The sequence below is a fragment of the Sporolactobacillus inulinus genome, from assembly GCF_006539285.1.
Lineage (GTDB): Bacteria > Bacillota > Bacilli > Bacillales > Sporolactobacillaceae > Sporolactobacillus > Sporolactobacillus inulinus.
This window is the reverse complement of record NZ_BJMS01000019.1, coordinates 1-53,164: the sequence shown is the minus strand read 5'-3', so window position 1 is coordinate 53,164 and position 53,164 is coordinate 1. Positions and strand designations below refer to the sequence as shown.

The 53,164-nt window shown below is 43.4% G+C and carries 44 protein-coding genes, 5 pseudogenes and 1 other annotated feature; of the genes and pseudogenes, 44 read left to right on the top strand and 5 right to left on the bottom strand.

Annotation, left to right across the window (positions count from 1 at the left end):
* Positions 1 to 654 precede the first annotated feature (654 nt).
* The 14 genes from SIN01_RS03960 (at position 655) to ftsZ (ending at position 18,097) form a co-directional block, all read left to right on the top strand.
* Positions 655 to 1,200 (top strand): hypothetical protein, encoded by a 546-nt coding sequence (locus SIN01_RS03960; protein ID WP_047035385.1) that lies wholly within the window; start codon positions 655 to 657, stop codon positions 1,198 to 1,200.
* Between the two features lie 400 nt (positions 1,201 to 1,600).
* A complete protein-coding gene (gene mraZ / locus SIN01_RS03955) occupies positions 1,601 to 2,032 on the top strand; it encodes a division/cell wall cluster transcriptional repressor MraZ (RefSeq protein ID WP_010025957.1) in 432 nt (143 codons plus the stop codon).
* Positions 2,033 to 2,077: 45 nt separating this feature from the next.
* Entirely contained in the window at positions 2,078 to 3,034 is a 957-nt protein-coding gene (rsmH, locus tag SIN01_RS03950; protein WP_010025956.1) for a 16S rRNA (cytosine(1402)-N(4))-methyltransferase RsmH, read from the top strand.
* A complete protein-coding gene (gene ftsL / locus SIN01_RS03945; RefSeq protein ID WP_010025955.1) occupies positions 3,031 to 3,387 on the top strand; it encodes a cell division protein FtsL in 357 nt (118 codons plus the stop codon). Before rsmH ends, ftsL begins: the two co-directional genes overlap by 4 nt.
* Positions 3,388 to 3,401: 14 nt before the next feature.
* Positions 3,402 to 5,615, top strand: a complete 2,214-nt coding sequence (locus SIN01_RS03940; RefSeq protein WP_010025954.1) for a PASTA domain-containing penicillin-binding protein — start codon at positions 3,402 to 3,404, stop codon at positions 5,613 to 5,615.
* A 76-nt stretch (positions 5,616 to 5,691) separates the two neighbouring features.
* Positions 5,692 to 7,632 carry a stage V sporulation protein D gene (locus SIN01_RS03935; RefSeq protein ID WP_010025953.1) on the top strand — a complete coding sequence of 647 codons (1,941 nt, stop codon included), beginning with the start codon at positions 5,692 to 5,694 and terminating at the stop codon, positions 7,630 to 7,632.
* A gap of 177 nt (positions 7,633 to 7,809) precedes the next feature.
* Positions 7,810 to 9,285 carry a UDP-N-acetylmuramoyl-L-alanyl-D-glutamate--2,6-diaminopimelate ligase gene (locus SIN01_RS03930; protein WP_010025952.1) on the top strand — a complete coding sequence of 492 codons (1,476 nt, stop codon included), beginning with the start codon at positions 7,810 to 7,812 and terminating at the stop codon, positions 9,283 to 9,285.
* A gap of 34 nt (positions 9,286 to 9,319) precedes the next feature.
* A complete protein-coding gene (locus SIN01_RS03925; RefSeq protein ID WP_010025951.1) occupies positions 9,320 to 10,708 on the top strand; it encodes a UDP-N-acetylmuramoyl-tripeptide--D-alanyl-D-alanine ligase in 1,389 nt (462 codons plus the stop codon).
* Positions 10,709 to 10,770: 62 nt separating this feature from the next.
* A complete protein-coding gene (mraY, locus tag SIN01_RS03920; protein WP_010025950.1) occupies positions 10,771 to 11,748 on the top strand; it encodes a phospho-N-acetylmuramoyl-pentapeptide-transferase in 978 nt (325 codons plus the stop codon).
* A complete protein-coding gene (gene murD / locus SIN01_RS03915) occupies positions 11,745 to 13,109 on the top strand; it encodes a UDP-N-acetylmuramoyl-L-alanine--D-glutamate ligase (RefSeq protein ID WP_047035388.1) in 1,365 nt (454 codons plus the stop codon). The genes mraY and murD overlap by 4 nt, the downstream gene beginning before the upstream one ends.
* A gap of 65 nt (positions 13,110 to 13,174) precedes the next feature.
* A complete protein-coding gene (gene spoVE / locus SIN01_RS03910) occupies positions 13,175 to 14,272 on the top strand; it encodes a stage V sporulation protein E (RefSeq protein WP_010023203.1) in 1,098 nt (365 codons plus the stop codon).
* Between the two features lie 149 nt (positions 14,273 to 14,421).
* A complete protein-coding gene (locus tag SIN01_RS03905) occupies positions 14,422 to 15,204 on the top strand; it encodes a cell division protein FtsQ/DivIB (protein WP_010023205.1) in 783 nt (260 codons plus the stop codon).
* Positions 15,205 to 15,600: 396 nt separating this feature from the next.
* On the top strand, positions 15,601 to 16,887 hold the full coding sequence (ftsA, locus tag SIN01_RS03900; protein WP_010023206.1) for a cell division protein FtsA: 1,287 nt from the start codon (positions 15,601 to 15,603) through the stop codon (positions 16,885 to 16,887).
* Between the two features lie 37 nt (positions 16,888 to 16,924).
* Positions 16,925 to 18,097 (top strand): cell division protein FtsZ, encoded by a 1,173-nt coding sequence (gene ftsZ, locus SIN01_RS03895; protein WP_010023207.1) that lies wholly within the window; start codon positions 16,925 to 16,927, stop codon positions 18,095 to 18,097.
* Between the two features lie 117 nt (positions 18,098 to 18,214).
* On the opposite strand, the pseudogene SIN01_RS03890 reads toward ftsZ, so the two are convergent.
* A pseudogene (locus SIN01_RS03890) lies at positions 18,215 to 18,442 on the bottom strand (transposase); the annotation flags it as partial.
* A 313-nt stretch (positions 18,443 to 18,755) separates the two neighbouring features.
* Here SIN01_RS03890 and spoIIGA point away from each other — a divergent pair.
* The 24 genes and pseudogenes from spoIIGA to SIN01_RS15755 all read left to right on the top strand — a co-directional run.
* Positions 18,756 to 19,679, top strand: a complete 924-nt coding sequence (spoIIGA, locus tag SIN01_RS03885; RefSeq protein WP_010024530.1) for a sigma-E processing peptidase SpoIIGA — start codon at positions 18,756 to 18,758, stop codon at positions 19,677 to 19,679.
* 24 nt (positions 19,680 to 19,703) lie between these two features.
* Entirely contained in the window at positions 19,704 to 20,414 is a 711-nt protein-coding gene (gene sigE / locus SIN01_RS03880) for an RNA polymerase sporulation sigma factor SigE (protein ID WP_010024531.1), read from the top strand.
* Positions 20,415 to 20,582: 168 nt separating this feature from the next.
* Positions 20,583 to 21,362 carry an RNA polymerase sporulation sigma factor SigG gene (gene sigG / locus SIN01_RS03875; RefSeq protein ID WP_010024533.1) on the top strand — a complete coding sequence of 260 codons (780 nt, stop codon included), beginning with the start codon at positions 20,583 to 20,585 and terminating at the stop codon, positions 21,360 to 21,362.
* A gap of 420 nt (positions 21,363 to 21,782) precedes the next feature.
* Entirely contained in the window at positions 21,783 to 22,049 is a 267-nt protein-coding gene (locus SIN01_RS03870) for a YlmC/YmxH family sporulation protein (RefSeq protein ID WP_010024405.1), read from the top strand.
* A gap of 80 nt (positions 22,050 to 22,129) precedes the next feature.
* Entirely contained in the window at positions 22,130 to 22,957 is an 828-nt protein-coding gene (gene pgeF / locus SIN01_RS03865; protein WP_010024403.1) for a peptidoglycan editing factor PgeF, read from the top strand.
* A gap of 3 nt (positions 22,958 to 22,960) precedes the next feature.
* On the top strand, positions 22,961 to 23,638 hold the full coding sequence (locus SIN01_RS03860) for a YggS family pyridoxal phosphate-dependent enzyme (RefSeq protein ID WP_010024402.1): 678 nt from the start codon (positions 22,961 to 22,963) through the stop codon (positions 23,636 to 23,638).
* A 15-nt stretch (positions 23,639 to 23,653) separates the two neighbouring features.
* Complete coding sequence (locus SIN01_RS03855) at positions 23,654 to 24,082, top strand: cell division protein SepF (protein WP_010024401.1); 429 nt, start codon at positions 23,654 to 23,656, stop codon at positions 24,080 to 24,082.
* A 16-nt stretch (positions 24,083 to 24,098) separates the two neighbouring features.
* Entirely contained in the window at positions 24,099 to 24,362 is a 264-nt protein-coding gene (locus tag SIN01_RS03850; protein ID WP_010024400.1) for a YggT family protein, read from the top strand.
* Between the two features lie 9 nt (positions 24,363 to 24,371).
* Positions 24,372 to 25,145, top strand: a complete 774-nt coding sequence (locus SIN01_RS03845) for a YlmH family RNA-binding protein (protein ID WP_010024396.1) — start codon at positions 24,372 to 24,374, stop codon at positions 25,143 to 25,145.
* Positions 25,146 to 25,181: 36 nt separating this feature from the next.
* Positions 25,182 to 25,694: a DivIVA domain-containing protein gene (locus tag SIN01_RS03840; protein ID WP_010024394.1), complete on the top strand. Its 513-nt coding sequence runs from the start codon at positions 25,182 to 25,184 to the stop codon at positions 25,692 to 25,694.
* Positions 25,695 to 25,776: 82 nt separating this feature from the next.
* Positions 25,777 to 26,007 (top strand) — a binding site (T-box leader).
* 59 nt (positions 26,008 to 26,066) lie between these two features.
* Positions 26,067 to 28,838 carry an isoleucine--tRNA ligase gene (gene ileS / locus SIN01_RS03835; RefSeq protein ID WP_010024392.1) on the top strand — a complete coding sequence of 924 codons (2,772 nt, stop codon included), beginning with the start codon at positions 26,067 to 26,069 and terminating at the stop codon, positions 28,836 to 28,838.
* Between the two features lie 115 nt (positions 28,839 to 28,953).
* A complete protein-coding gene (locus SIN01_RS03830) occupies positions 28,954 to 29,622 on the top strand; it encodes a TraR/DksA C4-type zinc finger protein (protein ID WP_010024391.1) in 669 nt (222 codons plus the stop codon).
* Between the two features lie 115 nt (positions 29,623 to 29,737).
* The gene (gene lspA / locus SIN01_RS03825) at positions 29,738 to 30,196 is read left to right on the top strand and encodes a signal peptidase II (protein ID WP_010024390.1); all 459 of its coding nucleotides are present in this window, start codon (positions 29,738 to 29,740) and stop codon (positions 30,194 to 30,196) included.
* Positions 30,193 to 31,116, top strand: coding sequence for an RluA family pseudouridine synthase (locus SIN01_RS03820; protein ID WP_010024389.1), 924 nt, complete (start codon positions 30,193 to 30,195; stop codon positions 31,114 to 31,116). Before lspA ends, SIN01_RS03820 begins: the two co-directional genes overlap by 4 nt.
* Positions 31,117 to 31,357: 241 nt before the next feature.
* Entirely contained in the window at positions 31,358 to 31,897 is a 540-nt protein-coding gene (gene pyrR / locus SIN01_RS03815) for a bifunctional pyr operon transcriptional regulator/uracil phosphoribosyltransferase PyrR (protein ID WP_010024388.1), read from the top strand.
* Between the two features lie 197 nt (positions 31,898 to 32,094).
* The gene (locus SIN01_RS03810; protein ID WP_010024387.1) at positions 32,095 to 33,018 is read left to right on the top strand and encodes an aspartate carbamoyltransferase catalytic subunit; all 924 of its coding nucleotides are present in this window, start codon (positions 32,095 to 32,097) and stop codon (positions 33,016 to 33,018) included.
* A gap of 54 nt (positions 33,019 to 33,072) precedes the next feature.
* The gene (gene carA / locus SIN01_RS03805; RefSeq protein WP_010024386.1) at positions 33,073 to 34,164 is read left to right on the top strand and encodes a glutamine-hydrolyzing carbamoyl-phosphate synthase small subunit; all 1,092 of its coding nucleotides are present in this window, start codon (positions 33,073 to 33,075) and stop codon (positions 34,162 to 34,164) included.
* Positions 34,157 to 37,396, top strand: coding sequence for a carbamoyl-phosphate synthase large subunit (gene carB, locus SIN01_RS03800; protein WP_010024384.1), 3,240 nt, complete (start codon positions 34,157 to 34,159; stop codon positions 37,394 to 37,396). The genes carA and carB overlap by 8 nt, the downstream gene beginning before the upstream one ends.
* Positions 37,393 to 38,178: a dihydroorotate dehydrogenase electron transfer subunit gene (locus SIN01_RS03795; protein WP_010024382.1), complete on the top strand. Its 786-nt coding sequence runs from the start codon at positions 37,393 to 37,395 to the stop codon at positions 38,176 to 38,178. Before carB ends, SIN01_RS03795 begins: the two co-directional genes overlap by 4 nt.
* The gene (locus tag SIN01_RS03790; RefSeq protein ID WP_010024381.1) at positions 38,175 to 39,083 is read left to right on the top strand and encodes a dihydroorotate dehydrogenase; all 909 of its coding nucleotides are present in this window, start codon (positions 38,175 to 38,177) and stop codon (positions 39,081 to 39,083) included. Before SIN01_RS03795 ends, SIN01_RS03790 begins: the two co-directional genes overlap by 4 nt.
* A complete protein-coding gene (gene pyrF, locus SIN01_RS03785; protein ID WP_010024380.1) occupies positions 39,080 to 39,808 on the top strand; it encodes an orotidine-5'-phosphate decarboxylase in 729 nt (242 codons plus the stop codon). The genes SIN01_RS03790 and pyrF overlap by 4 nt, the downstream gene beginning before the upstream one ends.
* Positions 39,790 to 40,434, top strand: a complete 645-nt coding sequence (gene pyrE / locus SIN01_RS03780) for an orotate phosphoribosyltransferase (protein WP_010024379.1) — start codon at positions 39,790 to 39,792, stop codon at positions 40,432 to 40,434. The genes pyrF and pyrE overlap by 19 nt, the downstream gene beginning before the upstream one ends.
* Before the next feature lie 468 nt (positions 40,435 to 40,902).
* A complete protein-coding gene (locus SIN01_RS03775; RefSeq protein WP_010027678.1) occupies positions 40,903 to 42,138 on the top strand; it encodes an IS256 family transposase in 1,236 nt (411 codons plus the stop codon).
* 532 nt (positions 42,139 to 42,670) lie between these two features.
* A pseudogene (locus SIN01_RS15755) lies at positions 42,671 to 43,045 on the top strand (DUF3139 domain-containing protein); the annotation flags it as partial.
* 115 nt (positions 43,046 to 43,160) lie between these two features.
* Here the strand turns inward: SIN01_RS15755 and tnpA are convergent.
* Together tnpA and SIN01_RS03765 are read right to left on the bottom strand one after the other, a co-directional pair.
* Positions 43,161 to 43,448 (bottom strand): IS66 family insertion sequence element accessory protein TnpA, encoded by a 288-nt coding sequence (gene tnpA, locus SIN01_RS15750; protein WP_445009309.1) that lies wholly within the window; start codon positions 43,446 to 43,448, stop codon positions 43,161 to 43,163.
* 421 nt (positions 43,449 to 43,869) lie between these two features.
* Complete coding sequence (locus SIN01_RS03765) at positions 43,870 to 45,075, bottom strand: ATP-grasp domain-containing protein (protein WP_010026874.1); 1,206 nt, start codon at positions 45,073 to 45,075, stop codon at positions 43,870 to 43,872.
* 322 nt (positions 45,076 to 45,397) lie between these two features.
* Here SIN01_RS03765 and SIN01_RS03760 point away from each other — a divergent pair.
* Positions 45,398 to 45,775 (top strand): annotated as a pseudogene (locus SIN01_RS03760) (transposase); the annotation flags it as partial.
* A gap of 46 nt (positions 45,776 to 45,821) precedes the next feature.
* On the opposite strand, the gene SIN01_RS03755 reads toward SIN01_RS03760, so the two are convergent.
* Together SIN01_RS03755 and SIN01_RS03750 are read right to left on the bottom strand one after the other, a co-directional pair.
* On the bottom strand, positions 45,822 to 46,034 hold the full coding sequence (locus SIN01_RS03755) for a transposase (protein ID WP_010023489.1): 213 nt from the start codon (positions 46,032 to 46,034) through the stop codon (positions 45,822 to 45,824).
* Complete coding sequence (locus tag SIN01_RS03750; RefSeq protein WP_010023490.1) at positions 46,003 to 46,572, bottom strand: transposase; 570 nt, start codon at positions 46,570 to 46,572, stop codon at positions 46,003 to 46,005. Before SIN01_RS03750 ends, SIN01_RS03755 begins: the two co-directional genes overlap by 32 nt.
* Positions 46,573 to 46,796: 224 nt before the next feature.
* Between SIN01_RS03750 and SIN01_RS03745 the strand changes: the two are divergent.
* The 5 genes and pseudogenes from SIN01_RS03745 to SIN01_RS15320 all read left to right on the top strand — a co-directional run.
* Positions 46,797 to 47,409 (top strand): annotated as a pseudogene (locus SIN01_RS03745) (IS3 family transposase); the annotation flags it as partial.
* 179 nt (positions 47,410 to 47,588) lie between these two features.
* Positions 47,589 to 50,690, top strand: coding sequence for a non-ribosomal peptide synthetase (locus tag SIN01_RS03740; protein ID WP_010023492.1), 3,102 nt, complete (start codon positions 47,589 to 47,591; stop codon positions 50,688 to 50,690).
* Positions 50,687 to 52,237 carry a B12-binding domain-containing radical SAM protein gene (locus tag SIN01_RS03735; RefSeq protein WP_141306000.1) on the top strand — a complete coding sequence of 517 codons (1,551 nt, stop codon included), beginning with the start codon at positions 50,687 to 50,689 and terminating at the stop codon, positions 52,235 to 52,237. The genes SIN01_RS03740 and SIN01_RS03735 overlap by 4 nt, the downstream gene beginning before the upstream one ends.
* Positions 52,238 to 52,334: 97 nt before the next feature.
* Positions 52,335 to 52,610, top strand: coding sequence for a radical SAM family protein (locus tag SIN01_RS03730; protein WP_010027045.1), 276 nt, complete (start codon positions 52,335 to 52,337; stop codon positions 52,608 to 52,610).
* Positions 52,611 to 52,658: 48 nt separating this feature from the next.
* Positions 52,659 to 53,164, top strand: a pseudogene (locus tag SIN01_RS15320) (transposase); the annotation flags it as partial.

The following is a 53,164-nucleotide window of genomic DNA, read 5'->3' as shown; positions in this document are numbered from 1 at the left end:
GTCACCGCAGGACTAGGCATAGCCCGGTTTTTCTTACAGGAAAAGAACATCTGAGATCAAGAGGATCCGCATTTATCGGTTGGTGGATCAGGTTAAGCGCCCAATCCGATAAATAGACGGAAAAATTCCCCTTAATAAAAAAATAACATAAAAAATGGCTTGAATAGACGGAGAGATTCCCCTTATCAACGTTAAAAACGTGAAAATGGGGGATTCTGCTTTGCATAACCGGAAAACCTCCCCTTATATAACCCCGAAACACGCCCCATTCTGCAGATAAACGAAAAATCTCCGCTTATTTCACGAGTTACTTAATTAGGACCAGAATGCTTAATGAAAAAAGTGAGATGGATGAGGATCGTTTTTTATAAGCTCAAAAATGTCCAAGAATCCCTCATTTAGATGCGCTGGCGCCTGCGGGATCGCACCTTGTTGATGCGTGCCAGCGAGCAGCTGGAGTGTCGTTCGTACACAAGGTGATGAATCAAAGTCCGAATGGAAGGCGAAGTAAGGACCGGGCGTATTTTGCCCGGTTTTTCTTATCTCTTTTCTCAAAAGAAAAATGCTGGTTTTCTTCTACCGATCCTATCAACAGCATAAGGTATAAAACAAGAGCACAGCTCAAACAAGATTTAAGAGAAAAGAGGGAAGAGAATGCCATCGATAAGACAAGACGCGTGGATGCATGCAGAAGATGTCAAACTTGCAGAAGTCATTCTGCGCCATATTAAAGAAGGCAGCACACAACTTGCCGGATTCGCCGAGGCCGGAAGCATACTCTCTCGTACGCCGGCAGCCTGCGGCTTTCGTTGGAATTCATCGATTCGCAAGTTATATGACCAAGAATTGCAGGAAGCAAAAGCCATCCGCAAAGCGCGCAAAAAAAAGAAGAAAAAGGGAGACCTAGAAGCTCGGCTGCCTAAGGATCAGTTTGCCGAAAAACTGGAACAGAAGCGGCACATCTCTGAATCAGAAATCGATCAATTGATTCGTTTTCTTACTGATTTAAAGGAACAGTCAAGTGATGGTGATTCTGAGGAAGAGGAAAATCTACTTCGCGAAAAGCAGCAGCTGGAATCGGCCTATCAGCAGTTAAAAGATGATTATACGATTATGAAACAAAATTACGAATCACTGCTTAACGTATTCAAAGTTGTTGATCAGGCAAGAAAAGAAATTCCAGCGATTAAAGAATCTTGAAAGAGTGCCTCAGTGAAGCATCAAGCTGATGGTTTTGGACCTCTGGTGCGGCGTAATCGATGCATGATGTTGGGCACGTGCACAAGCGTTAAGATCGGGTTTCTTGTTAAACCTGATCTTTTTTTATACATATTAAGCTGTGCTGGTTGAGATCGGGCTATTTCTCAATAAATTAGGGACAGACACATAAATGCGCACCCTGAGGAACGACTCTGGATCACCCGTGGTCATGCCCTATGCACAACGCGAAAGACACCGCGTCCTGCGGAAGTAAGGGCCGGACAAACCAGGTTTTTCAAATCTGGGAAGGATTACATCCCTAATTAAGCGAATATAAAAAATAAAGTGGTGGAAAGTGGGGGAATGTGGTAAAGTAAAAACAAAAGAGGGGGCGGCTCTATTGTTTATGGGAGAATTCAATCACAACATAGACACAAAAGGCCGTCTCATCATTCCAGCAAAATTTCGCGATGAACTAGGGGACTCTTTCGTCATCACCCGTGGGCTTGATCAGTGTCTTTTTGTTTATCCAATGAATGAATGGCACAGAATAGAAGAAAAACTTAAGGCACTTCCTTTTACAAAAAAAGATGCACGTGCATTCACGCGTTTCTTTTTTTCGGGGGCCAGTGAATGCGCGTTGGACAAGCAGGGTCGGGTATCAATCGGCAACAGTCTCCGTGATTATGCGAAATTAGTGAAAGATTGTGTGGTTATCGGTGTATCGACGCGTCTTGAGATTTGGGATCAAGAAATGTGGAGCCGCTATTTTGCACAATCTGAAGAATCCTTCAATGACATCTCGGAGAGCTTGCTAGATTTGGACCTCTAAGGGCAACTGGACTGCTTGTGTTCTTTGAGATAGGAGTCGGTAGCAGTGTTTGAACATAGAACAGTATTGAAGAATGAAGCGGTTAAAGAACTGAATGTGAATCCAAATGGAATTTATGTGGATTGTACGCTTGGCGGCGGCGGACACAGTGAAGCGATAGCTTCGCAGCTTGATCAAGGCCGCCTCTACGCATTTGATCAAGACGATGAGGCACTTCAAGCTGCCTCCGAACGTTTGAAGCCCTTCGCAGAAAAAATCACGTTTATCAAATCGAACTTTAGACATTTAGAGCAAGAACTTCATCAGCATGGCGTGTTGGAAGTAGACGGCATACTGTTTGATCTAGGTGTGTCCTCACCGCAATTTGACCACGCAAATCGTGGTTTCAGCTATCAGCACAACGGTCCGCTTGATATGCGCATGGATCGATCGCAACCCTTAACGGCGGCAGTTATTGTCAATGAATGGCCATTTGAGCGATTGTCCCGGATTTTCTTCATGTATGGGGAAGAGCGGTTCTCAAAAGCAATTGCACGAAAAATTGAGAAAGCACGCATGCAGCACCCGATTGAGACAACCGAGCAGCTGACGGAATTAATTAAAGAAGCGATTCCCGCACCGGCACGCAGAAAAGGAGGCCACCCGGCAAAACGTGTCTTTCAAGCCTTGCGCATTGCCGTCAATGATGAGTTGGGAAGCTTCGATGAAGCCTTGACTCAGTCGCTCCGCATGGTGAAAATTGGCGGGAGAATTGCGGTAATCACGTTTCAATCACTTGAGGACAAGCTATGCAAACAGTTTTTCAAAAAATACAGTGATCCGCCGGAATTGCCGCCTGGGTTGCCTGTTGTACCGAAAACCTTTTTACCGGTCCTGAAAAAAGTGAGCAGAAAACCGATTATACCTTCACAGAAGGAAGTTTTAGAAAATCGTCGATCACATTCCGCGAAGCTAAGAGTTGCCGAAAAAATCAGATCTATTGAGGAGGATGAGGAGCAATGAATCTCAGTCAGCAAGCGTATAAAGTACAAAGACAGGACTATGTTGAAGCGGCACCGCGCCAAGGGCAAGTTGTCATTACGCGGCGCGTGACTAAGGGTGAGAAAGCGCTGTGGGCGATGGCCGGCATCATGATCTTTGTCATGGCACTGCTGCTCGTTGCGAATCAAGCGAAACTGTACATCGCATCCAAAGATGTTGCTTCTCTCCAATCAAAAATTGATGAACAGGCAAAAGTGACCCAGCAATTGAAAGCAGAATCGGACAGCTTAAGCTCGCCGGAACGAATTGTTCACTTTGCGGAGAAGGAACTTGGGTTAAAGCTGGATATTGAAAACGTCAAAGTACTTCCTTAAGGTGGTTTGCTCCAATGAATCAAAGCAAAAGAAGATTAATAAGCTTTTGGACAGGGATAGTCGGCACGATTTTCATGCTGGCTTTTTTTGTCATTATTGGGCGCTTCGTTTACATCGCTCAGGGGAAAGAAATTGATCACCATAATCTTTTACAACTCGGTGAAAAACAGTGGTCTCAGTATAAGGTTGTTGATGAAAAAAGAGGAACCATTTATTCTTCGAACGGACGAATCCTTGCTGAAGATGTTCCTGCTTACACGTTGTATGCGATTTTGAATCCGAAAAGCGATAACTATGTGAAGAATAAGCAAAAAACAGCAGAGAAGCTGGCACCGATCTTAGGAATGAAGGTCTCGGATATTCTACAAAGGCTCAATAAGAATGTTTATCAGGTAGAATTCGGAGCTAAGGGCAAGATGCTGAGCTATAAGACAAAGCAAGCAATTGACCAATTAAAGCTTCCGGGTATCGGCTATATTACTGAATCGAAACGCTATTATCCGAATCAGTCGAGTGCTGCCTACACACTCGGTTTTACGCAAATGAACTCGGAAAATAATCAGCAAAAAGGTGTGTTCGGCATTGAACAATCACTGGACAACTTTTTAACGGAAAAAGATGGATCTGTTCGTTATTACCGTAGCCTTACCGGTGTTCCCATTCCGGATGAAAAACAGAAAATGACAAAGTCCGTTCCCGGCAAAAATGTTTATTTGACATTGAATTCACGAATTCAAACGGTTTTGGATCAAACGATGTCCAGCGTTCAGGAAAAATACAAGCCGGAAAATATAATTGGTATTGTTGCTGATCCTAAAACGGGGAAAATATTGGCAATGTCCAGTTACCCGACGTTTAATCCGAATAAGCGCGACATTAAGCAGTTCAGCAATGCACCGATCGAACTTCCTTACGAACCTGGTTCGGTCATGAAAACATTTACGGTAGCATCGGCTATTGACGCTGGCGTGTACAATGGTTCGGCGACTTATCCATCCGGTGACTACAAAACAGATGGTGGTACGATTCATGATTGGCGGCGTCAAGGCTGGGGAACGATCACGTTTGACCAAGGCTTTGAATTGTCATCAAATGTAGGGATGGCAGTGTTAACCGATAAATATTTAGGAACCGACAAGCTGCGCGATTATTTGCATAAATTTGGGTTTATGCAAAAAACAGGCATTGATCTTCCTGGCGAGCGCTCAAGCGTTGTCAATTGGCGCTGGAGACTGGATAAATTGGAGGCTTCATTTGGACAAGCCTCAGCATTCACAGCGATGCAGATCGTGCAGGCGGCGACTGCAGTTGCGAACAACGGGAAAATGATGCGTCCCTATATTGTCGATCATGTTGTTAATCCGGAAACGAACAAGACCGCGCTTCAGCACAAGCCGGTTGTTACTGGTCATCCGATTTCTGCCTCGGCTGCGGAACAGACTCGAGCGCTGATGCGTAAAGTGGTAACAGACAAAAATGTCGTCAACGGCACAAGTGCGACAGGTTTGAACTATGATCTTCCTGGATATGACGTTATTGGCAAAACGGGAACTGCGCAGATATCCGTAAACGGGAACTATTTATATGGTAAAAATAATTACATCCACTCTTTTCTAGGCATGGCACCTGAAAAAGACCCGAAGTTGATCGTGTATGTTGCAGTTAAACAACCGCAGCTTAAAGCAACCGAGCTGGGACCTGAGCCGGTGACTGATATTGTACGCCCGGTGATGACCAGTGCGCTTCAATATCTTCAAGTAGACAAAAAGGCAAGCACGGCAACGGAGAAGACCAAACTTTCGTCTGTCAAAGCGGCCGATTATACTGGACAAAGTATGGAGGAAACGGCGAATGTGCTAAAGGCAGAAGGCATCGTTCCGATTCAAATTGGCTCAGGAACAATTCGAAATCAGCTGCCTTATCCGGGAGAACGCGTGTACGCCGGCAGTAAATTCATCTTATCCGGCGATGTGCAAAAGAAGATGCCTGATTTAAGCGGTTGGTCCATGGCCGATATCATGAAGCTGGCAGATTTGGAAGATCTCAAGCTCGTGACTAAGGGCAGTGGCTTTGTATCAGATCAAAGTATTCCAAAAGGTGCAGAATTGAAGGTAGGACGCACGCTGACCGTCACCTTGACAGGCGAAAAAAAGAGTTCGTCGGAAGGTGCATCACATGCGCCGTCAACATCGTCCGCTCCTGATTCGGGAACCTCAGATAAACCGTAAATCATTGCAAGCTTGTTCTATTTTTCTTGAACTGCTCATATGGGTAGGACAAGGAAGATAGGAGGGAGGCTTACCTGTGCGTATTTCGAACGTGACCGTCAAAAGACGGTTGTTGTTTTTTTTGGCGCTTGGATTGATTGCTTTTGCGATCTTTATTGCGAGACTTGCTTATTTGCAGATCTTTGAAAATAACTGGCTGATGAATTACGCACTGAATTCGTGGAGCAGGGAAATTCCCTATGAGGCCGAACGTGGACGAATCTTGGATACTCGAGGCAAAGTGCTGGCGACTAACGTGAGCAGTCCGTCTGTCTTGGTTGTCCCCCGTCAAGTCAAGGATAAGAATAAGACAGCGGATCAGCTTTCCTCTGTACTGCATATGAGCAGGAAGCGTGCCTATGAGAAAATCTCAAAAAAAGAGTCCATTGTCCGCATCACCCCTGAGGGAAGAAAAATCTCAAATGAGAAGGCGGCCGAAGTGAAAGCACTTGGCCTTCCAGGCGTCTTTGTTGCTGAAGATTTTAAACGGGACTATCCAAAAGGAAACTTTTTGGCCCATGTACTTGGATTTGCCGGCATTGACAATCAAGGCCTTACCGGACTGGAATCGTATTATAATGAAGGCTTGGAAGGCAAAGACGGACATGTTGCCTTTTTCTCAGACGTGAACGGAAATCGGATGTCTGATCTCAAGGATGAGTACATTCCGCCCAAAAGCGGTGAAAGTCTAATGCTCACCGTTGATTCACGTGTGCAATCCATTATGGAGCGCGAGTTGAACAATGCTGTTGCTGCCTATCATCCGGATAGTGCTTTGGCGATCGCTATGGATCCGAATACCGGTGCAATACTCGGCATGTCATCGAAACCGGATTATAATCCTGAAAATTATAAGACCGTTTCACCAGACGTGTATAATCATAACTTGCCAATTTGGAAAACATACGAACCAGGCTCAACATTTAAAGTGATCACGCTTTCAGCAGCACTTCAGGAGAAAGCCGTTGATCTTAAAAAAGATCATTTTCATGATTCAGGCTCTATTGAGGTTGGCGGGGCACATCTTCACTGTTGGAAGAAAGGCGGGCATGGCACCGAATCATTTTTGGAAGTCGTTCAGAATTCCTGCAACCCTGGTTTTGTCGCCTTGGGCGAACGAATCGGAAAGGACAAATTGTTCTCTTATATTGATAAATTCGGCTTCGGCGTCAAAACTGGGATTGATCTTCAAGGCGAAGCGAAAGGAATCTTGTTCAACAAAGATAAGATCGGACCGCTTGAAGCAGCAACGACAGCGTTCGGTCAAGGGGTTTCGGTTACACCGATTCAGCAAATTACCGCGGTATCCGCTGCAATCAACGGCGGCTATCTCTATCAGCCGCAACTAGCAAAAGCGTGGGTAGACACAGATACCGGCAAGGTCGTCAACCGAATTGAACCCGTCATGAAGCGAAGAGTGATCTCTGAGAATACGTCAAAGCAGGTGCGCGATACGCTTGAAAGTGTCGTTGCTCAAGGAACCGGTCGAAATGCGTATGTTCAAGGTTATCGTGTGGGAGGAAAAACGGGTACCGCACAAAAAGTAGATCCGAAAACGGGGCGCTACTTGAGTAATGATTATATTGTGTCTTTTATGGGCTTCGCGCCGGCAAATAATCCGAAAATTGCTGTTTATGTCTCAATTGACCATCCCAAAAATACCGTTCAATTTGGCGGTACCGTCTCTGCACCGATTGCCGGACGAATTATCGGCGACAGTCTGAGTGCGATGGGCGTCAAGAAACAAAAAGGCGGTCTTCAAAAAGAAGTGCGCTATCCGGATCAGCCGATGATTAAAATTCCGGATCTTAAGGGCATGGATAAAAACGATTTGAGAAATGCCCTGTTTAACTTAAAACTTGAAACAAAAGGTAATGGCGATGTTGTGACCATGCAATCGCCGAAACCAGGAATTAAGGTCAAACAAGGTTCAACAATAATGGTGTACTTGGGTGACAAAAAGAAGGCAGACGATTAAAATAAGCAATGGACGTTCGGGAGCCGGTGCGCGTAAGCCGGCTCCCCGAGCATACATAAATAAGCGGGGGGCTGTGCCTGATCTTGATCGTGCATTAACCTTGTGAAAATGCTGCTTCGGCGCGTGCTGAAGCGGTACACCGCTTTTACATTAAGATGACGAGGGACGTGTCAAATAATGAAACTTTCCGATTGCCTGAAGGCACTTGACATTTTCAGACAAGAAGGAGCAGGAAACCCTGAGATTGACGATCTTATGATTGATTCGAGATTGGTAAAGCCAGGATCACTATTCTTTTGTATCAAAGGTCATCACATTGACGGACATCGTTTCGCGCGACAAGCGCAAGCGAGCGGTGCATCAGCGATTGTTGCTCAAGATGCTGTTGATGTTTCTATCCCGGTGATTCGGGTGAATGATACGCACCGTGCACTGGCAATGATCTCGGATTATTTTTATGGGCATCCGAGTCATGAATTGTTTCTGCTCGGCGTTACAGGAACGAACGGGAAGACAACAATTACGTACCTTGTGCAGGCAATTCAAGAAGCGGCCGGCATAAATACCGGATTAATTGGTACAATGGGTATGCATTATAAAAATAAATCGATTCCGGTTCAGAATACTACACCTGAAGTGCATCTCATTCATCAGAATTTAGCGGAAATGAAGGCGGAAGGCGCCGCCTCGGTCGTTATGGAAGCTTCTTCGAACGCGCTTTATGATGGCCGATTGCATGGTTGCGCCTTTAATGTAGGTATTTTTACGAATTTAACTGAGGATCATTTGGATCTTCATGGAACGATGAAAGACTATATGTATGCAAAGAGTCTGCTTTTTTCGCAGCTTGGAAATTGTTACGGTACTGGACAGAAAAAGGCTGCAGTTCTGAATGTGGATGATCCTGCATCAGAGGTCTATAAACACATGACTGCCTCACATGTGATTACCTACGGAATAAATCATTCCGCGGATTTTCGCGCGAAGGCAATCAAAATCAATCCATCGGGAACGGAGTTTGTTCTGGAAAACGCCGGGCACAGTTACCCGGTTTCAATGAAACTGATCGGCAAATTCAGTGTCTATAATGTGCTTGCGGCGCTTGCTGCTTGTTCCGTTTCAGGGATTGCTCTGGAAGCTATGATTCATACGGTGGAACAGATTAAAGGCGTTGCAGGGCGATTTGAACCCGTTGATGCCGGTCAGGATTTCACAGTCATTGTCGATTACTCGCATACCCCGGATAGCTTAGAAAATGCCCTAAGCACGATCAAAGAATTTGCTCGAAAGCGTGTGATTACCATTGCGGGCTGCGGCGGTGATCGTGAGCGTGGCAAAAGACCGATTATGGCAAAAATTGCTGTAGATAACAGCGATCTTGCCATTCTAACTGCTGATAATCCGCGAACCGAGGATCCCGAGCAAATTCTGCTGGAAATGGAAGCCGGCGTAACGGGTCGGGACTATCGAAAAATTCCCGACCGCAGAGAAGCCATTCGCTACGCGGTGGATGAAGCGGAAAGCGGAGATATTCTGTTGATCGCCGGGAAAGGGCATGAAGATTATCAGATCATCGGAACAACCAAACATCACTTTGATGATCGAGAAGAAGCACGCAAAGCAATTCGTGCACGGATGAATAGAACTAATTAACGAACGCACTGTTCGCATTAAGGGAGCGTAACCAATGAGCATTGGTATCGATATAATCAGGGGTCAGGCGATTCAGTCAATTGGATCGGCTGATCACTTGATCGGTCGCTTGGCGATCATGACAGACAGCCGCAGGCCTCATCGAAACAGCCTTTTTGTGCCTTTAATCGGTGATCATTTCAATGGTCACCAGTTCATCAATAAGGCCATTGAAAATGGAGCTGCAGCAGCGCTTTGGATGGAAAGGGAGCCTCTGCCGCAGGATTTGCCTGCGAGTTTTCCGCTCTTTCTCGTTCACGATACGTTAAAAGCACTTCAGAATATGGCAAAGGGTTATTTGAATCAAGTGCAGCCAAAGGTCATCGCGGTTACCGGATCCAATGGGAAAACGACTACCAAGGACATGCTCTACAGTATCCTTCGAGGAGCGTTTCGGACATTTAAAACGCAAGGGAATTTGAACAATCATATTGGCGTTCCGTTAACAATTCTGGCGATGCCTGAGGACACAGAAGTTCTCGTACTGGAAATGGGGATGAACCATTTTGGCGAACTGACTTTTCTTAGCCAAATTGCCAAACCGAATGTTGCATTGATCACAAATATTGGTGAATCGCATATCGAATATCTTGGCAGCCGTGCGGGCATTGCTAAGGCAAAACTCGAAATCGTGAATGGCTTGAAAAAACACGGAACGCTGATCCTGGACGGTGATGAACCGCTGCTTGCCCCTGTTCAGACCAACGCTTTTCAGATTGTGCGTTGCGGTTATGGCGATCATAATAATTGGCATATTGAGGATGTCGAGGAGTCACCGACCGGAATGCGATTCTCTCTGAGAGGACAGAAGCATCCGTTCGATCTGCCGGTACTCGGCAAGCATAATGTGAAAAACGCAGCACTCAGCTTTGCCGCTGCTCGAGTCATCGGCACAGACGTTGACACCATTCGTCATGGGCTCGCACATTTGCAACTGACCCATTTGCGGTTTGAACGACTAAACGGACTGAACGGTTCTTTGCTCATTAACGATTGCTATAACGCAAATCCGACATCAATGAAGGCATCACTTGAAACATTGAAAAATATGTCCGGATTTGATCGACGTGTTGCTGTGCTTGGCGACATGTATGAGCTTGGAAAAAATGAGAAAGTCATGCATAAAGGCGTCGCGGCAGAATTGACGCCACCATTAACACATGTAGTAACCATTGGCGACAAGGGGGCTTGGATTGCTGAAGGCTTACATGAACAAAGTGAGGATCCTGCTGTTGAGGTTCGCGCCTATAAAACGAAGGAAGAAGCACTTCCATACCTTCAATCGCTTCTGGACGCGAAGACTGTTATGTTGTTTAAAGCGTCGCGGCTGATGGCTCTTGAACAACTCTCCAGTCATCTTCAGGCAGAAGAGTCTGCAGACTAACGAATCATTTGATATGATCGAGATAATTGTATGCCGCGTATTTTAAAGGAGCGAAAGGATTTATGACATTGACATTACTATTTGGTTTATCGATCTCTTTTCTTGTAACCCTTGTTTTTGCACCTTTTTTTATCCCGATGCTGCGGAGACTTCATTTTGGCCAGTATATCCGTGAGGAAGGGCCGCAGAGTCACCAAAAAAAGAGCGGAACACCAACAATGGGCGGTGTTATTTTTTTGATTGGACTGCTCATCGGTATTCTGGTTATGGGTCTTAAATACCATGTAACAACACCGGAAACTTACATGCTGCTCTTTGTGACCTTTGGATTCGGGCTTGTTGGATTACTTGATGATTTCATTAAGATTGTCATGAAACGAAATATGGGACTGACTTCGAAACAGAAAATGGCTGCGCAGATTGTTATTTCATTGATTTTCTGGTTCATTTTCACCTCCTATGATTATTCGACGTATCTAACGTTCCCAGGTACAAATGTTATGCTCAATCTTTCTTGGTTCTATCCGGTATTTGTTGTTTTTCTGTTGATCGGTGTTCCGAATGCAACGAATTTGACGGATGGTATGGACGGATTGCTTACCGGGCTGTCCATCATTGCTTTTGCTGCGTACGCCGTCATTTCATGGTATGCCATGGATCTTGGTGTTGCTGTCTTTGCAATGGTGATGCTAGGCGCTCTGCTGGGCTTTCTCATTTTTAATGCCCACCCAGCTCGAGTGTTCATGGGCGATACAGGATCGCTTGCTATCGGCGGTGCACTTGCCGGTATGGCGATTTTGACAAATACAGAAATTCTTCTTGCTATTATTGGCGGTGTGTTTGCGATTGAAACATTGTCTGTCATTATACAAGTGATCTCATTTAAAACAACTGGGCGGCGTATCTTCAAAATGAGTCCGATTCATCATCACTTTGAATTGACCGGGTGGTCTGAATGGAAGGTCGTTACGGTATTCTGGCTGGTTGGGCTGGCCCTTGCTGTAATTGGAATCTATTTGAAGGTGGGGATGATCAATTGAAAGCATTGAATACATTCGCAAATAAAAAAGTTCTTGTGCTTGGTTTAGCCAAAAGCGGATATGCTGCCGCTAAATTGATGAAGGAACTTGGCGCCGATGTGACCGTTAATGATCGCGGCGACTTAAGCCAGAATGAGCATGCTAAGGATCTTGCCAAGCTGGGCGTACGAATTGTTGGCGGCGGCCATCCATTAGAGCTCATTGATCATACGACGGCGTTGATGATCAAAAACCCAGGGATTCCTTATTCAAATCCAATGATTAAGCGTGCAGAAACGCTCGGTATCCCCGTGGTGACGGAAGTTGAAATCGCTGGCCGACTCGCCGATGCACCATTTATTGGCATTACCGGATCAAACGGAAAAACCACAACAACAATGCTTATTGGCGAAATGATGAAAGGATCCAGCTATGAACCGATTGTTGCCGGAAATATCGGCACAGCTTTGACTTCGGTTGTTCAAAAGGCGAACGAGAAAAATGTGATTGTCGCCGAACTTTCCAGTTTTCAGCTTCAAGGGACGATAGATTTTCATCCACATGTTGCCGTTGTCTTGAATATCTTCGACCATCATTTGGATTATCATGGAACCGTTGAAAACTACGCGAAAGCAAAAGCTCAGATTACGGCCAATCAGACTGCAGATGACGCGCTGGTTTATAATGCGGACAGCAAGCGGGTTGTCCAGTTCATCGCTGAGAAAACAAAAGCAAAAAAAGTACCTTTTTCCCTAAAGCAAAAAGTAGCAAATGGTGCCTATGTTTCAGAAGAAACGATTTATTTCAAAGATCAGGCGATCATGAAAGTGGAAGAGATGGGGCTTCCTGGAGAGCATAACCTGATGAATGCTTTGGCTGCGCTAGCAGTTGCGGGCGTATATGGCGTTTCGGTTCAGCATATGGCTGATGTCCTCCGCTCTTTTAAAGGCGTGCGTCACCGTCTGGAATATGTCGGGGTTGTTCAGGGACGTACGGTCTACAATGATTCAAAAGCAACAAACAGTATTGCCACTTCACAAGCGCTGCATGCATTTCCGAAAAAAGAGATCGTATTACTTGCCGGAGGACTTGACCGTGGGAATAGCTTTGATGTTCTGGTTCCCGATCTTGTCAAAGCACCGATTAAAGCAGTTCTTTTGTTTGGAGAAACACAACAAAAATTGAAAGATGCCTGTTTGAAAGCCAGGATACCGGTAATTAAAGAAGTGGAAAATGTTGAGGCGGCAGTTCCGGAAGCATTCGCATTGTCACAACCGGGCGACGTCATCTTACTTTCACCCGCTTGTGCAAGCTGGGATCAATACAAATCTTTTGAACAACGCGGTGACATTTTTATCGCAGAAGTGAATAAGTTTAGATAAGGGGACAGGCCGGGTAAGGTTTGATGTCGGCAATTCAGGTCCCCGATCTGAACGGAGTGTTGCACATGCGCAAGTATCGTCAGTCGCCGGATCTTGTTCTGCTTGGGATCGTGTTCACCTTGGTCATCCTTGGGCTTACGATGGTTTACAGTGCTAGTGCTGTTAAAGCTGCAAGCCAATTCGGCGATTCTCTGTATTTTTTAAAACGACAGTTGCTTTTCGCAATCGTTGGCGTCGGATTAATGTTTGCGGTGATGCGTATCGACTATCATTTCTGGGGGGCATGGGCGAAGCTTGCCTTAATCGCGTGCTATGTTCTGCTTTGCGTTGTCTTAATTCCCGGCGTTGGTCTTGCGCGAGGCGGGGCACGCAGCTGGCTTGGGGTTGGCGCGTTCTCCATTCAGCCTTCCGAATTTACTAAAGTGGCGCTGATTATCTTTTTAGCCAAGTATCTTTCCGAGCATCAATCATCGCTGCCCAACTTTTGGAAAGGGCTTGTCCGATCGTTTTTACCGGCACTCCTTGCTTTTGGGCTTATTATGCTCCAGCCGGATCTAGGAACAGGTATGGTTCTTGTGCTGACTTGTGTGATCATGATTTTCATTGCAGGAGCGCGGATGAAACATTTCATCATGATGGGATCACTCGGGGTTCTTGGATTTATTGGCTTAATTGTATCCGCTCCATATCGCATGAAGCGCTTGACCTCATTTGTTGACCCTTGGCAAGATCCGAAGCAGGGTGGTTTCCAAATCATCCAGTCGCTGCTTGCGATTGGCCCAGGCGGATTACTTGGGTTTGGATTGGGCCAGAGCAGACAAAAATATCAGTATCTTCCTGAGCCGCAAACTGATTTTATTTTTTCGATTGTTTCGGAAGAACTTGGTTTCATTGGTGCATCCTTTGTACTCGTGCTTTTCTTTCTGCTTTTGTGGAGGGGCATCTTAATTGCGATCAAGGCACCGGATTTGTTTGGAACTTTGCTCGCGGTAGGGATTACAGGGATGATTGCCATACAGATCATGATCAACATTGCGGTTGTCACCGGTCTAATTCCCGTTACCGGAATCACGCTCCCGTTTCTTAGTTATGGCGGTTCCTCATTAACCTTAATGTTGGTATCGATCGGTATACTGCTGAATGTCAGCAAACACGCACATTAAGCATCGGTTATATGACCGAAACAAACCCTGCCTCAAGCAGGGTTTGCTGTTTTTCATAAAAAAAAATACAATAGACTCATGAGAAAAAGACAGAGCATGGTGCTGCCATCGAAAATGGTCTTGCCATCGAATGAGGAGGAACATGTCCCATGGACAAGAAAAAGGTTGTCGCACTGGAAGATCGACTGCCCCAATTAAAAAAAGAACGAAAACAGAAAGCGAATCGGCGTTTTGCGCTTTATGCCACTGTCTTTTTTCTCTTGGTCCTCATCGTCGTTTATATTCAATCTCCGTTAAGCCGGGTACAATCGATTACCGTTCAAGGGGAACAAATCACGAGCAGCGCGCGCGTCATAAAAGCGAGCGGTATCTCGAATAAAACACATATATGGGATATTAGGGAAAAGGCAGTTGCGCACAAGATTAAAAAATTGCCGCCGGTTCGCACGGTTACGGTTAAGAAGAATTTTCCCAACCATGTGACCTTAAGCATCAGAGAATACACACGCAAGGCCTATCTGCAGAAAAACGGTGGCTACTACCCGATCCTTCAAAATGGTGCGATGCTGAGTAAACTATCAAAAGGAACGTTTCCCTTTGACGCACCGGTACTCATTGGCTTTTCAGAGCAAGACGCGATAAAGAAAGTTGCTGAAGGCTTATCGGGCATATCAAGACAAATGGCACATAACATTTCTGATATTCACTACATAAAGGCATCAGAAAACAATGAAGATCTTGTTTTGTATATGAATGATGGAAACAAGGTGGTCGCCAGCACGCGAACATTTGCAAAAAATATTAAACTATATCCGGAAATTGCAGCCAATCTGCCCAAGGATCAGCGCGGAACGATTCATCTTAGCGTCGGTTCCTATTTTGTTCCTGATGAGACAGGACAGCCTTCACAAGAAAACTCAAACAAACCGTGAAAACGGAAACAAAGTACGGATACTTTGTTGAAATAGTTAAATAGATCTTTTCTAGTTATTCATCTTGGTGTAGACTATTAAATAGTTAAGACTATTATTAGTGAGTAATACTTTTTGGCTGATTATGAGCACATTTGCTTTGAAAAGCAAGGGTTCAGACCAGTTGATGCAGTCATGCGTCAGGTTGTTTTAGACGATTAAATTAAAAGGGAATTGCTCCAATGTGTAGAATACAAACAATAGGGTTTGTTTCTATTAATCGAGGAACAGTGAAAATGTTGGGTTGACTGAAATGTCTTTTAACACAAATCGCAGATGTTTATATGTCGCTTGCTCGATCCAATCATCCCTGAATGATCATCAAAGAGATTCAAGAGAAAAAGGGGGTGCCACAGAATGAACAGTGAGGATGTTTTTGTCAGTCTGGATATCGGAACGTCCAGCATAAAAACCGTGATCGGCGAGATGGCAGGGGAAAGGCTGAATGTTATTGGCGTAGGAGAATCGGTCTCAAACGGAATTAAAAAAGGATCGATTGTCGATATTGACGCAACGGTTCGGTCGATCAAAAATGCTATTGAGCAAGCGGAACGCATGGTCGGCATTGATATAAAAAGTGTGGTTGTCGGCATCTCAGGCAACCACATCCAGCTCCGCAGTTGTCACGGCGTGGTCGCCGTTTCAGCAGAAACCCATGAAATCGGCAACGAGGACATAGCGCGAGTTATTGACGCTGCACAAGTGATGTCGATTCCTCCTGAACGAGAGATTGTTGATGTAATACCAGAACAGTTCATTGTTGATGGCGTAGATGAAATTCATGATCCAAGAGGTATGATCGGTGTACGTCTTGAGATGGAAGGTACACTCATAACCGGGTCGAAGACTTTACTTCATAACCTGCTGCGCTGCGTAGAACGCGCGGGTCTGACCATTTCGGATATCTGTCTCCAGCCGCTCGCTCTTGGCTCGGTTGCGTTATCTGAAGATGAGAGAAATTTGGGTGTTGCTCTGATCGATATCGGCGGCGGTTCCACTAGTGTTGCTGTTTTCGATCAGGGGACGCTTATTTCTACATTTGAGCTTCCACTTGGCGGCAATCATGTGACCAAAGACTTGTCCATTATACAAAAAATTCCAATGGATGAAGCAGAACAGACGAAAATCAAGCATGGCGTTGCTTATCTTGGTGCAGCGTCTGATGAAGATACGTTTAACGTTTCAAAAATTGGCAGTGATAAGAAGCAAACCATGTGTCAGGAAGACCTGGCTGAAATTATTCAAGCGCGTATGGGTGAGATGTTTGACATTGTTCAAGAAGAACTGCATCGGATTGGAATTAAAGAATTACCGGGAGGCTTTGTCCTCACAGGCGGAGTAACAGCGATGCCCGGCGTTGCCGATCTTGCGGCACATCATTTCAATTCCAGCGTCCGTATTGCGTCACCGGACTATATTGGTGTACGCGAGCCGAAATATACAGCTTGCATCGGACTCATTCAATTCGCTTATCATAATGTCAAAATCCAGGGCAAAGAGGTGGCAGCAGCCATCGCACCTGAAGCAGTACATTATGAAGCTGTACAGAAACAGCAGAAACAGAAAAAATCAAAACAGGCCCCGAAAGAGCGTGAAGGCGTAACAACCAAAGTGAAAAATTGGTTTAATCTGTTCTTTGACTGATCGGGCGGCGGTATGATTAAATGGGAGGAAATGAACAATGTATGATCACGATACGGAGATGGAACATTTAGCCAGAATCAAAGTCATTGGCGTTGGCGGCGGCGGAAATAACGCGGTTAACCGAATGATTGAAAGCGGCATTCAAGGTGTTGAATTTATTTGCGGCAATACGGATGCGCAAGCATTAAAATTGTCTAAAGCAGATATTAAACTTCAACTTGGCGAAAAACTGACACGCGGTCTAGGTGCCGGAGCGAATCCTGAGGTCGGCAAGAAGGCGGCGGAAGAGAGTCATGACCAGATTGAAGAAGTACTTAAAGGCGCCGATATGGTTTTCGTCACCGCGGGAATGGGCGGCGGAACGGGCACCGGTGCGGCTCCGGTCATTGCTGAAGTTGCTAAAGAAGTCGGCGCCTTGACGGTCGGCGTTGTGACGCGCCCGTTTACCTTTGAAGGAAGAAAAAGAGCAAAACAGGCGCAAAGCGGAATTGCCAACTTGAAGGAAAAAGTGGATACACTGATTGTCATTCCGAATGATCGACTGCTCGAAATTGTTGATAAGAACACACCAATGCTTGATGCATTTCGAGAGGCTGATAATGTGCTCCGTCAAGGGGTTCAAGGAATTTCAGATCTGATTTCCGTACCCGGCTTGATTAACTTGGACTTTGCAGATGTGAAGACGATCATGACAGAAGGCGGTTCGGCACTGATGGCGATCGGCATCGCCTCCGGTGAAAATCGTGCTGCTGAAGCAGCTAAAAAAGCAATATCCAGTCCGCTTCTTGAAAAGTCGATTGATGGAGCAAGAGGCGTCTTGATGAATATTACAGGCGGTACAAATCTAAGTCTCTATGAAGTCAATGAAGCTGCTGATATTGTAGCTACAGCTGCTGACGAAGAGGTCAATATGATCTTTGGTTCCGTCATTCGCGAGGAACTGGATGATGAAATTGTTGTTACAGTGATTGCAACAGGATTTGAAGAGAACAACGCGTCTTCTTCCGGATCGGCTTCCAGAGAGGATCTTTTCACGCGGAGAAGACAAAGTTCGGAAAATGATGGTACGGCACAAGCACGTGACCATCATGACGAGTCCGTAAAACCAGTCGTTCAGCCTTCCAGCAGAAGGTCGCGCAGTGTTATTGATGATGAAGATACTTTGGATATACCGACGTTCTTGCGCAATCGCCGCAGAAGAAACGAGTAATAAGCTATCGCGAAACACGTTTTTGTTTTCTCCCTAATCCATGATTTCAAGCAGACAAGCCTGCGAACAAGGAAACTATGTTTCCTTGTTCGCAGGCTTTTTTACAGGCTTGAATTGTCAAACTAAGTGCAACACCCGATGATAAAAAGCCTCAAAAGGCGTTCGCCATCCCAGACATTTGAGCGGACGGAGATTCAGTTCATCAGCGCTCTGTTGGACGTCGGCATCGGCATCTTGCTTCAGGTCATGACCCTTAGGAAAGTATTCGCGCAACAGGTCGTTTGTATTTTCATTGCTGCCGCGTTGCCAGGGCGCATGCGGTGCTGGAAAATAAAAGGGAACGCCCAGTTTTTCAGTGATCCGTCCTGCCTGTCTGAGGAGGCTCGCGGTGCGCCCGCGGCAAGCGAGCAATCGGAGCGATGATTCAACCACCGAACAAGACACGAGCCCATCACACGTGTATGAAGAAACTTTCCTATAGGAACTTTCGCTAATTTAAAGCACAACGCGGAAGTCACCGCATCCTGCAGAAGTTCTGTTCTTTCTCCTTCAGCGTGCGACAAAACCAGCCAAAATAACAATAAATTTCCGACCACAGATTGACAGACTTTCCTCACTAAAGCCCGTATACTGTTCCTAAACACGCAAAGAAGGTGGGATGTTGGTCGTTTATTTAGATGCAGTTTGGGCGCTTAACCTGTTTATTGATGCTTGTCTGCTGAAATTAACGGCGCTGATGCTGAAACGGCGGATAACCCGGCTTCGTCTATGGCTGGGCGCAGTCATTGCTTCCACCATCGTTCTGGTACTGTTTACGCCGGCAGCCTTCATTGTCGATCATCCGCTGGGAAAACTGGTCTATTCGATGCTGATTATTTTCACGGCTTTCGGCTACCGCCGTCTCTCGGTTTTTATGCAAAATCTTGCTGCATTTTATTTTACCGCGTTTGCTATTGGCGGTGGCTTGTTCGCAGTCCATTACTTCTTTCAGGACGCTTCATTTTATGCGAATAATCGCTTTTTAAACACTATGAATTATGGTGATCCAATCAGCTGGATTTTCGTGGTCCTTGGCTTTCCTTTACTGTGGTATTTTGCGAAAAAACGCATGGATCAAACGGTTGTCAGAAAGTGGCACAGCAGTACCATCGCCCAGGTGTCCATACGGTTCTTTGATGACTGGGTCCATGCCAAAGCAATGATCGACAGCGGGAACAAACTAGTTGATCCATTGACACAAACGCCGGTGATGTTTCTTGAGAAGAGTGTATGCAGCTCATGTATTCCTGAAGTATTCAGTCAAAATAGGCAGACGTCGGAGCCTCTCCAGCTCGAGTCGATACCGGAAGAGTGGCGACATCGGCTGGCGTGGATTCCTTACCGAGCGGTTGACGGCTCCAGCCAGCTGACGCTGGCAATTCGTCCGGACGAGGTTGTGATTTATCAGGACAATAAGCAAATGGCCTGCAGGAAAGCCTTGGTCGCTTTTACCGATCATGCGCTGAGTTCATCTGGCGATTTTAACAGTATTTTGCATCCGGACATGCTGCTCAATGGAACGATCATTAAAACGGCTTCATAACAAAAACGGGGAGGGTGAGTTTGTATGAAATTCGGTTTCTTAAAGTTATGGCGCTGGGTATTAATAAAGCTAGGTATCAAGCCTAATGAAATTTATTATATTGGCGGAAGCGACGGACTGCCATCGCCACTGAGCAAAGAAGAAGAGGCAGAATTAATGAAAAAGCTTCCTTCAGGTGACCCAAAGATCCGCGCAACGTTAATTGAACGAAATCTTCGTCTGGTCGTCTATATCGCCCGGAAGTTTGACAACACGCGGATTAACATTGAAGATCTGATTAGTATTGGAACCATCGGGCTCATTAAAGCTGTCAATACCTTTAATCCGGAAAAAAAGATCAAGCTCGCAACCTATGCGTCACGTTGCATTGAAAATGAAATATTGATGTACCTGCGCCGCAACAACCGTACGCGTTCTGAGGTCTCTTTAGATGAGCCGTTAAATGTCGATTGGGACGGAAATGAATTACTTTTATCCGATGTACTGGGCACTGAAAATGATGTGACTACGAAAAATATGGAGCGAAAGGTTGACCGGACATTGCTGAAAAAAGCGATGCTGATGCTTAATGATCGCGAAAAAGAGATCATGACCTTGAGATTCGGCCTTGCTGGAGGCAAAGAAAAAACCCAAAAAGATGTCGCTGATGAGTTAGGGATTTCGCAATCGTACATCTCACGTCTTGAGAAACGGATTATTAAACGGTTAAAGAAAGAATTCAGCAAAATGGCTTAGCAATACGCACGCGCAGTACACACATTTTTTCAGTGCATAAAATGGACGCCTGCGGAAATACTTGAGGATATAGCAAGGTTGAAAAAGAAGCCGTTCAGATGCAATGATCGGTAAAATTTCTTTCATCAGCCCGCTATCGCAAGTTTTCGACAGTGGGAGGTCATTTTTATGGCACGGCATAAAGTGGAAATCTGCGGAGTGGACACATCGAAACTTCCGGTTCTGAAAAATGAAGAGATGCGTAAGCTGTTCACTGAGCTTCAGTCAGGGAGGCTTGAAGCAAGAGAAACATTGGTGAACGGTAATCTCCGATTGGTTCTGAGTGTAATTCAGCGTTTCAACCATCGCGGCGAATCGGTCGATGATTTGTTTCAAGTCGGATGTATTGGATTAATGAAATCAATTGATAATTTTGATTTAAGTCAAAATGTTCGTTTTTCAACCTATGCGGTGCCGATGATTATCGGCGAAATTCGTCGCTACTTGAGGGACAACAACCCAATTCGTGTTTCTCGTTCTCTGCGTGATATGGCTTACAAAGCGCTTCAGGCAAAGGAGCGCTACATTGCGAAGCACTCACATGAACCGACGATACAGGAACTCGCAAAAATACTTGATCTTCCTGTAGAAGATGTCGTTTTCGCGTTAGATGCAATTCAAGACCCGGTTTCTTTGTTTGAGCCAATTTACAGCGATGGCGGAGATCCAATTTTTATCATGGATCAAATTGGCGATGAAAAGCATAAGGATAAAGAATGGGTCGATAATATCGCACTTAAAGAAGCAATGAACAAGCTGCATGATCGAGAAAAGCGAATTGTAGCGATGCGCTTTTTTTATGGAAAGACGCAGATGGAAGTTGCTCGGGAAATCGGTATTTCTCAAGCTCAAGTTTCCCGATTGGAAAAAATGGCGATTAAGGAAATGAATTCAGAAATTGGACCGTGACACTTGCTGCTATGCAAGTGTTTTTTTTCACAGGAAAAGAAAGTATAGGATTTTGCCCCATCTTCAAACCAATGGGCCAGTGTCTTGACCAAGAATCAAAGCGGAGGTACTCTGGCGCCCGCGGGATCGCACCTTGTTGATGCGTGCCAGCGTGCGTGCACAAGGTAATGAATGAAAGCCGCACACAAAGTGATTGCAAGAGAATCGAGCGCAGCCCAGTCTCTCACAAAAGTGAGAAGCAAATTCTGCTACATAAAACAGAAGTTCAAATCGTTTCTACAAGACCGGACTTGTTCGGTTTATGTCGAATTGAATCGGACAAGCACTATTTCCTAGGCAATGATCGGGGCAATTTTTTTACTTCTCAATACGCAAGCAGCGCCATATATATTAAGGACGGGACAGTAGAGGAGGAATAAAATGCCTAGAATATCGGATTTTCAAACAAAAGAAGTGGTGAATGTGGAGAACGGTAAGCGTTTGGGGCATATCGGCGATCTTGATGTGAATCTGTCATCAGGGAAAATTGACAACCTGATTATACCGGGTGCAGGAAAAATAATGGGGATTTTCGGAAAAGATGAGGACATCGTCGTTCCTTGGGATAACATTGTGCGCATAGGGGCCGATGTCATTTTGGTACGCTTTTATAACGAGCATGATTCTTCAATTCAGAGCGAAAATTAAACTATTAAAGAGATTTTTTGCCGTCTATGGTAAAATGAAAGCTAAAGGAAGGTCCTTTGAATTAGAGAGGATGGCAAATAGTGAGTGAACCCTTTTCTTTTCAAGAAGATCCATTGCTTTGTTTAAAGACGGTAGTGTCCAAAAGCCATGAGCTTTATGCGGGTTTTACGCTGCGATCCGGTGGGACGAGTCAAGGTGCGTTTCACTCAATGAATTTAGGGCTTCATGTCGGTGATCATCCGGAACATGTCGTTGCGAATCGCCGCATTATTGCTGGAAAAACCGGCTTTCCGCTTGAGCAATGGGTATGCGCTGAGCAGGTTCATGGGATTGAAATTGCTCAAGTCGATGCGGCATCGGCCGGATCAGGGGCACAAGCCCTCGACACGGTCATTCCCGGAGTGGACGGTTTGTTTACAACAGAGCCGGATCTGTTGCTTGCATTATGTTTTGCCGACTGTGTTCCAATCTTTTACTATGCGAAAGATCCGGATGTTATCGGCATCATGCACGCAGGTTGGCGCGGTACAGTAGCCGGCGCTGCCGCCCAAATGATCGAGCAAATCTGCCGCGCGGTATCCATAAAACCTGATGCGCTTCATGTTGTGATCGGGCCTTCGATCGGCGCCGACTATGAGGTTGATCAGCAGGTGGTTGATAAGGTAAAGAAACTCAGAAAATCCCTTTGGACGCCTTCTGTTCGTGATTGCGGCAATGGACATTATTTGCTAAATCTCAAATTGCTCAACCGTTCCATACTTGCTGAGAGCGGAATTCCTGAGCGGCAGATTCAGATGACCGGATACAGCACATATGCCCACCCAAGCTTATTTTTCTCTTATCGGCATGATCTTGGAAAAACAGGCCGCATGATGGGGTATATCGGAATGAAGAAGAAGGAGCATTGAGTCGTGAGAGTTGCAGATAACTTAAGAAACATACAAACGGCGGTTGCCCGTGCTTGCGAACGATCAGGGCGCAGTACGGAGGATGTTACACTTATCGCAGTCACAAAATATGTGTCTCCAGAACGAGCAAAAGAAGCTGTTGATTGCGGCATTTATAACCTTGCAGAAAACCGTAAGGAAGGGCTGCTTGAGAAACAAACGATCCTTCAGGACGATCGAATCATTTGGCATCTGATCGGAACCCTACAAACGCGTAAAGTGAAAGATATTGTGGGGAAAATCGATTATTTTCACGCTTTAGATCGACTGAAATTAGCGAATGAGTTAAACAAAAGGATTGAAGAAGGTATCTTGAATTGCTTTGTCGAAGTAAATGTTTCCGGCGAAGCGTCGAAACATGGCATCACGGAAGACCAGCTGGATGATTTTATAGATACATTGGCGCAGTTTGAACATCTTCGCGTGATTGGGTTAATGACCATGGCACCAAATACAGAAGATATCGATGTGATCCGCCATGTTTTTCGACGACTGCGTGAGCTGCGTGACCAGATTCGTGACCGAAAGATTCGTTATGCACCGTGTTCGGAACTGTCCATGGGCATGTCGCACGATTATGAGATCGCTGTTGAAGAAGGGGCAACATTTATCAGAATTGGCACGGCATTGGTAGGAGAATGAAAGGAGAAGAGCAGCATGGGTCTGAAGGGGAAATTGAAACAATTTTTTGATCTTGAGGAAACCGTGGACAGCTCAGAAGACTTTGCAGCAGCAACTGTTGATAAAGAAAAGGCAAAACCGGTTCAAAATCAACGTTCTGTGGAAAAAAACGGAAAAATCGTTGCGATACAGAACGTTCATCAGCAAACCAAGGTCGTGCTTGTTGAACCGAAGCGTTTTGAAGAGGTTGAAGAGATTGTTGCTTACTTGAAAAGCAAACAGACGGTCATTTGCAACCTTCAAGGAACAAGCAAAGATCAGGGGCAGCGTATCTTGGATTTTATCGGTGGAACTGCCTTCGCTCTGAATGGACAGATTCGCAAAATAGGACATAATACGTTTCTTTTTGCTCCGGAACAGGTTGATATATCCGGCATGATCAGCAACTGGCCGGAACACAAATAGCATTGAGGTGAATCGCTTGATCATAGCAGCTTTTCTTGCACAAGTTATTAATATCTATTCTTGGATTTTAATTATTTACATTTTAATGTCTTGGGTCCCGAGTGTTCAGGATTCGTCGATCGGCAGATTGTTTGCCAGAGTTTGCGAGCCGTTCCTTGAGCCGTTCAGGCGTATCATACCGCCAATCGGCGGTGTCATTGACCTGTCGCCAATTATCGCGTTCCTTATATTAAAACTTGCAACGCGCGGAATCTTTTATTTGGGCTATCTTTTCGGATGAAGCTGTTCCATGTCTATTTATGAACATTTTCGTCCCGAGGAGCGCGCGCTGATCGATCATTTCCTTGATTTGATCGACCAAGTTTCACAGCGATATATTCCAAGATTAACCGACTTTATGGATCCAAGACAGCAGACAATATTGAGGTCTTTAATTGGCAAGAACGATGCCGTTCATTTGTCTATTTTCGGAGGATATGAACATGCGGAGCGTGCACGCGCTTTATTGCTCCCGCCTTATTTTGAGCCGGATTCAGACCCCTTTGACCTTGCCTATCTAGACGTTCGTTATCCTGCTAAATTTGGCTCGGTTACTCATCCTGAATTGCTTGGAGCACTCCTGGGTTCAGGTATCTCCAGAAACAAAATCGGCGATCTTTTGATTGGAGAAGAAGCGGCGCAGTTTATTTGTGTTAAAGAACTGGAACCCTATTTTATGCTTCACCTCACATCCGTTGGAAAGCTGAGCGTTTCTTGCCGGCCGATTTTACCAAAAAATTTGTTACATACTGCCGATGGCTGGACTTATTCAGAGGGAACCGTATCTTCATTAAGACTGGACACGCTGCTCTCTGAAATCTATCATTTACCAAGAGTGAAAGCGTCCGAAGCGATTGCGCGCGGCTTGGCAAAAGTAAACTGGGAAATTGTTGAAAAACGTAATTTTGATATTCGTGAGGGCGATGTGATCTCACTCAGAGGACACGGTCGAAGTAAAATTATATCTTGCGGAGGTTTGACAAAGAAGAACAAAATTCGGTTACAATATGGTAGACTAAACTAAACGAATTATTTGTAAATTGATACGGAGGTGGCCAGGATGCCATTGACACCCTTGGATATTCATAACAAAACGTTTACACGCGGTTTTCGCGGCTATGACGAAGATGAAGTTAATGATTTTCTTGATCAAATTATCAAAGATTACGAAGCACTGATCCGTGAAAAGAAGGATCTCGAACAGGAAGCCAAAAATACGAGTGAAAAACTGAGCCACTTTTCCAACATTGAAACAACGCTGAATAAGAGTATTCTTGTTGCTCAGGAAACGGCAGAAGAAGTAAAGCAAAATGCAAACAAAGAAGCAAAGCTGATCGTGATGGAAGCGAAGAAAAATGCTGATCGGATCATCAATGAGGCACTAGAGAAATCACGCAAAGTGACCCTGAATATTGAGGAATTGAAGAAGGAAGCTAATGTTTACCGAACACGTTTCCAGATGCTTATTGAGGCCCAATTAGAACTGCTGAAAAGTGATGATTGGAAAAGCATGAGCGTTAATTCAAACGATGAAGGCGCTAACAATGAAGCAGAAAGCAGCGAAATGATTTAAACACAGGCTTGACGCAGCACGACGAATTGCATATACTGTGCTTAAATCCATTTTTTTATGGGTAACATGGAATTAAACGGATAATAAATCTGTGAGAGGGAGAGTACTTGTTGCAAGACCACTCAGCGAGCCGGGGGATGGTGTAAGCCCGGTGTGGATGGCAGCAAGGAAGATCACCCTTGAGTTCGGGTATGAACGATCTTGAGCGAGATCGAGTAGTGCCCGACGTTGATTCGCGTTAAGATAATCATGAGTGGCAGACTATATCTTTACTCTGCTATTAGGGTGGTACCGCGGTCCTTCCGTCCCTTTGGGATGGAAGGACTTTTTATATAGTAAAAATAGATAACAGAAAGCTGGAGGCGTATTTCTATGGATTACAAGAAGACATTATTGATGCCGAAAACAAAATTTAAAATGCGCGGCGGTCTTCCGATGAAAGAACCCAAAATGCAAGAACAATGGGATCAAGAACATATCTATGAACAATCATTAAAAGTAAACGAAGGCAAACCAACGTTTATTCTTCATGATGGTCCTCCGTATGCAAACGGAAATATCCATATTGGTCATGCTGAAAACAAAGTACTCAAGGACATCATTAACCGATTTAAATCAATGAGCGGTTATCAAACGTATTATGTTCCCGGCTGGGATACCCATGGACTTCCAATCGAGCAGCAATTGGCGAAAAAAGGTATTGATCGAAAGAAAATGTCTGTTGCTGATCTTCGTGAAAAATGTAAAGAATATGCTTTGGGTCAAGTTGAACAGCAAAAGAAGCAATTTAAAAGGCTGGGTGTTCGCGGGGATTGGGAACATCCTTATCTGACCCTTCACAAAGCATTTGAAGCGGAACAGATCAAGGTCTTTGGAGAAATGGCGAAAAAAGGATATATCTATAAAGATAAGAAAACGGTTTATTGGTCGCCTTCTTCTGAATCCGCACTTGCTGAAGCGGAAATCGAATATAAGGATGTTAAATCGTACTCGATCTACGTTGCGTTCCATGTAACGGATGGTAAAGGTGTTTTAAATCATGATGAGGAAGTCATCATCTGGACAACAACACCTTGGACAATGCCGGCGAACTTAGCGATTGCTGTCAATCCGAAATTTGAATACAGCGTTGTTCAAGTTGAGGATCGCAAATTTGTGGTCGCTTCCGAGCTTGTTGAGAAATTGACGAAAACATTTGAGTGGAATGAGCCGAAAGTGCTGCGCACGGTGAACGGCAAAGAATTGGAACATGTCGTATGCCGACACCCGTTCTATGATCGTCCATCACTTATGATTCTCGGCGATCATGTCACTTTGGATGCCGGTACCGGATGTGTACACACAGCACCTGGTTTTGGTGCCGACGACTTCTACATCGGCAAAAAGTATGGCTTGGATATTTTGTGCCCGGTTGATGATCACGGCTGCATGACTGATGAAGCCCCTGGTTTCGAAGGGGTGTTCTATGAGAAGGCCAACGAACCGGTCATCGAAAAACTAAAAGAAGTCGGCGCATTGTTGAAAGTCGGTACCTTTACCCACTCCTATCCACATGACTGGAGAACAAAAAAGCCGGTGATTTGGAGGGCTACGGAGCAATGGTTCGCTTCGATCAAAGCATTCCGAGATGACATTCTCAGTGCAATTCATGAGGTTCATTGGATTCCGTCGTGGGGCGATGTACGGATGACGAACATGATCAAGGATCGCGAAGACTGGTGCATCTCTCGCCAGCGCGCTTGGGGCGTTCCGATTCCGGTATTTTATGGCGAAGACGGAGAAGCAATCATCACCGATCAAACCATTCAGCATGTAGCGGAATTGTTCCGCGAACACGGGTCAAACGTCTGGTTCAAATGGGATGTCAAAGATCTGCTTCCGGAAGGATTTACATCGGAACATAGTCCAAACGGTACATTCAAGAAAGAAACCGATATTATGGATGTATGGTTCGATTCCGGTTCATCGCACCAAGGTGTATTGACAACTCGTGAAGGATTGAGACGTCCGGCGGATCTATATCTCGAAGGATCCGATCAGTATCGCGGCTGGTTCAACTCATCGCTTGCGACATCTGTAGCGGTCACCGGCCATGCACCCTACAAACAAATATTAAGTCATGGCTTTACGCTCGACGGCAAAGGACTTAAAATGAGTAAATCGGTCGGTAACGTTATTGATCCAATGAAAGTGATGCAGCAGTACGGCGCCGACATTATCCGACTTTGGGTCGCTTCCGTTGATTATCAGGCAGATGCTCGAGTGTCGAATGAAATTCTTGGTCAGGTTGCAGAAGTTTACCGGAAGATTCGAAATACAGTTCGCTTCATGTTAGGAAACTTAAACGACTTTACTGTCGACAAAATCGTTCCTACTCAAGATATGCCGGAACTGGAACAATATATGCTGGTAAAACTAAATCATTTTATTGATACATGCCTGAACAATTATAGTGCGTATCAATTCCTGAACGTATACAAAGCATTGCAGAACTACTGCTCGCTCGATCTTAGCGCTTTTTACATGGATATCGCTAAAGATGCCCTTTATGTGCAACCTAAGAATTCGCTGGTTCGCCGCTCAGCACAAACGGTTCTTTATAAAACCGTCGTTGCGATGACAAAAATTCTCTCGCCGATCATTCCGCATACAGCTGAGGAAATTTGGCAAAACATTCCGGGCGCATTGGCTATTTCTAAATATGTTCAACTGACGGATATGCCGGAAAACGAACCAATTGCCGATGCAGAAGCACTGGAAAAGAAATGGACAGCATTACTTGCTGTACGCGACGATGTGTTCAAATCACTGGAAAAAGCTCGTGATGCAAAACAAATCGGCAAGTCTCTGGAGGCTTCAGTAACCCTTTACGTGAAACCGGAAACAGCTTTCCTGAAAAATGTTGAGAATCTAGACAAATTGCTGATCGTTTCTCGAGTATTGGTTAAGGATTGTGAAGATGCTCCAGAATCAGCAGATCGATACGATCGTCTTTCCGTTTTGGTTTCAGTAGCAGAAGGACAAAAATGTGAACGCTGCTGGGCTGTATTGCCGAGTGTCGGAGAGGATCCTGAACATCCGACTTTGTGTGCGCAATGTGCAGAAACGGTGCGTCATGATTACGCCGGCGTAACGCTTGACTAAATGTAATGATTAAGTAAATGTTTCCCAAAATACCTAAAAATACGCAGGCTAAAAATCCTCCTTTACTCCACACTAATTGATGTGCGCGGGTGAAAAAGGGGGATTTTTTATAGCGATGTTTGGCTATCGAAGAATCAGAAAAAGACTTATGAAACGCAAATCCGAACTGGAGCACAAACTGCGCAGTGATCAGGAGACAGCTGCTGAACTTGGATCGGTTTCGGATATCGCTTCTGGAGAGTTGTCACAGTACGACAATCATCCGGCAGAATCGGCAACGCAGCTCTACGATCGGGAAAAGGATCTGGCGTTTCACAAGATGGAACGGAATGAACTGGAAGAGATCAATCATGCACTGAAAAAAATCGAGAAGGGAACCTATGGGTATGATGAGAAAACCGGCGAAAAAATTCCCCGTGCACGGTTAAATGCTTTGCCAACGGCACGTACAACGGTAAGTCTTTCAGATCGCACACATCATAATCGGGTTCGTCCCGTGGAGGAGTCGGTCATTGCAGATTTGGAAAAGCGTGATGTGAACGATTTTCAGAGCAACAGTTTTAATGAAGAAAACGCATTTGATCTTGTCTCACAATTCAACGATCAGGAAGGCGTTTTTGAAGACGCGCCTTACAGTGATGATGAAGAAGGCATCGGTTTTGTCGAAGAATTTGAAGCATTTGCCGCAACGGATATTGGCGGGTTTTCGGGAGATGATGAAATAACGGTTCTGAAAAATCATCATTATGACCATTGGGCTTCGGAGAATGAAGACAACGATTAGTGTGCTCTGTGCAGCGGGTAGCTTCAAAGCCCGCTGTGTACATATCTCTTTAATGATAAGTATGCTAAAATAAATTGGATTAACGCATACTTTCACGCAATGGAGGAATTCATTAATGGTTTATTATGCACTTGCGCTTATTATCTTGATTATCGACCAATGTTCAAAAGGGTTGGTTGTACATAATATGGCTCTAGGTCAAAGTATTACGATGATTCCCAACTTTTTTTATTTGACCTCGATACGCAACAATGGTGCTGCCTGGAGTATTTTAGAAGGTCAATTTGTGTTCTTTTTCATCATTACCGCGGTTGTTTTAATTATTGTCATTTATTACATGCAGACACTTGGCAGAAAACAACCGCTTTTAGGGACGTCATTAGGTTTGATCATTGGTGGGACACTCGGCAATTTCGTTGATCGGCTCTTTCGCGGTGAAGTGGTCGACTTTCTACACTTTTATCTCATCCGTTATAATTTTCCGGTGTTTAACCTTGCAGACTCCTCGTTGTTTCTTGGGGTGGTTCTACTGATCATCTATCTCTTCCTTGATGGAAAGAAGGATCGTCAATGAAACCACTGACTCATAACATTACAGTCGAAGACGAAGGAACACGAATCGACCGTTGGCTGAGCGGGAAGCTTGCCTCAGAATCGAGAAATCGGATCCAGCAATTAATTAAGAACGGTGACATTCGCGTTAATGGTTCACAAGTAAAAACCAGTTACAAGCTGCGTTTCAATGATCAAGTATTGATCCATCTGCCAGAGCCCGAACCCTTGAATGTCTCTCCTGAGCAGATTCCGCTCGACATTGTTTTTGAGGATGGTTCAGTGATCGTGGTCAATAAGCCGAGAGGAATGGTCGTTCACCCGGCACCGGGACATATGAGCGGCACGCTTGTCAATGCATTACTCGGACATTGCCGGGATCTTTCTGGGATTAATGGCATCTTGCGTCCGGGGATCGTTCATCGAATCGATCGGGAAACCTCGGGTCTGTTGATGGTCGCAAAAACAGACCAAGCCCATCGCTCGCTAGCGAAACAGCTGAAAGATAAATCGACAAAACGCAAATATCTGGCGATCGTTCACGGAAATCTTCCTCATGACGAAGGAATCATTGATGCTCCGATTGGCCGCTCGGAAAAAGACCGAAAAAAAATGGCGGTCACTGAGAAGAACAGTAAACATGCGGTGACCCATTTTAAAGTTCTTGAACGATTTTCGAATTATACATTTGTTGCGTGCAGGCTTGAAACCGGGCGTACACACCAGATTCGCGTTCATATGGCCTATATCGGTCATCCGCTTGCCGGCGACCCCAAATATGGACCGCGAAAAACGCTGCCAATCAACGGTCAAGCATTACATGCCGCAGAACTTGGCTTTATCCATCCGGTGACTCGCCAACAGATGCTCTTTTGCGCTGCGCTTCCGGACGATATGGCGCGTTTGTTGGAAGGATTGCGCAACGGACGCTATTCTTCATAAAAAAAAGAATTTCTTGCGTTGACAAATAACAGCGGTTTTGCGATACTATGTGTAGCTTAAATGAACTGAATGAATTCCTTTTAAATTTAGTCCAGAGAGACTAAGAAGGGTGATGATTGTCAATGAGTGACAACACTGCGGTCTCTTGCTCGAAACAGCAAGACTTTTTTTATGCCGTCAGAGGCAAAAAATGGAAAAGTGATCCGCTAAGAAATGGCAAACAATTGGCAGGTGACGATTCGTGGATGCAAAAGAAATTTTAGATGAAAAGGCAATAAGTCGAGCACTGACACGGCTTGCGCATGAAGTGATTGAGCGTAATGAGGGTGTCGATTCCGTTGTGCTAGTCGGGATTAAAACGCGTGGCATCTACCTGGCGAATCGGCTGTCTGACCGAATTAAATCGATTGAAAAAAAAGAAGTTGCCGTCGGCGAACTGGACATCACGAATTATCGAGATGACCTTAAGGATAAAATGCTAGACCCTAAATTACTTGGCAGCATTCTGCCAATGTCCATTGAATCGAAAACAGTGATTCTTGTCGATGATGTCCTGTTTACAGGGCGGACAATCCGCGCCGCTATGGATGCTCTGATGGATGTGGGAAGGCCACAACGTATCCAGCTGGCTGTACTGATTGATCGAGGGCATCGCGAATTGCCGATCCGGCCCGATTATGTAGGTAAGAATGTTCCGACCTCCAAAGAAGAAGCAATTGCGGTTCAACTCAGTGAAGTGGATGGCAGTGATAAGGTTACGATTGAATCAAAAAATGAATAAAGAGATCCATGGAAGCACATCGAACACCTTTTAAAAGGCAGTCCCGTGAGACTGACAAAGAGTGGCTTGAGCGAACGATACGGCTTATTTGCAAAACCTCTTTGTCGAAAAATGACAAAGAGGTTTTTTTGTAGGGGAAAACAGCACATGGTTGCATGTGTTAAGAAGCAGAATAACGCTTAGAGGAGGATTTTCAAATGGCTCATTTACTTCGCTTGAATGATCTATCGGTAGAAGAAATCCATTCACTATTGGACCGTGCAGAGCAAATCAATGCCATGAGTGATGAAGGATGGCTTGAACCAAACCATACATTAGTTGCTAATCTGTTTTACGAACCGAGTACGCGTACGCGCTTCAGCTTTGAAACGGCTGAACGACGTCTTGGCTTCCAAGTCCTTAATTTCAGCAGTAAAACGTCAAGTGCACAAAAAGGCGAGAGCCTTTACGACACGGTTCGGACGATGGAATCACTCGGTGCAAAAGCCGTAGTCATTCGCCATCAGCAGGAGGCATACTACGAGCAGCTTAGAACGATTAATATTCCGATTCTAAATGCTGGAGACGGTACAGGAAATCATCCGACTCAAGCCTTGCTGGATTTACTGACTCTGCGCGAAGCGTTCACTCACTTAAAAGGACGGACAGTCGCGATCATTGGTGACCTGCGCTACAGCAGAGTTGCAAATGCTGATGCCGAGGTGCTGCAACGCTTCGGCTGCCGCGTCCTGCTTTCCAGCCCAAAAGAATGGAGCAATTCTGCGCTGCCCGGAACCTATGTGACGGTCGATCAAGCGGTTGAGGAAGCTGATGCGGTGATCATGCTTCGTATACAACACGAGCGTCACCAACACACCATGAAGATGAGCAAAGAACAATACCACGCGCGTTACGGACTCACGCAAGACCGTGCACTGCGAATGAAACCGGATAGTATTATTATGCATCCGGGACCGATCAACCGTGGCGTAGAGATGGATGATGCACTGGTTGAATGCAGCCGCTCCCGATACTTTAAGCAGATTCGAAACGGTGTATCCGCGCGTATGGCTGCGTTAGAGTGGACGCTCAACAGCACTGCCACTTCACGGCATGCTGAACGCGTCCCTGAAATGCTTTAAGTGGTCATTGAAACAAAGACCTCTGAGTTCGTTATTCGAAAGGAGTACAATTCATTGAAAAGACAGTTGGTTTTGGAAAATGGTGCATCATTTATCGGTGAAGGATTTGGAAGCAGCTCTGAAATGAAAGGCGAAGTCGTCTTTAATACAGGAATGACCGGTTATCAGGAATTAATTACTGATCCGTCTTACTGTGGTCAGATTGTGACCATGACCTATCCGCTCATCGGCAACTACGGGATTAATCGCTCAGATAACGAATCAGCACGACCAAGCATCTCAGGGCTTATTGTAAAGGAAGTATCAAAGACGCCTTCTCATTGGCAAAAGGAAAAATCATTGAGCGAGTGGCTGGATGAGTATGATGTTCCAGGCATTGAGGGAATTGATACAAGAAAATTAACCAAGATCATTCGCGAGCATGGTACATTACGCGGAAAAATTGTTTCTGCGGATGCAGATCCGTCAGCTGTAGCAGAACAATTGAAAAAATGGCCGCTCCCGACCGATCAAATCAGTCGTGTATCAACAAAATCAGCATACGTGGCACCTGGGTCAGGTGCACGGGTCGTTCTCGTTGATTTTGGCGCAAAACAAGGGATCCTTCGCGAGTGTATCAAGCGTAATCTTGATGTGATCATTGTTCCTTATCAAACCTCAGCTCACGATATTCTTAAGTTAAATCCTGACGGTGTGCTTTTAAGCAACGGACCTGGAGATCCTAAGGAAGTTCCCGAAGCGATTGATACTGTTCATGAACTACTCGGGAAAGTCCCGCTTTTTGGAATCTGTCTCGGTCATCAGCTGTTTGCACTAGCCTCGGGTGCAAACACAGTGAAAATGCGTTTTGGACATCGCGGTGTCAATCATCCGGTTAAGAATCTTCGATCTGGAAAATTTGTGATCACCTCACAAAATCACGGATTCACCGTAGAACCTGAATCTCTTGTCGGCACTGATTTGGAAATTACCCATCGCGCCATCAATGACGGTACGATTGAAGGACTTCGCCACACAAAATATCCGGCATTCAGCGTCCAGTACCATCCAGAAGCATCACCAGGGCCGGACGACAGCCAAGACCTATTTGATGAATTTCTCAGCATGATCGAATCGAACAAGAAAGAGGGTGCTTCGCTTGCCTAAGCGTACAGATATAAAAAAAGTACTGGTCATTGGGTCCGGGCCGATTATCATCGGACAAGCTGCAGAATTTGATTATTCAGGAACACAAGCGTGTCAATCATTAAGAGAAGAAGGCTTTGAAGTTGTTCTCGTCAATTCGAATCCAGCGACGATTATGACGGATACTGACATTGCTGACCGTGTCTACATTGAACCGCTGACGGTTGAATTTGTAAGTAAAATTATTCGGAAAGAACACCCGGATGGACTGCTAGCCACATTAGGCGGCCAAACCGGATTAAATCTTGCCGTTCAGCTGCATCAAACCGGTATCCTAGATGAACTGCATGTCCAACTGCTTGGTACCAATCTCGAAAGCATCGAACAGGCGGAGGATCGCGAGAAATTCCGCAATCTGATGATTGCGCTTGGTGAACCGGTTCCGCCAAGTGAGATTGTTACGAGCCTTGAAGAAGCACGGACTTTCGTTGAGAAGGTGAAGCTTCCGGTGATCATCCGCCCGGCATTTACACTAGGCGGTACAGGCGGCGGAATTGCGACGACCGATGAAGAACTCAATACGATTGCAGAAAATGGATTAAAGCTGAGCCCGGTTCATCAAGTCTTAATTGAGAAGAGCATTGCCGGTTACAAAGAAATCGAATTTGAAGTGATGCGGGATGCAAATGACGGCGCAATAGCCGTCTGCCACATGGAAAATATTGATCCTGTAGGGATTCATACGGGGGATTCGATCGTTACTGCGCCTTGCCAGACATTGAGCGATCGCGATTTGCAGCACTTAAGAAGTGTATCGCTAAAGATTGTGCGTGCTTTGAAAATCGAAGGCGGGTGCAATGTACAGCTTGCTCAAGATCCCAGCAGCGACCGCTATTACATTATTGAAGTCAATCCACGCGTCAGCCGTTCTTCGGCACTCGCTTCTAAAGCGACAGGGTACCCGATCGCCAAAGTCGCAGCAAAAATTGCCGCCGGCTATCATCTCGACGAAATCAAGAATGCGGTGACCGGAACGACCTATGCGAGCTTCGAACCAACCTTGGATTATGTTGTGACCAAAATTCCGCGCTGGCCATTTGATAAATTTGATGATGCAAAACGAACCCTCGGTACACAGATGAAAGCGACCGGTGAAGTGCTTGCCATGGGGCGCAACTTTGAAGAATCGATTTTAAAGGCGGTCCGTTCACTTGAAAACGGTACGCTACATCTGGAACTGAAAGAAACCGACGAAATGAGCATGGAAGACTTGTTCAATATCATCAAGAAAAAAGATGATCGCAGACTGTTTCTCATTGCAGAAGCATTGAGGCGCGGTGCCGATATTGAAGAAATTTGGGCGTGCACGCATATTGATCGCTTCTTCCTCAGCAAAATCGCCAACATCGTCGCGCTTGAAGGGCAGCTTAAAGAAGCTCCTTATGATGAACGAGTGCTGCGTCTGGCAAAAGAACACGGTTTTTCCGATTGGAAAATCGCTCAGTGCTGGAAAGTAACGGAAACAGCGATTACAAAGTGGCGTAAAGAACACCGCATTATTCCTGTATACAAGATGGTGGATACTTGTGCCGGCGAATTTGAGTCGGAAACCCCTTATTATTACAGCAGCTACGAAGATGAAAATGAATCGCTTGTTTCGAAAAGGGAAAGTGTGATTGTGCTCGGCTCGGGACCGATTCGGATTGGGCAAGGAGTCGAGTTTGATTACGCGACGGTGCATGCGGTCTGGGCAATTAAAGAACAAGGCTACGAAGCAATTATGATCAACAACAATCCGGAAACCGTTTCGACCGACTTCAGTGTTTCCGATAAACTGTACGTTGAACCACTGACCCTTGAAGATGTCATGAACGTGATCGATTTGGAAAAACCGAAGGGCGTCGTTGTCCAATTCGGCGGCCAGACGGCCATCAATCTTGCATCAGGTTTAGCAGCCAATGGTGTAAAGATTCTTGGAACGACCTTAGATGCGATGGATCAGGCTGAAGACCGTGATCGGTTTGAACAATTACTGCTTAAGCTGAATGTCGATCATCCTGCCGGAAATACGGCATTTTCCACAGAAGAAGCGGTAAAAATCGCTAATAAGCTCGACTACCCGGTACTGGTGCGTCCTTCTTATGTGCTGGGTGGCCGCGCGATGGAAATCGTTTATAACGAAACCTCGCTTAAGCATTATATGGATCATGCCGTTTTGATAAATCCGGATCATCCGGTACTGGTTGACCGCTACCTTGTTGGCACAGAAATAGAGCTTGATGCATTGTCGGATGGTGAGAACGTCTATATCCCCGGCATCATGGAACATATCGAACGTGCCGGTGTACACTCCGGAGACTCGATTGCCGTTTATCCGACGCAAACATTGAGTGAGGCTGTGAAGCAAGAAGTCATCGATACAGCGATTAAAATCGCACGCGGCTTAAAGGTTGTCGGTATGCTAAACATACAGTTTGTCATTCACAAAGCGCATGTGTACGTCATTGAAGTGAATCCGCGTGCCAGCCGTACCGTTCCATTCTTAAGCAAAATTACCGGAGTACCAATGGCCAAGGTGGCGACCAAACTGATTCTCGGCGAAACGCTGAAATCGCTTGGCTATAAGACGGGGATTCATCCGCAACCGCAGCGGGGCGTGTTTGTAAAAGTACCGGTATTCTCTTTTGCAAAATTGCGCAGGGTTGATGTGACGCTCGGTCCTGAAATGAAGTCAACCGGTGAAGTAATGGGTCAGGACGTAACTCTCGAAAAAGCATTGTACAAAGGATTGCTGGCCAGCGGAATGACGATTCCGTCGCATGGATCGGTGTTGTTTACGATTGCCGACAAAGATAAAGAAGAAGCGTTGGCATTGGTTAAACGCTTCTATGATATTGGTTACAACATCTTGGCAACGGAAGGCACCGCTGCTCTGATTTCTGAACGGCATCTACCGGTGACCGCTGTCAATAAAATTGGCGGGGAAGCGCCGAATCTGCTGGACGTCATCCGCCATGGCGGTGCGCAATTTGTCGTGAACACCTTGACGCGCGGCTCGCGTCCGGCGCGGGACGGATTCCGAATCCGGCGCGAGTCTGTTGAAAACGGTGTGGTTTGTCTCACATCGCTGGATACAACTGAGGCTCTGCTGACGGTTCTTGAATCGCTCGCGTTTCAAACCGAGTGTATGCCGCAGATGGAAGACCATACGGCATCGAAGAGAATCGAACAAAAAGCGGGTGTCGGCGAATGATACAGGAAGACATGCGCGTTATGACGCATGAAGAAATAGCGGATCATATTTTTGAATTAAAGCTACAAGGGCAAATGGTTCAGCAGATCACTGAGCCGGGTCAGTTTGTTCACGTTCGGATCAGTGGAAAAACCGATGCTGTAGCACCGCTTTTGCGGCGGCCGATCAGCATTTGTTCGGCAGATTTAAAAAGCGGCACGCTGACACTGATTTACCGAAGCGGCGGTTTAGGGACCGGAACCGAGCTTTTGACACATGCGCAAATTGGCGATACCGTGGATGTGCTCGGACCGCTTGGACATGGATTTCCTGTCTCGGAAGCACCGACGCCGGCTCGCGCACTGATCGTCGGCGGGGGTGTCGGTGTTCCACCGCTTTACGGGTTATCTCAAGCATTGGCAAAACGTGGCATCCAGGTTACCCATGTGCTCGGCTTTCGTTCGGCAAAAGATGTTTTTTATCAAACGGATTTTGAAGAATTGGGCAAAACGTTTGTGATGACTGAAGACGGAACCTACGGGAGATGCGGCCGCGTCACCGACCTACTTGAGACGGTTCCATTTGACATTGCTTATGCATGCGGACCGACACCAATGCTGCGTGCTCTAGAACAAACAATTATCGACAAACCGCTGTTTGTTTCACTCGAACAGCGCATGGCCTGCGGCATTGGTGCATGTATGGCCTGCGTCACGCAGACAACGGATCCGAACGACGCTAAAGGATACCGGCGCGTTTGCTGTGATGGCCCGGTCTTCAAAGCAAGGGAGGTCGAATTATGATAGAAGTTCACTTGCCTGGACTCGATTTGAAGAATCCGGTCATGCCCGCATCCGGCTGCTTTGCCTTTGGTGCTGAATACGGCGCGCTCTATGATTTGAATGAATTGGGCGCGGTGACGATTAAAGCGGCAACTTTGCAACCACGTTTCGGCAATTCAACACCACGCGTTGCTGAAACGCCTAGTGGGATGTTGAACGCAATCGGTTTGCAGAATCCAGGGGCAGATCAGATCATTAAAAATGAGCTTCCTCGACTGGAAAAACAAAAGGTGCCGGTGCTTGCCAACATTGCTGGCAGCGAAGTTGACGATTATGTAGCGACGGCGAAAAAGATATCGCGGCATCCGGCGGTTAATGCGTTGGAACTGAACATCTCCTGTCCAAACGTCAAACACGGCGGCATTCAATTTGGAACGGTGCCTGAGGTTGCCGCAGAACTGACCTATAAAGTAAAAGCAGTATCGGAGAAACCGGTATATGTGAAGCTCTCTCCAAATGTTACAGATATTGTCGCGATGGCGAAAGCCGTGGAAGCAGCGGGAGCCGATGGATTATCCATGATCAATACGCTACTTGGCATGCGCATCGATTTGCACACTCAAAAGCCGGTGCTCGCTAACTTAACCGGAGGATTGAGCGGACCGGCAATTAAACCGGTCGCGATTCGTATGATCTACGAGGTCAGCCAAAAAGTGACGATTCCAATCATCGGTATGGGTGGCATTCAGAATGCCGATGATGTCATTGAATTCTTCCTGGCAGGAGCAAGCGCAGTCGCAGTAGGGACAGCGAATTTTGTCGATCCTTTTGTCTGCCCGAAAATTATTAAAGAGCTGCCTGAAAAACTGAATACAATGGGTGTTACCGATATAAATGAAATCATTGGAAGGAGTTGGAAGAAATGAATGAGGAAAAAAAGCTGATCGTTGCTTTGGATGTGGCATCGAATGATGAGATGTTACAGATGCTCAAGAAGATCCATCGTCCCGGCTGCTATGTTAAGGTGGGCATGGAACTTTATCTTCAAAATGGTGCGGACATCGTTCGTATACTCAAATCAGAAGGCTATTCGGTTTTTCTAGATTTGAAACTGCATGACATCCCTCATACGGTTTATCGGGCGATGAAGGGGCTGGCCCGTCTTGGAGCGGACATGATTAATGTCCATGCCGCAGGAGGCGCCGAAATGATGCGCGCAGCTGCTGAAGGACTCGGCGAAGGCGCACGATCAGGCCGTCCGATCTGCCTTGCCGTCACACAGTTGACGAGCACCGATCAGACAATGCTTGAAAACGAACTGTTAATTAAACGACCGATGGATGAGGTCATCACTCAGTATGCATCACTTGCCTATTCTTCCGGAATGGACGGTGTTGTCTGCTCGGCTTGGGAAGCACAAAAGATAAAGAATCAAACTTCTCCCGAGTTTCTCGCGGTGACACCGGGCATTCGATTGACCGATGATGATGCAGGCGATCAAAAGCGCGTCGCTTCGCCAGCACAAGCGCGCGCACTGGGAAGTGATTTTATTGTAGTCGGCCGGAGCATAACAGCTGCTCCTGATCCGGCACAAGCTTACGAACGGGTACTTAATGATTGGGGGAAACAAACATGGACTACAACAAATTAATCGCAGAACAGCTTCTAAAAATAAATGCAGTGGTGCTGAGCCCGGAAGATCCATTTACTTGGGCATCCGGCATCAAATCACCGGTATACTGCGACAATCGACTGACACTGGCTTACCCAGACGTTCGCGGCGATGTGATCGATGCATTTGTGGCACTCATTAAAGAGAATTATCCGGATGCAGAAGTGATTGCCGGAACAGCAACGGCAGGAATCCCGCATGCGGCACTGATTGCTGAAAAAATGAATCTGCCGATGGCTTATATTCGTTCTTCAGCAAAATCACATGGACGAAAAAAGCAAATTGAAGGAATCATTAATCCGGGGCAGAAAGTCGTTGTCATTGATGATCTGATTTCAACCGGCGGAAGTGTATTAACCGCAGTTCAAGCGGTTGAAGCAGCGGAAGCAGAAGTACTTGGCGTTGCCGCTATTTTTACATATCAATTACCGCAAGCAACCATTAATTTTGAAAATGAGGACGTAGCATTAAATACACTTACCGATTTTGATACGTTGATTCATCTGGCTGAGGAACAGGGCAAGATCAGCGGTGCACAGCTTGAACAGCTTAAACTGTGGTATGCGGATCCAACATCAGAAGATTGGCGCGCGCAAAAGAAATAAAGGAAACATATAAGATTTATATTCTCGTTAGGAGCCTCTCTTCATTAGAGGCTCTTTTTTTACAAGAAAAGAAAGTTTAGGTTGTGCCTTGCTGGTATGATGATCAGTCATATAAGGTGCTGATTCCCGGTTCGTACTGTACGGTTGGGCGATCAGGTAAGCGCCCAATCTGAGAAATAGACGGAAAAATTCCGCTTAATTAGAAAATGAATGAAAAAATTGCTTAAATAGACGGAGAAATCCCGCTTATCGAATCGAAAAACGTGAAAATGGAGGGTTTTTCTGTGCATAAGCGGAAAAATTACCCTTATGTACCTGTGAAACAAGTGCCAGGATACAAATAACCGGAAAATCTCCGCTTATTTACTCTCGCCAGATTTAATTAAAGACTCATAAGACGGACGAACAGAGAACGTATTTGACTTTGTGTAAATGGTAATACTTACCTCTAAAAGGAGCTGACCATTTATGCAAAACTACCGTTACTACGGTGACATGACGATTCGTGAACTTGCCAGCCAATGTGAAAGTGTCGATGATATTCAAACGATGATTCGAGACCTTTTTAAGGACACTCTCCAGATTATTTTTGAGGCTGAGATGGAGCACCATCTTGGCTATTCAAAGCATGCTGTAGATGGTATTCACTCGGGAAACAGCCGGAATGGTTACAGTAAGAAGACCATCAAATCCAAGTTTGGAACCACGACTCTAGATGTTCCAAGGGACCGAAATGGGAAGTTTGAGCCACAGATTATCAAGAAGCACGAGACAGCTTTAAACGGGCTTGATCATCAAATTATTGCTCTTTATGCTAAGGGAATGTCGACCCGAGATATCGAGGATCATATGCGTGATATTTACGGAATCAGCGTTTCACCTGCCATGGTGAGCAAGGTTACAGATAAGATCATTCCAGCCATCTATGATTGGCATTCTCGCCCCTTGGAGAGGGTCTACACGATCGTTTATTTAGACGCCATCCATTTCAAAGTGAAGCAGGATCATCGCATTATTAATAAGGCTGCGTATACAGTCCTTGGCATCAATACCGAAGGGATGAAAGACATACTCGGCATTTGGGTCGGCGAGAATGAGAGCGCCAGCTTCTGGCTCAGTGTATGCAATGACCTGAAGAGTCGCGGTATCGAAGACATCCTAATTGCTTGTAAAGACGGGCTTTCCGGCTTCTCCGAAGCCATTAATACCGTCTTTCCACAGACACGTATTCAGCTCTGTGTGATCCATCAATTACGCAACAGTGTCAAATATATTCCCACGAAAAACCGTAGGGTTTTTCTTGAGGATATGAAAAAAGTTTACAAGGCTTTTACGCTTGATCAAGCCAAACTTGCGTTTGAAGATGTTAAGAATAATTGGGCTGATAAATATCCTAGAGTCATTGATTCCTGGGAAACCAACTGGATGGAACTGACCGCTTATTTCGAGTATCCACCTGCAATACGTAAGATGATCTACACGACGAATACAGTCGAAGGGTTCCATCGTCAACTTAGAAAAGTAACCAAATCAAAAAATGCTTATCCGACCGATGACTCCCTAAGAAAAATTATCTATCTGGCAACCATGGATATTACGAAGAAGTGGAACAACCCCATTCCCGGATGGATCGAATGCAAAGCGCAACTTGAGATCATGTTTGGGGATCGCTTTACGAGTGGCTATCCAGACAAGGATTTATGACGTTTGAGTTTAACGCTTTAAGTTCTCCTAAAAAAGGGCAAAATAAAAGAAGAGAGTGATTCTCTCCCCTTTTTCAGCTGAACCCTGACAGGTGCTCGAGTTGCTCTCCAGCAGCGCTCTATCCCCCTGTCAGGTAAGAGCAATAACAGTTTTAACTGTATTCAGGAAATCATTCATTTACACAAAATAAATTACATTCCCGACGAACACCATTTTTCGCCTCGATTCTGTTCCAGGTAACGAACGAATGTGATTTCTGATCAGGCAAAAGACAGTGCATCAAACGTGCAGCCGAAGTGTCCATTTAAGCACAAGGTTGATGATTCAAAACCGCATTTGGAGTAAGCGAACCACCCATTCACTCGGGTGGTTTTGAATGACGTGCGGATTGATGCGTGACCGCGCATCAAAATATGCGGACTTATCGATAAAGTATGCGGGTTTTCCTCGTGAAAAATAGATTACAATAAACGAAAAAGAACGGAAGGTACTGATAGTGAACCATTTAAAACGCCTCCTCATTCTATTTCTCATGCTCACCCTTTATTATTTCTCGCTGAACAATTATGTTGGTCTGCATTCGTTTATTGATTTTTCTAACAGTATGCTTGCAGCAACCATTATTTTCACACTTCTCTTCTTGTTCATTAACGGACTGACGATTTACTGTTATCGCTCCTGGAGGCAATGCTGGAAATGGCTGATTTGCCTAATTCTATCCGCGATTCCCTATGTTAACTGGCTATATGTTTATCCCTGGACAGCTACTCAAACCTATCCATTCTTCATAAATTACCTGGCAAAGCAAGGATTTTCCACCGCAGACATTGCCAGATACAGGGCATTTCCGGATCTGAAAATGGGCGGTTATTATTATGAGATCCACTTTAAAAAGGACAGCAAATATACCTATAGTTATAACCTTGATACACATGACTTTCTGCTTTTTTCTGTTTTTAAGGATAGCGACTTTAGGAATTATAAAGATGCAAAAATTCGTGAAGTCTACAATGAAAAAGAATTCATGCGATTAAAGAAAGATTCGATTGCAGAAGCGAAGGATTACAGAAAATGGACAAAAGATCCGGATCGAACCCGGCGTGGACCTCGATCCTTGAAATTCCAAGATGGACAAAAAGACTCTCTTGTTTCTGTGCACGATCAAAATCCATGGTCATCCATGAATGCGTTGAAGGTGTCGCTGGCATCAATCTTAGCTTACGTCGCCAATATCGAAATTGACTGAGTGAAATTCCTTGTGTCGAACACCATTCTTTGCCGTTCTGTTCACTTTTCTCAAAATCTTTCATGCGCTCTTGCCAAAGATTTTGTAACTCGATACGCGTCATGGATCATCCTCCAGATCATTTGATAGAGGCATTATCGCATGCTTGACTGATCAAGAGAAGGTGTCCATTATTTGACGCTTACGGTTCACCCAGGAAGCATGAATCGGTGTATAGTGAAATTCAAACTTATTGTCATGAGCGGCATTAAAGGTTGTTCAGCGTTTTGTGGGATCGTCGTGGTGGATGTTAAGATTATCCCAGACAATCTTGATTTTTTGATAGGTTTTATAGCGTTCAGCCAAGGTTTCCATGAAAAGCCAGAAGATCCTCGGCTTTGTGCGTCTGGCCGCACTGAGCCGTGACTTGACCGTCGCCGATAGAAAAATCCGGCAATCAGAGCCTGAGTGCCATGGCGGATATATTCATGCTCCTCGAGCTTCTATTATTTTTCAAGAGTTATGACAATATTTTTAATAGCACTGTCTACATTCTTTTTAACTTCATCATAGGAATCTCCTGTCACAAGAACTTGTGCCAATCTACCAAAACTATCTTTTTGTCCGGAAGAATATTGCCCTTCTGTGACAAATATTTTATAATCGTATACTTTGTTTTTTTTGAAGCCATTTTCATCTATAGATATTTTTTTTACGAGCCCCTGTTGTGGCGAAATGAAGCCAACAGCAGCATACCTGGAATAAGGATATAGTATAACTGGAATATCATTTAATACTTTTTTTCCTAATAATCCAAACAAAATTTTTTCTAAAATGTTGTTATTAGATATTGTTTTGTATAAATCAGTAATCATATCGCCTCCCACTCTAGGTTGGCTCTCTACTATTCTTGGCCCCTTATCTGTTACAATAACCTCTGTGTGAGCGGGTCCCTCAGAAAATGAAATAGTATCAAGAAAGCTTTTTACATATTTAATTATTGTATTGGTAAGTTCTAGACTCAGTGGGGCTGGGACGATATGTCTAGATTCTATAAAATTTTCGTCTTTTGATTTTTCTGTTATTCCAAATATTTTATGAGCTCCGTTTTCAGAATATGATTCAACACTGTACTCAAGGCCCTCCAGGTATTCTTCTAAAAAATACTGTTGGTTAGGATATTTAGTAACCATTTCTTCGTATATTACCTTACAATCGGTCTTAGAAGTTACCTTTATAATAGACTTACTCCCTTCGCCATTTACAGGTTTAATTATGAAATTCTGATTTATATTCTTTTTAAAGTTTACGATGTCTTCAAAAGATTTGATTTTTTTCGATTGAACGTATTCAAATTGCTTGCTAGCCAAGAATTCCCTCATCTTTAATTTGTCATTTAATAGAGAGAGAGTTAACTTATTGTAAGGATAATGAATTCCTAATTCATAACAAATTTCTACAGCAATATTTTGAAGGTTATCATCTAGGGTAATAACAAAGTCGATTTTTTTTATTGAGTTCAATTTTTTAGCAAAATCGACCCAAGAACTTTTTTTGTCATCTGTATTAAAGGTAAAAACTCTAGTGTATAATTTATTATAATATTTCTTAATCTTATTAGTGTAGTTCATGATGCTAATTTCAAATTCGTTGGAATTTTTTATCAGTTTGTGCGCGGTTGAATATCCTCCTAAAACTAAAACATGTTTCATAATTCCCACTCCATTCTTTACAAATTTAGAACTCTAAACAAAGAAACCGACCTTTGAGTTTGTATGTGCTTTTACCAGTAATCCTTCATGTTGCTTTTTTGGATAGATAGATTTAGTCAAAGTTTTCCAACTTAGTCATAATAACTTACATTCTCAAAATGTATAACATGGAATCTTTAAAATCTGATAAAATAGCCATCTGTACCAATTTTGTATACTCGTTCTACATCACTGTTTATAACGATTTGCATAGGTTACACTTAGTTGGACAGAGAAATTAAGGTCATGTACACTTGGTTCAAATAGACCAAGGGAGAAAAGGATCATGAAACGAGAACGGAGAACCTTCTCAAAAGAGTTCAAAGAACAAATTGTCAGTCTGCATGCTTCAGGGAAAACCTCGACAGGAGATCATTAAGGAATATGACCTAATGCCTTCGGCCTTTGATAAATGGATACACCAGTCCGAGAGAAGTGGTTCCTTTAAAGAAAAAGATAATCGAACTCCTGGGCAAGAGGAGATCGTTCATCATCGGAAAGAAAATCAGACGCTCAGGATGGAAAATGACATTTTAAAACAAGCCGCACGGGTCTCGGGACGAAAGTAGATGTGATTCGTCAGAACCGTCACAAATACTCAGTATCAGCAATGTGCGACGTCCTACCAATAGCTCGAAGTACGTATTATTACGAAGCCCAATTCCGTGATCAGGAAGAGCACTGATGATCATCCCAGAGACGCGTGATCATTTTTCATCGTCATACCCTTTGTCCAGCATCGCTGCCTGAGCTTTAACCAGCTTTTCCGGATGCGCCGTCTTCAACTGATCAATCATTTTGTGAGCCGTCGTGATGTCCGAGGACGAGGCGCGTGTCACCAAATAGTCGATCGGCAACTCCGTTTCCGCATCGATAATCAGGTGCAACTTATAACCAAACCACTTTACGAGCTTTTCCATAGCTTTCCGTCTGTGCACCAATGCCCTGATAGGATTTCTTACTGTGATCGGCGTCGCTGTCGGAGCTAGCGTCGCCGTCCGCTCCGTTTTTCCGGACAAAAGAAGCGATCGGCTTACTATCGATGACCAGATGCGCGCCAAACGCAGGAAACAGATGATAACAGTCCGCGACCAACTGCTCAAAAAGATCGGTGATTGTCTCTTGGTCTCGAGTCGGCTTTTTCGTGAATCGGGTGTAAACCGCTGCAGAAGGTACCTGGTCTTCCTCAAAACCGCACAACCAACGGAGCTGAGCATTACGGGACAACTCTCGGCGCAGGCTCTCGATTGATAGGTGCTGAAAAACAATCCCGGCCAGAAAAGAGTTCCAAACGGCGCGGATCGGGTAATCATTACATCCGTTTTTTCGCTCGTCTTCCCATTGGGACACGAGTTTTTCATCAGGCAGATAATCAAGCACCAGCCGCAGGCGTTCTAAATCGCCCATCACGTTAAAATCGATCCATGAAAACAGATTAGTCTGTGGTATAATTGCCATAAAAGATGCCTTCCTTCATGTAAAATTTGTTCGCAACATTATTTTACCATACTGGGAATCAGGCATCTTTTTTTCTATGGATTTTTATGGGAGGAAAAGGAACGTTTTCCCCTCTTGTACACGTGAAAGCCGCATGAGTGTGCGATTAAACTGGGAGAAGGTTATTTTTAGCCCTCGCGTCGGTCCAATACTGACGCGGCTCTTCAGACATCGAAAATAGCTCTGATAAAAAAGGCGAGCAGGTGTCACGACGACGGATTGGGCGCATCATGAAGGAGCAGGGATTGGTCTCGAAGTATACGATCGCTCAATTTAAGCCCCAATCCCAAAGGATGTAATGAATCTCCAGTCGGAAATACGTTGAATCGTCAATTCCATCAGGAGCAAGAACTGAAGGTTGTGGTCAGCGATTTCACCTATGACCGGGTTCAACAAAGCTGGCATTATATCTGCATGCTTGTCGATTTATATAATCGTGAGATTAGTGGGTATAGTTCAGAACCCAATAAAGATGCGGCATTAGTCCATCGTGTCTTTGCCACTGTTAAAAGTGATCTCAACCGTTTGGAGTTATTCCATACGGATAGAGGAAATAAGTTTAAGAACCAGCTCATTGATGACCGATCCTTGAGCCACAAAGGGGCTCCTTATGATAACGCCGTCGCAGAAGCCGCATTCAAGATCATCAAAACAGAGTTTGTCAGTCACCAAGTTTTTCCTAGCCAACAAATACTTGATCTTGAATTATTTGATTATGTGAACTGGTTTAACAACATCCGAATACATGGTTCACTCGATTACCTAACACCAACAGAATACAAGTTGACACACCCTTAAAATTTTGTTTGATTAAGTGTTGACATACCAATTGGTTTAAAGTGAATATGGCATTAAATTTAGTTTTCTACTATTACATCGTGACAGAGTCCAAGATGCAGGATAATTCAATAATAATACACTGTGACCTTTATAATAGCCCTATAATGATACAATTACAACATAGGTGGTGGAATTGTATGAATAGAAAATTAATTTTCGACATCTTAAAGAAAAATGCTGAAAAAAAACCCAATAAAATCTTGGTCTATTCCAAAAATGGTGAGCAAACTTATAATCAATTTTTAAACGAAATTAATTGCATGGCTAGTCAGATATTAAAAAGCTTTTCTAAAGATAATAAAATTATTGCAATTAGAATCAATGACAATGTACAAGTAACAAAGTTAATTTTCTCGTTATGGCTTGCGGGCAAGACTGTTTTACCGTTACCTAAACAGATTCCGTTTGAAAAAGCCATTAAAATATATAGCAAAATTAAACCATGCGCAGTTATAACTGATTTTGAATATTCATTTCCTTCTGCTTTCAGCATTGATAAACTACAATATTCAGACTCTAATCTGATGCCAAATTTAAAATATAGAGACGATGATGTTTTAGTAATTTTGATGACTTCAGGAACCACTGGCGATCCCAAAGGGTGCATTTTAACGGATAATGCACTTATTAGTAGATTTTTTCATTTAATTGATGTCATAAATTTTCAAGAAGAAGATAATTATCTGTTTTCAGCTAATTATTCATTTGATGCTGCCTATTGTCAATTGTTGGGATGGGTTTTTAGTGGTGGTAGTTTAACAATATTAGATGAGTCTGATAGTTTTTTAAAAATTCCTGAGTACTTGGAAAGATATGGGGTAACGCATTATTTAACTTCACCAAGCATACTAACGAGAATATTTACCACAATCATTAATAATAATAAATTTTTAAAACTAAAACATCTTTTAGTGGGTGGAGAAAAGTTCCCGCTTTCAATAGCTGATATGTATAGACAAAATGAAGTGAACTTTGATTTATGGAATGTATATGGACCAACTGAGGACTCAGTTGGCGTCACCGCATATAAAATTATTAAAGAACAATTAAAAGAAATCCCTATAGGAAAACCCTTACCAAATGTAATTGTTGAAATAATGGATGAAAATAAAAATATAATACAAAAAGAAAATACTATTGGAGAGATTATTCTAGCAGGTGAAGGACTTTTTTCAGGATATTATAAGGAACCCATTTTAACAAAGAGAAAAATGATTAATATATTCGGCAAAGAATATTACAGAACTGGTGACTATGGAGAAAAAAGGAGTGGTAACTACTATTTTTGTGGCAGAATAGATGGTCAGATGAAAATTCATGGAGTTCGTGTGGAAGCAGAGGAAATAGAAAAAAATATTCTTACCCACATCAATCAAGTAAAAAATGTGGTTGTAAAGCAAATAAACGTTAAAGGGAAAGATATTCTAGTAGCTTTTTATATTATTAAAACTGGCCTACGTGTTGCTCCGCAGGAGATACAAAAAAAACTCATTGCTCATTTAGAGGCAACATTAGTTCCTAAGCTTTTTATAAAAATTGAGGATTTTCCTATTAATAAAAACGGTAAAATAGACAATGAAAAGCTTGAACATCTAGCTGTAGAATATTCGGAAAATAACCCTAAAAGTTTGAAAAATGAAGATGATAAAATTGAAATAAAATTAAAAAGAATTTGGGGAAAAATACTAAAGGTAAAGATCACCAGTGACAGTCATTTTTTCTTACTAGGCGGTGATTCTCTTGATTCAGTGATCATGTTGTCTGAAGTTGCTGACGATATTGGTTATAAAATTAAATTAGATCAGCTTTATGCAAGACCAATTTTCGGAGAATTTCTCGAATTTATAAAAAAAGGAATTAATGAAGATTTAGAAAAAAATGATGACTTTGATTTTCAATGGGAAAAAATTGGAATAAATTTATTCCAAAAAGATGATGAAAAGATAATATATTGTTCTACATTGAATGAATTGCAACTATTAGAAATACTGAACAATCAGCTAAGTGATCATATGCAAAAAGTTGATAATATAATAGTTGATGGCAATAAGGCGGAAATGTTTAATCAACACCAAATAAGTAAATTCCACAAAAAATTTCCTCTTTTTAGTAGACAAGAATTTTTTCTATCTAAAAATTTTTGGGGCGTGAATAGCGTTAATATTAATCTTGAAAAACCAAATTATTGGAAAATTATATTGGTTTGGAACGCCATTATTAAAGAGCAACAATTATTAAGGTGCAAAATTCAACAAGATCAATTTGTAGAAAATGTAGATATGAGAATGATTTTTTGTAATTATCTTTTCATTGATGAGATGCATCAATCAGGAAACGAAGTAGCTAAAATTGAAAGAAGAATTAAAAAGGATATACAAAATAATGCGCAAAATAATCTGTTATATCGAATATCAATTAATCGTAAATCTTTTAAGAAAGGCAGTACTACGCTATTTATCAGTCACTTAATTGCGGATGCATTTTCTTTAAATCAGATAAAAATGGATTTCATAAGAAAATATGAAAATAACAGTTACGAAATCAATAATATTCCATCCTACTCTTCTTTCATTAATGAAGCTATTTCTTGCAATAACGAAAATACTCTGAACAGCTTTATTGGGTCTGGATATTTTAGAAAAATTAAAAAATATCAAAAATTTTGTAGCGATAGCTTTGTATATGATATCAATCAAGGGATAAAAAAAATGATAATTCCGCTTGATAAAATCAATAAAGATAATAAAATTAATGAATTATTTGATTGTATCGCTTCAGTAGTATCAAGAAAAACAAAGTGTTTCAAGCATGTATTTCAAGTTATTAAGGATGGAAGAAAATTCAATGGGATAAACTATAGAAAAACATTATCAGATTTTCATTGCAATATATATACAGCTTTTGATACAAAAAAAATGAAAAATCTTTATTCATTAAGTGAACAGAATTATATTGAACAATATATTAATAATGGATACCATATAGACTATTTGCAAACATCATCTAATATTGCTAATAAAGAACAGTTAATGTGTCTTGAAAAAATTCACTATAACATAAATTATTTAGGAGTACTTTATTCGAACGAAATTGAAAAAATGGAAGATAAATTAAGAATGGCCCAGCGTAGCCTTTTTAAATTAAATCCGGAAAAAATAAGATTTACCTGTTTTATTTGTGAACAAAATGGATATATATATTCACTTGGTGGCTTAGATATGGGGGAGGATATTTTATGAATAAAACCCCCTTGTTTTTAGTTCTGAATATTGAATCACATCGAACCCCAGAAGAAAATTTAGGTATATATTATTTGCAGGCTGCTTTAAAAAACATAGGGGTTCAAAGTAATTACGTTGACCTGTGGTTAGAAAATCTAAACACATATAATCTCATATCAAACTTTGATTTTAGTTCAACTCTTTTTGTTGGAGTATCTGGATGCCTGAGCAATATAAAAGAGATTAAAGTATTAAGAGAAACTTTACCAGAACATATTCCATTAGTTGTCGGAGGATATGGAGGAACATTTGATTATGAAAGTTTATTACAAATTGGGTGTGACTTAGTAATGATTGGGGAAGGAGATAAAGCGATTGTTGATGTATATGAATTTTATGTTGGGAAGAGAGTTAAAAAGGACATTCATAATGTAGCTTTTTTTGATGAAAATAACTTGATTATTGCTCCACAGTATCCGGCTGGAAGATTAGATGATTTACCTAATATCCACGAGAGAAAATACCTATCAATGATATTGAAGAAGAAGGCAAGTACAAATGTAATATCATCAAAAGGATGTTATGGATTTTGTACATTTTGTTCAATTTCAAAATTTTATTGCACACAAAAATGGCGATGTATGAGCTTGGATAGTATTTTTTCAGTGTTAGTATACTTGTATAATAAAGGTGCAAGGGTGTTTAAATTTGTTGATGATAGTTTTTTAGAGGGAGACAGAGATGAACATTGGGCTAAACGATTTTTGGAATTCAGAAATAATCGAGAACTAAACGAACTATTATTTAGAATATCTTTGAGAGCGGATCAAGTGTCGGAGGAAAAAATAAAATATTTAGCAGAGGCAGGTTTATTTGCTGTATCTTGTGGAATAGAAAATGGATCAAAAGATACTTTAAAGCGCATTGGGAAAAAAGCTTCTTTAATTGATAATATTAATGCCTTGAATATCTTTAAAAAATACAAAATCTATGTTCAAGCTGGTTATATGCTTTTTGATGATAGAACAACGATGGAAGAATTAAAACAAAATTTAGAATTTTTAAAGTCTCATAGAGAAATCATTATTAAAGGAATCTTTAGTGAGGTATATGCAGCTGAAGGAACATCATTTGGAAACTATGTAAAAAAAAGGTATAAAAATGTTACAGTCAAAAAAAATGGAAATTATTCATATCCCATATTGAATTTTAAAGTTAATAAAATATACGGGTCATTAAAAAGGTACCAAAGAATTAACAGTTCGTTCTACGATAGACTAATTGATCCCATGTCTGCTCCAAAAGCTCTTATCAACAAAATGCGATATGAAGAATTTTACACTTTGTATTTAAAGGTACATGACAGAGACATTCTTCTTTTTGAAAAAATGATAGATGTTGCAGATAGTGTTAATAATAATCAATTGGGGAAAAACCTTGATTTGTTAATTACTAAGCATTTTAGCGAAAATAAGGATTTTTATAGTGAAATTGAATTGGAATTAGATAGGATATATGAAAAAAACGAAATGGTTTATACAGGGAAAATGAGTAAATTTTTATGAGGAATCCAGGAGTCTTTTCAGGTATCCGGATCCAACTGGAAATTCTCTTAGATCGAGCTCTTACTACTAACTACTAATATACGAGGAGGAGTATACTATGATGAGTGAAATGTTACAACAAGATGAACTGGAAAAGTTATCTGAATGTGAGATCAATATTAAGAACATTGGGTGGACATTGGGAAATGAATGCCCATATAGATGTGCTCACTGTTACTCTATGAGTAGTAGACACAAAGGAATGGATTTAAGTGTTGATATTATAGACCGAGTTGTTGAACAGGTTGCGGACTTGGGTGTTGAAACAATTAATGTTGGTGGTAACGAGCCCTTATTCACTAATGGCTTAAATCCCAAAAAAAGTCTTCTATAATGGACCCAAGAATTCAGACACGAAATAAGGATGTGTTAAGGTATATCTATGAAACGAAAATCTTATTCTCAAACATTCAAAGTCAAAGTCGTGCTCGAAATTCTGAAAGAGGAAAAGACGTTAAGTGAATTGTCCTCTGCGTACGGTGTTCATGTCAATCAGCTTCGGCAATGGAAAAAGACTGCTCTAGACCAGCTCCCACAGCTCTTCGATCGTAAGCAGAATGATCAGAGCCGGATGCAGGAGGAATACGAAGAAAAAATTGACCGACTCTATGGCGAAGTTGGTCGTTTAACCACGGAACTCTCGTGGCTTAAAAAAAAATCTGGCTACGACGATGTCACGCGATGACCGCTTGATTTTAGTCGATTGGGAAGATCCGGAACTGCCCATCAAGAAACAGTCGGAGCTTCTCTCGCTGAATCGTTCAAGCCTCTACTACAAGCCCGTTTTGCCCTCGCCTAGGGAGATTATGATCAAGCATCGTCTTGATGAGTTGTACACCAAATACCCGTTTTATGGTTCTCGTCGGATGACCTATCTGCTTAACCAGG

Excerpts from the sequence above, each read along its gene's own strand:
- ileS (WP_010024392.1), top strand. The coding sequence starts at position 26,067 with ATGGATTACAAGAAGACATTATTGATGCCGAAAACAAAATTTAAAATG.
- SIN01_RS03845 (WP_010024396.1), top strand. The coding sequence starts at position 24,372 with ATGTCTATTTATGAACATTTTCGTCCCGAGGAGCGCGCGCTGATCGAT.
- SIN01_RS03795 (WP_010024382.1), top strand. The coding sequence starts at position 37,393 with ATGATACAGGAAGACATGCGCGTTATGACGCATGAAGAAATAGCGGAT.
- mraY (WP_010025950.1), top strand. The coding sequence starts at position 10,771 with ATGACATTGACATTACTATTTGGTTTATCGATCTCTTTTCTTGTAACC.
- SIN01_RS03775 (WP_010027678.1), top strand. The coding sequence starts at position 40,903 with ATGCAAAACTACCGTTACTACGGTGACATGACGATTCGTGAACTTGCC.
- SIN01_RS03870 (WP_010024405.1), top strand. The coding sequence starts at position 21,783 with ATGCCTAGAATATCGGATTTTCAAACAAAAGAAGTGGTGAATGTGGAG.
- SIN01_RS03765 (WP_010026874.1), bottom strand. The coding sequence starts at position 45,075 with ATGAAACATGTTTTAGTTTTAGGAGGATATTCAACCGCGCACAAACTG.
- tnpA (WP_445009309.1), bottom strand. The coding sequence starts at position 43,448 with ATGAAAGATTTTGAGAAAAGTGAACAGAACGGCAAAGAATGGTGTTCG.
- ftsA (WP_010023206.1), top strand. The coding sequence starts at position 15,601 with ATGAACAGTGAGGATGTTTTTGTCAGTCTGGATATCGGAACGTCCAGC.
- pyrE (WP_010024379.1), top strand. The coding sequence starts at position 39,790 with ATGGACTACAACAAATTAATCGCAGAACAGCTTCTAAAAATAAATGCA.
- SIN01_RS03810 (WP_010024387.1), top strand. The coding sequence starts at position 32,095 with ATGGCTCATTTACTTCGCTTGAATGATCTATCGGTAGAAGAAATCCAT.
- sigE (WP_010024531.1), top strand. The coding sequence starts at position 19,704 with ATGAAATTCGGTTTCTTAAAGTTATGGCGCTGGGTATTAATAAAGCTA.
- SIN01_RS03925 (WP_010025951.1), top strand. The coding sequence starts at position 9,320 with ATGAGCATTGGTATCGATATAATCAGGGGTCAGGCGATTCAGTCAATT.
- SIN01_RS03940 (WP_010025954.1), top strand. The coding sequence starts at position 3,402 with ATGAATCAAAGCAAAAGAAGATTAATAAGCTTTTGGACAGGGATAGTC.
- SIN01_RS03830 (WP_010024391.1), top strand. The coding sequence starts at position 28,954 with ATGTTTGGCTATCGAAGAATCAGAAAAAGACTTATGAAACGCAAATCC.
- SIN01_RS03755 (WP_010023489.1), bottom strand. The coding sequence starts at position 46,034 with ATGGAAAAGCTCGTAAAGTGGTTTGGTTATAAGTTGCACCTGATTATC.
- pyrF (WP_010024380.1), top strand. The coding sequence starts at position 39,080 with ATGAATGAGGAAAAAAAGCTGATCGTTGCTTTGGATGTGGCATCGAAT.
- SIN01_RS03750 (WP_010023490.1), bottom strand. The coding sequence starts at position 46,572 with ATGGCAATTATACCACAGACTAATCTGTTTTCATGGATCGATTTTAAC.
- sigG (WP_010024533.1), top strand. The coding sequence starts at position 20,583 with ATGGCACGGCATAAAGTGGAAATCTGCGGAGTGGACACATCGAAACTT.
- SIN01_RS03730 (WP_010027045.1), top strand. The coding sequence starts at position 52,335 with ATGATGAGTGAAATGTTACAACAAGATGAACTGGAAAAGTTATCTGAA.
- SIN01_RS03740 (WP_010023492.1), top strand. The coding sequence starts at position 47,589 with ATGAATAGAAAATTAATTTTCGACATCTTAAAGAAAAATGCTGAAAAA.
- SIN01_RS03790 (WP_010024381.1), top strand. The coding sequence starts at position 38,175 with ATGATAGAAGTTCACTTGCCTGGACTCGATTTGAAGAATCCGGTCATG.
- SIN01_RS03820 (WP_010024389.1), top strand. The coding sequence starts at position 30,193 with ATGAAACCACTGACTCATAACATTACAGTCGAAGACGAAGGAACACGA.
- SIN01_RS03905 (WP_010023205.1), top strand. The coding sequence starts at position 14,422 with ATGGACAAGAAAAAGGTTGTCGCACTGGAAGATCGACTGCCCCAATTA.
- SIN01_RS03735 (WP_141306000.1), top strand. The coding sequence starts at position 50,687 with ATGAATAAAACCCCCTTGTTTTTAGTTCTGAATATTGAATCACATCGA.
- SIN01_RS03960 (WP_047035385.1), top strand. The coding sequence starts at position 655 with ATGCCATCGATAAGACAAGACGCGTGGATGCATGCAGAAGATGTCAAA.
- SIN01_RS03840 (WP_010024394.1), top strand. The coding sequence starts at position 25,182 with ATGCCATTGACACCCTTGGATATTCATAACAAAACGTTTACACGCGGT.
- spoIIGA (WP_010024530.1), top strand. The coding sequence starts at position 18,756 with ATGTTGGTCGTTTATTTAGATGCAGTTTGGGCGCTTAACCTGTTTATT.
- spoVE (WP_010023203.1), top strand. The coding sequence starts at position 13,175 with ATGCGCAAGTATCGTCAGTCGCCGGATCTTGTTCTGCTTGGGATCGTG.
- SIN01_RS03930 (WP_010025952.1), top strand. The coding sequence starts at position 7,810 with ATGAAACTTTCCGATTGCCTGAAGGCACTTGACATTTTCAGACAAGAA.
- SIN01_RS03855 (WP_010024401.1), top strand. The coding sequence starts at position 23,654 with ATGGGTCTGAAGGGGAAATTGAAACAATTTTTTGATCTTGAGGAAACC.
- ftsL (WP_010025955.1), top strand. The coding sequence starts at position 3,031 with ATGAATCTCAGTCAGCAAGCGTATAAAGTACAAAGACAGGACTATGTT.
- ftsZ (WP_010023207.1), top strand. The coding sequence starts at position 16,925 with ATGTATGATCACGATACGGAGATGGAACATTTAGCCAGAATCAAAGTC.
- lspA (WP_010024390.1), top strand. The coding sequence starts at position 29,738 with ATGGTTTATTATGCACTTGCGCTTATTATCTTGATTATCGACCAATGT.